This is a genomic window from Janthinobacterium sp. J1-1 (assembly GCF_030944405.1).
Lineage (GTDB): Bacteria > Pseudomonadota > Gammaproteobacteria > Burkholderiales > Burkholderiaceae_D > Janthinobacterium.
Genome location: NZ_CP132340.1, coordinates 170,457 through 227,356, shown reverse-complemented (window position 1 = coordinate 227,356; position 56,900 = coordinate 170,457). Strand labels below are relative to the sequence as shown.

The following is a 56,900-nucleotide window of genomic DNA, read 5'->3' as shown; positions in this document are numbered from 1 at the left end:
CTGCTGTAACCTTATCCCTAGCTATTGCTGCCTTAGCATGGATTTCGGTGTTGTCAAGCCATTACCTATAGCAGTTTCAGCTGACAGTTGCTCGATATTGATGTGCTCACTCATTACGGCACTTAGCACTGCGGCGCCAACTTTTGGAACGGAATAAATGAGAATACCCCATACCGAAGGGCACCGGATTGACGCAATTGGATGGCTACGCGCCGCGGTGCTTGGAGCCAATGATGGAATTGTGTCGACTGCAAGTCTTATCTTAGGTGTCGCTTCAGCAAGTGCGGCGCACGAGAATATCCTGACCGCCGGTGTCGCAGGTCTTGTTGCTGGCGCCATGTCTATGGCCACAGGTGAATACGTATCGGTGTCGTCCCAAGCCGATACGGAGAGGGCTGCCATGGCAGAAGAAAGAACAGAACTTCACGAGAACTACTCTGGAGAACACGCGGAGCTGACGGCAATATACGTACGACGAGGGCTCGACCATTCCCTTGCAACACAGGTGGCCCAAAAGTTGATGGACCATGATGCAATCGGTGCTCATGCCAGGGATGAGCTAGGCATTTCTGAAACAACCACGGCGCGGCCTTTGCAGGCTGCTGTCTATTCAGCTGCAAGTTTCGCCGTCGGTGCCGCGTTACCTCTTGGGGTTGCTGTGGTCACACCCACAGCGATTTTGATTCCATCCGTAGCGGTAGCTGCGCTTGTATCGCTGGCAATCCTTGGCGGACTCGCGTCGAAGACAGGAGGCGCACGTATCTTACCCGGCGTCGTGCGGGTTACATTCTGGAGCGCCCTTGCCATGGGTGTGACCGCAGGCATTGGTGCGCTCTTCGGCGCCGTCGGTTAATACGCGTGCTGCGAATGCGGCAGACTGTCACAACTGTCACTCCCTTGCGGCGAGGGCGTCACTAGATTGTAGGCAAGGCAGCGCCCGGTCTCGTGCGGGGGCGCCTAAGCAAAGGACAACGCGCCGCTTCCTAGGAGGAGCGGACCATTTCTAAAGGAAAAATGGTGTGAACATTGGACAAGCTGCTGACGCCTCAGGAGTGACCGCAAAAATGGTCCGGTACTATGAAAGTATAGGCTTGATTACTGCTGCAAATCGCACTGATTCAGGCTATCGTCAATACAACGAGGGTGATGTCCAAACGTTGCGCTTCATTAAACGCTCTCGTGACCTGGGCTTCTCGCTCGAGCGTATTAAGACCTTACTGAGCCTATGGCAGGACCGTAGCCGACAAAGTGCCGACGTGAAGGAACTAGCTCAGCGATATATCGCCGAGCTCGATGATGACATCGCGAAGCTGCAGTCAATTCGTGACCAGCTGCAGCACGTGGCTAAGAACTGCCATGGCGACTCCCACCCTGACTGTCCGATTCTTGATGAGCTGGCACAACCGCGTGTGCGAGCTGAGCCCAGGGCCTAGATAGAGCGCATCTGTCAGGTGTTTTACCGTGGGAAGACAGTTGCGATGCATGTTCTTCCCAGAAAGGTAGCAAGCGGATGAACAGAAAAGAATAAAACCATTGCGTATACCACTTCGTCGGAGGAGAGGGCTCGAAACCCCGCGGTCGACGAGGAACAAGAGCGTCAAGCGGGATACCATGGGCGCACACTGGGCAGCAGCTAGAGGTGAGGTAGGAGCGAGCAAATTCGCTTGAAGTCTGGCTGGAGTACCGGCGCATTTGCGCGAACCGGTATGCCCGGGCGATTCACGCACCGCCGGGCAGAGATGCGAGCTTGCTGTCGTTAGCAAGCAGGGGGCATCTTTGCCCGGGATGTAACTTCTATAAGAAGTAAACAGACAGTATCAAGGCCTGCCGCGTGTTTACAATTACTTGCTACGGTAGTGTCCGCGAACGTACGTTCCATCACGACGTGTGTACCCGCTAACGTGTGTCGTCTTGGGCCTTAGTGTTGCTGAGCTGATGTCGCCATAGCAGGACCCATTCTCAGCGCAAGACGGCCCGGCTGCGACTGGTAACACGACTGTTTCGACTGCGTCAGGGCCCAGGGCAGTTGGCGCCTTAGGTTTAGTTGGCGCGCTCTTCGCCGTTTCAAAAGAAGCCTGTTGGCCATCTGTAATGTAGGTGTCGCGAGTGCGGGCGTGGGGCGAGCTTGAACTACGTCCTGGCGCAGACGATAGTGACTCCGAAGTCCTGACTGTATGGATACAGCTGCTGTACCCCTTCTGGCAGTTGTACGCATTTCGGCGTGATGCGGATTCCGTGACGGTCGTACGTTGGACGTCAGTGAGGATGCTCGCATCGCATCCAGAGTATCCGCTGTTGCAGCTGTGGAAATTGCGGGTACGACCTGACGCATCGACTTGTGCGCGCTGTGCTGCAGTCAAAAGCGCCGTATCGCACCCTGAGTACCCCCTATCGCAGTTGGCGAAATTTCGAGCCAGGGCTGAGAGTTTAACTTTGTCATGCTGCTGCTGTGTGAGCAATGTTAGGTCGCAGGATGAATATCCGTTATCGCAGCTCCGAAAGTTTCGGCTGTGCTGGGATTTGAGGACTTGTGCCTGCTGTGCTGTCGTTAGTAAGGATTCGTCACAGCTGCTGTAACCGCTATCGCAGCTGCGAAAGTTCCTTACCAAGGCAGAGCTGTGAACCTGTGTTCGCTGAGGTTCAGTCAGCAGAGCCAAGTCACAGCTTGAGTATCCACTGTCGCAAGAACGGAAGTTTCGTGCGAGGGTTGATTGACGAACCCGTTCAAGTTGAGACGCGTTCAATAAAGATATGTCGCAGCTTGAATACCCGGCCTCGCATGAGCGAAGGTTCTGGCTGACTTGTGACTCTTGAGCACCAGCTTGCGTCGATACAAGCAGAAGCAGGGAAAACCAGAGTCGGATGAGGGTCATCATGTAAATACCGTAATGTTGTGGTAGCGCAAAATCATCTATTTTCGTAGCGTATTGATATTGCCTCTTTTTTGTAAATCTGACAATGCCACGGAGCCGGGGCGCGGCAGACGCAACTATTTGTTAAGTTCAGCGCGATTTCGCTTGACCTTCCTGTTGTGGGAAGGTGTATCTTGGATTTGTGTCACCCTGACGGTGAAAGAGCTCGTGCTACACTTTCGACCAATGAATCGAACCCTGAAAACCTACGTACTATGGCTGCTAATCGCCGTGATGCCTTTCCAGGCATTCGCAGCGAATGTGCTGCGGGCGTGCGGTTCAAGTCATCAGAGTATGAGCATGGTCGCCAGCGCAATGGACCACGGTAACGTATCAGATATTTCTGACGGTGCAGGCATGGACCAACCGTCCGGCCAGGATGACCATTGCCCAGAGATGGCGTCGTCTAGCAAACAGAGCAGCGAGACGTCCACAAGCATCAAGCATGGGTCGTGCAGTGCTTGTGCTGCTTGCTCTGTTGGGGCCTTCGCTCCCCCTCAGCTGTTGACCTTCAAACCTTCCTTCAGTAACGCTGAGGTCTATGAGACCTTCGGCTCTACATTTGTCGGCGGATTCATCCCCGACAGTCTCGAACGTCCCCCCCGGCCCTTCGCCGTTTAATCGTTTTCGGTAGCAACGACGCGCGTACTCGCTCGTATTTCGTTGTGCTTTTGTCGCGCAATACTACTGCGCGCCTACTTTCGATTTTGGGAAAACTATGTTTTCAAAGCGTTTTGTTGCCGCTACCGCGGCAGCCGTAACTTCGCTCGTGTCCTTTGCGAGCGAGCCTCCAGTTTCTCTTAAGGTCGCTGACCCAGCTGCCCAAGTTCCGCAAACGTCGTACACCTCGGTTTTGTCGACATACACCCCAGTGAGGGAAAGTAACGTCTCACCTGACAAAGTTTGGCGAGAGGCTAACGCTACAGTTGCAAGCGAGGGCATGCATGGGGAAGCTCATGGGGCCGAATCTCCGGCGCCGCAAGATGCTAGCGGCCACGCTGGGCACACGATGCCGGCCCAAGGTGCAAATCCAAGCGCTAGCCCGAGCCGCGCAACACCAGCTGCACCCGCTGGCCAGGCGTCCCATGCCGGTCATCAAATGCCAGCTCCAACAGCCTCTCCAGCGACGTCTAATGGCCAACCTGCCGCTGCAGTGCATACCGGTCATCAAATGGCGCCAACTCCAAAGCCAGACCCACACGCAGGTCATCAGATGGCACCAGCTCCAAAGCCCGGCTCGCATGCTGGGCACCAGATGGGCCAGCCGAAGAAGCCAGCCAATGCGGCTAGCGCAGCACCTGCGAGTGGAGCAATGAATGACGCTGCGCATGGGCAGCATCAGCAACCTCAAGAAAAAGGAACCAGGAAATGAGGCCTCTGAATATCACACCTGCTTTGAAGACTTCTGGCCTCCTTCTAGCGATATCAGTTTTGGCCGGGTGCTCGACGCTATCTAGCGACGGCGGAGCAACTGACGTCTCAAAGTTGACGAAACCGCGGACCGGCTTCGGAGTCTCGGCAGAGCGCAACGACAAAGATGCGCAGACTAGCACTACTGAAGTCTCGAAGTTGTTGTCGTCGCCGCTGACACCGGACAGCGCTGTACAGATTGCCCTGCTCAACAATCGCGGCTTCCAGGCGTCACTGGCGGAGCTGGGCGTATCGGAAGCCGACTTCGTTCAAGCCGGCCGGCTGCGTAACCCTGGTTTCTCGTTTAGCAAGATGCGGGGCGTCGACACTACTGAAATCGGACGTAGCGTCATGTTCGATTTGATTGGCCTCCTGACTCTTCCAGTTCGAAGCACTATCGAACGCGGTCGGTTTGAACAAGCGAAGCTGGTTGCAGCGTCAGAAGCCGTCCGCTTAGCTAGCGAAACTCGCCGGGCTTACTTCAACGCTGTAGCGGCTGCTCAGGCAGAGAAATTCATGAGCCAAGTAGTAATTTCAGCCGAGGCTGGAGCTCAACTGGCGCAAGAGCAGGCGAAGGTTGGTAACTCTAGCAAACTGGACAGGGCACGCCAGCAGGCGTTTTATGCCGAAGCAACGACGCAGTACGCCCGTACCCGCCATGCTGCGACGGCTGCACGTGAACAACTGGTGCGGTTACTCGGCCTCTGGGGTTCGAACATCAACTTCAAAATTCCTGACCGCTTGCCGGACCTGCCGCAAAAGCCGAATGAGCCTGGTGCGCTTGAGGCAATGGCGATGGAGCAGAGGCTCGACATCCAGTTTGCCAAACGAGATGTCGACGCTACTGCTCGGTCGTTGGGCCTGACCAACGCGACGGGCTTCATCAATGTCCTTGACGCTGGATATGCCAATAAAAGTACAACGGGCGCACCTCGCGAAAATGGCTACGACATATCACTGGAGTTGCCCATTTTTGACTGGGGCGGGGCACGACGGGCTCGTGCCAAGGCTACCTACATGATGTCTCTTAACCGTACCGCTGACACTGCCATTAGAGCGCGCTCGGAAGTGCGCGAAGCGTATTCGGCGTACCGGACTACTTACGACGTCGCCAAGCACTACCGCGATGAAGTCGTCCCTTTAAGAAAGCAAATTTCGGACGAAGTCCTTCTTCGTTACAACGGCATGCTTGCCAGCGTGTTCGAGCTTCTGGCCGATGCGCGCGACCAGGTGATGAGCGTGAACGGCGCCATTGAAGCGCAGCGCGATTTTTGGATTGCAGAGACCGACATGCAAGCAGCTATCAATGGCGGCGGCGGGGCTGTTTCGCAAGCAGTGACGGCAAGTTCAAGTTCTGCGCCAGCAGCACAACATTAATTGGGAGAGTTGAAATGGTTTCACGTAGAGATTTATTCACCGGTGCAGCAGCCTTGGTCGGGGCCGGGGTAGTTAGCCGCGTTGGCGCAGCATCCCTCCCAGAAGCAGTAATCATGCAGAGTGCTTCAACACAGGTGCCACCGCCACCACCGAATGGGCGTCCATACAACCCAGTGGTGACGCTCAACGGTTGGTCGCTCCCTTGGCGTATGAACAACGGGGTAAAGGAATTTCACTTGGTTGCTGAGCCCGTCGTACGTGAATTTGCGCCGGGCATGAAAGCGAATCTCTGGGGTTACAACGGTGCTTCACCGGGGCCAACCATTGAAGTTGTTGAAGGCGACCGTGTTCGGATTTTTGTGACGAATAGGCTCCCGGAGCATACCAGTGTGCACTGGCACGGTCAGCGTTTGCCCAACGGCATGGATGGCGTAGCTGGCCTAACGCAAAAACCTATCCAGCCCGGTAAGACGATGGTCTATGAATTTGAGGCAAAGCGCCCGGGCACCTTCATGTATCACCCGCATGCGGACGAAATGGTCCAGATGGCCATGGGAATGATGGGGTTCTGGGTGACCCACCCGAAGAATCCCAACTTCATGAAAGTCGACCGCGACTACGTATTCCTCCTCGGTAGCTACGACATCGAGCCTGGTAGCTTCGTGCCTAAGACATCGACAATGCTGAACTTCAATTTGTTCACGTTTAACAGTCGGGTATTTCCGGGAATCGATTCGATGGTCGCGCGCCAGGGCGAGCGGGTCCGCATTCGCTTCGGCAATCTGACGATGACCAATCACCCGATTCACCTGCACGGGCACGAGTTCGAGGTAACGGGCACTGACGGGGGCTGGACTCGACCAGAATCGCGTTGGCCAGAAGTGACCGTCGACGTTGGCGTGGGTCAGATGCGCGCTATCGAGTTTGTCGCAAGTGACCTGGGCGACTGGGCATTTCACTGCCATAAATCTCACCACACAATGAATGCAATGGGACATGACGTTCCCAACATGATTGGCGTATCTCAGAGCGACGTCGCGAAGAAGATTAGCTCAATCATTCCGGACTACATGGCCATGGGCTCGACAGGTGGAGCGATGGGTGAGATGGAAATGCCACTGCCAGAGAACACTTTGCCGATGATGGGTGGACAAGGGCCATTCGGTGGGGTTGAGATGGGCGGGATGTTCACCGTGATGAAGGTTCGTAAGGAACAGAAGCGCGGCGATTACAGCGACCCGGGTTGGTACAAGCACCCTGCTGGAACTCTGGCGTATGAATGGAATGGTGCCCCGCCGGAAGCCACCAGGAACACCTCAGCCGGCGGGCAGTCTATGCCTGCAGGTAAGCCTGCTCAGAATGTGGAATTTAACGTCCGTAAGCCATCGGGCCATTCTGGGCATTGACCTCGAGCGAAGTGGCTGAGTTTGAGCGCAGTGAATAGCGTTGTAACTGGCAGTTCGAAATGGGGCTGCTAAACCTAAATTAAAGAAGAGATATCGAATGAAAATCGCAAAAATCATTGCTAATGTCGCCGCCATAGTTGCTCTCCTCGCTTTCAATAATGCGATGGCGCAGTCTCACGACCGTGAAAATCACGCTCCCGCACCCGCGGCAGTCGCAGGTCAAGAACTGGCACTGTCGGAAGGCGAAGTCAAGAAAGTCGATAAAGATACCGGGCGTTTGACTATCAAACACGGTCCACTAGAGAACCTTGGTATGTCCGGCATGACCATGGTATTCGGTGTAAAGGACGTTTCAGCACTCGATACGCTCAAGGCCGGCGACAAGATTAAGTTCGTCGCTGAAAGGCTTGATGGGCGCTTGGTGGTGACCCAGTTGGTGCTTCAAAAATAAGTAAGGGAGGTAGGAGGCGTCTGTGTCTGAATCAGCATCGGCGCTAGTGTCCTGAGTTAGAAATTCGCAGACAAAATCGCTCGACGCTCGCCAAGATTGCGTCGGCCGATTTTGTCCAAACGAAAGGCTTGGGTTCTTCATTATTTATCTTGAGGTAAGCGCGGATAGCATCTTCCAATTGGCGAGTTGATCGATGCGTGCCGCGTCGTATTTGCTTCTCCGTCAAGGTCGCAAACCAGCGTTCAACTTGATTCAGCCACGAAGCCGATGTTGGCGTGAAATGGACATGGAAGCGGGGGTGGCGGGCAAACCAGTTCCGGATGGTCGGCGTCTTATGGGTGCCATAGTTGTCCATCACGAGATGCACATCGAGATCCTGCGGAACGGATGCTTCGATGGTGCGAAGGAATTTCAAAAATTCAGCGCTGCGATGGCGACGATGCAGCTCACCAATGACCTTGCCGGTGGCGATGTCGAGCGCGGCGAACAGTGTGGTCGTCCCGTGGCGCTCGTAATCATGCGTGCGCCGTTCGGCAACGCCGGGCGCCAGGGGCAGAATCGGCTGGGTCCGGTCGAGCGCCTGGATCTGGCTTTTCTCATCGACGCAGAGCACCATGGCTTTGACCGGAGGATCAATGTACAGGCCCACAATGTCCCGGGTCTTTTCAACAAACAATGGATCGGTGGACAGCTTGAACGTTTCCTGGCGGTGCGGTTGCAGCCCGAAAGCGCGCCAAATCCGACTTACCGCTGTCTGCGACAGCTTGCTTTCTTTGGCCATTGTCCGCGTACTCCAATGGGTGGCATTCATCGGCTGCGTTTCCAAGGTCTTGGCGATGACAGCATCCACGCGCGCGTCGTCGATCGTCCTGGGCGCACCGGAGCGAGGCGCATCAAGCAGGCCATCAAGCCGCATCTGCAGGAAGCGGCCTCGCCATTTGCACACTGTCTGTTTCGCCACCTTCAGGTCCGCCGCAACCGCCTGGTTCTCAGCGCCATATGAGCAAGCCAATACGATTCGCGAACGCAGTGCCAACGCCTGAGCCGTCTTGCGGCGCCTTGCCCAAGCTGCCAATTGCTCACGCTCCGACTCCGTCAAAACCAATTCAGCTTTCGGACGACCTGCTCCCATGTCAGCCTCCATGTTGTGCATCCAATATACACAACATAGCTAAGGAAAATATTTATTCAATGAATTTTTAACTCATGACACTAGGTGTATGTAATCGGATGAGTACTTTTGCAACCAACCAAGGAGTAAATATGAAAATCTCGAAAATCGCACTAGCCGCAATCGCCGTGATTGCGCTGTCTGCTAACGCGGCACCTCAGCATCAAAGCGGCGCACACGGTGCCGCTGGGCATGACATGACAAACATGCAGTCGATGCACAAGAGCTCGCCGAACGCGGCTAAGGCGCCGTATGAACTGCAGTTCCTGGACACCATGGCGATGCACCATCAGATGGCTATGCACATGGCCAGCCTGGTCGAAACTCGTTCTGCCAGCGAACACCTCAAGGGTATGGCCAAGAAGATGATGGCCGAGCAGGAGAAAGAGATTGCGCAGCTCAAGGGTTGGAAAGAGCAGTGGTATGCCGGCAAACCAGATGCAGTAAACATGAAGATGCCAGGCATGTCCGAGTCGATGAAGGGAATGACAGGCGACAAGCTAACGTCGGCGAAGGGCGAGCAGTTTGACCGCATGTTTGTGGACATGATGAGTCAGCACCACAAAGGCGCAATCAAGATGGCGCAGACCGCGGCACCAAAGCTCGAGCACGCCGAAGTTAAAGAGTTCGCAAACAAGCTCGTCGAGATGCAGAAGAAAGAAGTGGCACACATGGCAGAAATGAAGAAATCTTCGGCGAAGAAATAAGACGCTGCAGCTGAGCGAAGAGCCGACAAGCCTGTCAGCGATGAATAGCTTGTCGGGTCGTCCCCTACAACTACCAACCTATAAATCTATGCGTAAAACACTGTTTGCCATTGCTATCTCGGCCGCATCGCTTCAGGCATTCGCAGCAACGCCGCTTGAAACGTTAACTGCGTTTCATGCGGCACTGTCCGCCGGAAAGGCTGACGCAGCAACCGTTTTCCTCTCCCCAACCATCAACATTTTCGAGTCCGGTTACGTCGAGCGCTCCCGCGATGAGTGAGGTGTACTGTCAATAGCGGACACTCTTGTTTCAAGCCACCCGCGGCTGTTTGCTGAATTTTTCAGCGAACAACGCGGGCGGAACATTGCCAAGGCGCGAATGGCGTCGCTGGCGGTTGTAAAAGCTTTCGATATATTCCTGTATTGCGGCTTTCGCGTCGGCCCGGGTCGCGTAACGTTGATGGTGCACCAGCTCGTTTTTCAGGCTGCCCCAGAAGCTTTCCATGGGCGCGTTGTCATAGCAGTTTCCTCGGCGCGACATGGACGGCTTCATGCCGAACTGCGTCACCAGTTTCTGATAGTCGTGGGCGCAATACTGACTGCCACGGTCGGAGTGGTGAATCAAGCCCGGCGCGGGGCGTTTGTTGCGCACGGCCTTCCACAGTGCTGTTGCCGTCAGCGTTTGCGTCATGCGCTCGTCCATCGCGTAGCCCACCAGCTCGCAGGTGAACACGTCCTTGATACCGGCCAGGTAAAGCCAGCCCTCGCCGGTCGCCACATAGGTGATGTCGGTCACCCAGGCTTCGTTCGGCCGGGTCGGCGCGAAAGTCTGATTGAGCAGGTTGTCGGCCACCGGCAGGTCATGATTCGAGTTCGTGGTGGCCTTGAACTTGCGCTTTTGCTTGCAGCGCAGGGCGAGCTCGCGACGCAGACGGACGATACGATCACGGCCGGCCGGAAAGCCTTGCGCCGTCAGTTCCGGCTGCATGCGCAACGGGCCATAAGTCTGCCGGCTCTGCGCGTGCACGGCCTCGATGGCGACCTTCAGGCGTGCGTCGTCCTGCGCCCGCTGCGACGGTTTGCCGTTCGACCAAGCGTAGAAACCGCTGCGCGAGACGCCAAAGACGCGGCACATGATGGTGACAGGAAATTCGAGTCGCAAGGTCTTCATGACCGCGTACTTGGCAGCGACTCCCGCGCAAAGTACGCTGCCGCTTTTTTACGATATCGCGCTCCATGCGTGCCTCGGCAAGCTCTTTGCGCAGCTTGGTTACCTCAGCCTCAAGCTCCGGCACGGAGCGGCTACCAGGGGCTACTTTGGGCGACGTGCCGCGCCTTGCCGCACTGACCCAGTTCGCTAGCGTGCCCTTGGGAATGGTGAGACGCAACGCGGCGTCTTCCAGCGTCAGGCCTTGTGTCAGGACCAGTTTTACCGCTTCTTCCCGAAGCTCCGGTGTGTATGTTGTTGAGCGTGTCATAAGTTCTCCAGTTGGTGAAGTTTACCAAACTAGAGTGTCCGAAAAAGTCAGGGTACCTCAGAGTACGCTGGTCACCATCTTCCTGGCGACATCGCGTTTGCCAAGGCCACAAGTCAAACGGTCGTGCGACAGAACGAAAGAGTTGAGGGAAATATCGCCATCGTCACACGTGAAACGGAAACAAAAGGCAAGTTCAAAGGGACCGATGTTCACTCGTTTGGCACCGAGACTGCCGTATTGGAAAAGCAGGGTGACAAGTGGGTCATCACGCACGTTCACTGGTCTTCCCGTAAAGCCAAGTAACCAATCACCTACATAGAGGCAATATGAAAACCCTTCAAAAAATCGTAGCAGCCTGCGTTTTTACAGCAGCCACCATTGCGGCCCCATTTGTCATGGCGCACGCGAAACTCAGTACCTCGAACCCGACGCCAGGGGCGGTCTTAGAGACAGCTCCTGCCGAAATCACCCTGACCTTCAACGAAAAGGTCGAGCAGGCGTTTAGCACCGTGACGTTGACTTATACGGACGGTAAGGTCATCGCAACCGACAAGGCCAAGGTCGACGTCGGTAACCCGAAAATCGTGCGCCTCCAAACCAAGGGACTGTCCACCGGCACTTACACCGTTAAGTGGGCCGTCGCCGGCAACGATGGTCACCGCCGTACGGGAACCTTCTCATTCTCGGTGAAATAAATGGATAGTGTCCTGGGTCTGCAGGTTGGGTCAGCCATTTTCTTGAACGTTGCGTTTGCTTGGCTTGTAGGTTCATGGTTGGCGCGCCGCTGGATGTCCGCTGTGGGCACCTCGAAAACGGACACCGAACACCTGTTAGGTTCAGCTGACATCTTTGCTGGAGCACTAGGAGTGTTGGCAGGCTGCGCGGGCCTATGGGCTTCCGCTGCAGTCATGGGTGGTGTAAGCCTGGCCGAAGCTAAGGACCTCGTGTGGCAGATGTTGACCATGACGAGTATTGGACGAGCTGGCTATATTTCGCTTGGTGCTCTAGCGCTCGCACTCGCGATTCGCGCCTATCGTTCAACGGCCGCATGGCGTGAGTGGGCAGTGCTTGCGGCATTAGGCGTCTTTGCGTTTGTACGCGCATCGATGGGCCACGCAGGAGAGAACGGTTACTGGACTATTCCTTTTGCAGCTGAGGTTGTTCATCTAACTGCTATGGGAGCATGGACCGGCCTGGTGTTTGTCTCAGCTTGGAAGGCGATGGGAGCCGACGCGCTCCAAGACGATTCGAATCGGATGGGTGGATATCTCGAGGCGATGTCGGTAGCGGCCACTGTTGCAGTCATCGCGATTTTTGCCACGGGATTATTTAACTCATGGCACAGGGTTGGCACCGTAGACAACCTTCTTGGCGGCACCCTCTACACGACGGCGCTTTTGGTAAAGGTCGCTCTAGTTGCAGTGGCGTTGCTACTGGGCGGGTACAACAAATTTTTCGGACTAGCCCTTGCGCGGAACTCAGCGCAAGGTATCGCGCGCGTGAAGTTTGCGCTAAAGGTAGAAAGCATTGTCTTACTTGCTGTGTTGTTTGCAGCGGCTGTTCTGACTGCGCAACAGCCGCCAGCTGCCATGTGAGTGTGTTAACTGTCCGGATACCGCAAATTTCTGCGATATCCGGCAGCGTAAACGTGCTTGACCTTCCTATTATTCCCCCTATGTCAGGATAGATGTCGCGTCACTTGAATCACTTTAATCCATCCGGGGGCGGAGCAAAGACGTACAGTGAATCAGTATCCAGCAGAACGCAAGGAAGCCATTCTTCGGCAGATGATGCCGCCGGAGAACAGGCCGGTGTCGGCCCTGGCGAAGGAGAATGGCATCTCGGAACAGACACTTTATACTTGGCGACGAAATCTACAGTCTCAGGGAGTGCCGGTGCCGGGAAATGGAAAGAATGCCGTCGTGTGGTCGTCGGCAGATAAGTTTGGGGTGGTGCTGGAAACGGCACGCATGAACGAGGCCGAACTGGCTCAATACTGTCGGGGCAAAGGCTTGTTCGTCGAACAGGTTGCCGACTGGCGCGAGGCTTGCCAGCAGGCCAATGAAGCGCCGGCCGAGCGCAACCGGGAACTGCGCGAGCAAGGCAAAAGCGACCGCAAAGAAATCAAGCAATTGAAGAAGGATTTGCAGCGCAAAGAGAAGGCACTGGCAGAGGCAGCGGCGCTGATCATTCTCAGAAAAAAAGCACAGGCGATCTGGGGGGAGCCCGAGGACGATTGATCGGCACCCCAGATCGCCAGCAGGTGATGATATTGGTTGAAGAAGCCGTTGACGGCGGGTGTCGGCGTGCGCAGGCATGTGGTGCGCTGGAGATCAGCCTTCGAACCTATCAGCGCTGGATGCTCGACAGTGATGGCAGCCAGGCCGACGGGCGCAAAGGCAGCCGCCGCAGGGCGCCGGCCAACAAGCTGAGCGAAGAGGAACGCCAGCAGATTCTGACGGTTGCCAACAGCCCTGAATTTGCCAGCAGTCCGCCTAGCCAGATCGTGCCGACCTTGGCTGACCGGGGCGAGTATCTGGCATCAGAATCGACCGTCTACCGGATCTTGAAAGAAGAGAAGCAGCAGCATCACCGCGGTCGGGCGAAGAAGCCCAGCACAAGGGTCGTCACGAGCCACTGCGCAATCGAACCGAACCGCTTGTGGGCGTGGGACATTACCTGGTTGCCGACCGGTGTGCGGGGTTTATATTTTTACTGGTACATGGTTCTTGACGTCTACAGCCGCAAGATCGTCGGGCATGAAGTGAACATCGCCGAGTCGGCGGAAATGGCCTCGCTGCTGATGCGCAAAGCCAGTCTGGCAGAGGGACTGGCCGGGCGTGAGGTGGTGCTGCACTCGGACAATGGCAGCTCGATGAAAGGCTCCACAATGTTGGCGACGTTGGAAAAGCTGGGGATCATGCCGTCGTTCAGCAGGCCCCGTGTGAGCAACGACAATGCCTACGCCGAGTCGCTGTTCCGGACCTGCAAATACCGGCCGAACTATCCGAGCAAGCCGTTTGAAAGTATCGAAAAGGCGCGGCAATGGACGCTGTCATTTGTGCAGTGGTACAACCATCAGCACAAGCACAGCGGCCTGAAATTCGTGACGCCTGCGCAACGCCATGATGGCCGGGACGGAGCGATCCTCAAGCACCGCAAGCAGGTCTACGAGGCCGCCAAGCAACGTCATCCAGAGCGCTGGACCGGGACTACGCGGGATTGGGAATTGAACGATGAGGTCTGGCTGAATCCGGAGCGGAAACCGCCAGAGGAATTAAGAAAAGCTGCATGACTTGACGCGACATCTTTGTTGACAACTACCGTATTGGAAGGCCTAAAGTGAACTGTGAATGAGCTTTCACGCGTAGATACGCAACTCTGCCGCACATTTTGTAAGTAGTGCTGCAGCTTCGGACGACATCACGAACATTGAGAGGCGACCATGGCTGAGAGTAAAGCTACACACGACCGTATGGCGGGACACGGCCATCATCATTCGCACGGCGAAGAATCCACGCGCCTTCCCGACCAACCGGCAGACCCGAAGCCGTTCACTGACCCAGTGTGTGGCATGAAAGTTGGTTCTAACCCTGAGCGCGAGATTTCGTTTAAGGGCGAGGTATATCACTTCTGCAGCGCAAAATGCATGGTTAAGTTCAGGGCCGCTCCAGAGAGCTATTTAGCCCCAGATAACTCAGCCGAGGTGCGCCTACAGGAAGCACCGGCAGGGACAATTTTTATCTGTCCGATGCATCCTGAGATTCGACAGCCTGCGCCGGGAAATTGCCCGATTTGCGGTATGGCGTTAGAGCCTGAGCTCCCGTCGTTGGAAGATGAAGAAAATCCAGAGCTGGTCGACTTTCGCCGGCGCTTCTGGTGGACGCTACCACTGACAGCAGTTGTCTTTGCACTGGCAATGTTCGGCCATATGCTTTTCCCGGCAGGCGTAGCGGGACAGAACTGGATTGAGTTAGCGCTAAGCACACCGGTCGTTCTCTGGGCAGGCTGGCCATTCTTTGTGCGATGGTTCCAATCCCTCATACGCATGAGCCCGAATATGTGGACGCTCATTGGCTCAGGGGTCATGGCTGCGTATGGCTACAGCGTCGTTGCTACTTTGGCGCCAAGCGCTTTCCCAATTAGTTTCGCGAGCCACGGTCGCATTGGTGTGTACTTCGAGGCGGCGGCAGTAATCGTTTCGCTGACGCTGCTCGGCCAAATCCTCGAACTGCGCGCGCGCTCGCAGACGTCTGCTGCCATCAAATCATTGCTGGGCTTGGCTCCCAAGACTGCAAGGCGAATCGCTTCGGACGGAAGCGAGAAAGATGTACCACTCACTCATGTGCACGTTGGGGATTCCCTTAGGGTTCGTCCAGGCGAGAAGGTGCCGGTAGACGGAGTCGTGTTGGAAGGGGAGAGCGCGGTTGACGAGTCGATGCTGACAGGCGAACCCGTGCCCGTAACGAAAAGACCTGGCGACCGGCTGATAGGCGCAACTATCAACACAAGCGGAAGCCTTGTTATGACCGCGGAGAAGGTCGGGTCAGAAACGATGCTGTCGCAGATTGTCCAGATGGTTTCGCAGGCTCAGCGTTCACGCGCACCAATGCAGCGCCTGGCTGACTCGGTAGCTGGATATTTCGTTGTCGTCGTGGCCGCAATCGCGGTTTTGACCTTTGTGGTCTGGGGGCTGTTTGGTCCCGAACCAAGCTGGGTTTTTGGATTCGTCAATGCGGTAGCAGTGCTCATTATTGCCTGCCCATGCGCGCTCGGCTTGGCCACCCCGATGTCCATCATGGCTGCGACCGGCCGTGCGGCAACGCAGGGAGTTCTCTTCCGCGATGCTGCGGCTATCGAAGACCTTCGAAAAGTGGATACCCTCATTGTAGACAAGACGGGAACGCTAACGGAAGGGAAGCCGACGTTTAACACCGTTGTCGCAGCCCCAGGAAATGACGATGAGTACGTCCTGCAGCTTGCCGCCAGCCTCGACCAAGGCAGCGAACATCCGCTAGCCCACGCTATCGTAGCTGAGGCGAAAAGCAGAGGGATTTCGCTTTCGAAGCCTGAGTCCTTTGAGTCTGCAAGTGGTATCGGGGTGACAGGTGTCGTAGAGGGAAAACGTGTTGCTCTAGGAAATACGGCGCTGATGGAGTCTTTGGGCGTAGCTTGGGCCGGCCTCACAGGACATGCCGAGAGTTTAAGAGCAGAGGGCGCCAGCGTAATGTATTTGGCCAAGGACGGCGCGCTTGTGGGAATCCTGGCGGTATCAGACCCTATCAAGGAGACAACGATAGAGGCACTGACAAATCTTCGTAACGATGGGATTGCTGTCGTGATGGCTACCGGGGATGGAATCACAACGGCGCGCTCGGTTGCCTCGAAACTCGGGATAGACGAGTTCCATGGCGAAGTAAAGCCTCAAGACAAGCTAGCTTTGGTAGATAAGCTGCAGAAGGCGGGGCGGGTTGTCGCAATGGCTGGCGACGGCATCAATGATGCGCCGGCGCTCGCCAAAGCAAACGTCGGTGTAGCCATGGGTACGGGGACGGATGTGGCCATTAACAGTGCCCACATCACCCTTGTGAAGGGAGACCTGCGCGGCATTGCGGTCGCTCGCTCCATCTCTGTACAGACAGTGCGAAACATGTGGCAAAACCTCGGCTTTGCCTTTGTCTACAACGCGCTCGGAGTTCCACTGGCAGCTGGGGTGCTCTATCCCTTCACTGGACAGCTGCTGTCGCCCATGATTGCCGCACTCGCCATGAGTCTTAGCTCGGTCTCAGTAATCACCAATGCACTGCGTCTTCGAGGACAGGTGGCACCGGCGAGCACCCGTGCCATGAACTCACATCAAGGATAGGACGCACATGCCACACTCAGACATCGTTAGCGAGAACCAAGTGAGCGCCTCTTGCTCGTCCAAGTTGCAAGCAGAGCAGCTCAACTGTCAAACAGCGTGCAAAACTTTCCAGATTCGGGGTGGAAACAGCGTCCAATAGTTTCCACCCCAGTATGTAACCATCCGGTATTTCGCCGGAGGTATCTGGAGTGTTTCACATGGACATCATTTACGAAATCCGCCGGCGCCATCTGGTCCAGAAGCAGACGATTTCCGCCATCGCCAGGGAGATGGGAATCTCGCGGCCAACGGTACGCCGGCATCTGAAGACGGTAGAGGAACCTCGCTATGCACGGGTGCAACCGGTCTCGCCCAAGCTGGGGCAATTCGAGGCACAGCTGACGCAGTGGCTGGAACTGGAGGCAAAGTTGCCGAGGCCGCGCCGCCGTTCTGCCCATCGTCTCTACGAGGGCTTGCAGGAGCTGGGCTACGGCGGTGCTTACGATAGCGTTCAACGGTTTGTAAAACGCTGGAAGGCCAGCCACCATGGCCCCAAACTGACGGAAGCATTTATCCCGCTGGAGTTCGCGCGTGGTGATGCCTGCCAATTCGACTGGAGCCACGAGCAGGTCGAGTTGGCTGGCGTGCTGCAAACGATCAAGGTGGCCCATTTCCGGTTGACCTACAGCCGCCAGATGTTCGTCGTCGCGTACCCGCGCGAAACCCAGGAGATGGTGCTGGAGGCGCACAACCGGGCTTTCGCCTTCTTTGGCGGTGTGCCGGCCCGACTCATCTACGACAACCTCAAGACCGTCGTCGACGCCATCTTCAGCGGCCATCAACCGAAGTAAAAGTACGAAAAAAACGAAGTAAAAAGTGTATACAAATTGGCGCGATGTCGAATGTCTTAGACCGATTCGTTTAAAAACAATCGGTTATGTCGATTTGCGAAGTGATTGTGCAAAAAGATCGATGCCGCGCATCTACTTGACTGTCGGAAATGACGCAAAGGTGCCTGGCGCGGCACGAAGTCGCCAAGGATGCCGCCCCAATTCCTTCGCGCCGAGCAGATAGATGCAGTCGAGCCAGTCCGCCCACGATGCGGTCACGGCATCCTCGAACGCCAGCATCGTGACATCGATCTCGTCATCGTCGCGCGCACACTGATTCGCCTCCCACTCGGCAATCCCGTAAAGAGGCAAGCCATGGGCACGCCGGAGCAGGTAGGGGTTGGTGCATCCCTGCCACGTCATGCGCCAATAAAGGAAGGCGAGCACATGCGGGCCTGGTGCCGCGGCGAAGGGCCGCCCTCGGATCACGTTCCGGTACCACTGCCGCGAATGGCCATCGCAATGCCGCCAGAGCTGATTCGCCTGCCGCCAATAGCATATCTCGAGGCACTTGTGCTGCATGTCGGCGCACCAGCGAGCTTGCACCGCCGGGGCGAGCCGATAGCGTATCGACCTGGGTGGAATGCGCACCTCGATACAGTCTGCGCGCAGAGCCCCCGCGCATCGACCCGCGTCGATTCCGCCATCCATCTCGAACAAAACCGGCAGCGTGACGCGTCGCCGCAAGAAGAGCAGCCAGCGCACGATCACGTCTTCACTACGCGCCGACATCACACAGGCCTCGGGTTGACCGCCGGCCGATAACGGCAGCTGCGGTGCCCGGCAGGTCGGGCAATTGATTGGCCCAAAGACCCGGGAACTTCCCAGCCCGTAGGCCATAGGCTTCCCGCACCGGTGACAACCATCGCGCAACAGCAAACCGTGCAGCGGACAACGGGAAAACGGCCGCAACTGATGGATGATGAAATGCTGGCCCTGACGCGCGCACGTGGGACAAAACCGAAGCCTGTCGTGCATCAGGGGGCGCAGACTGCTCAAGCCGCCCTCGAGAAAGGCATCCTGGATCCGACTGGCCGGAAAACCCAATGTCCTGCCCAGCACCTGCGCGACGCGAGGCAAGTGATCGGGCAACAGGGGAGATAGATTGCTCGCCGAAATGCCCAGCAACGCCGCAACTTCGCAGGACGATAACGCGTTTGCAGCGGCGAGTTTGGCAGCCCACGCCCAGCCCGATTCATACGGCGCAAAAAGATGTGGGGCCAACTTCGGCAAGGCCAGCACCTTGACGCCGCCGGGAGGAACGATGAGCACGGGCAGGCGCATCTGGGTCACACTCAACGTCCCAGTCCACGCGCATTGCGCTCGACAGCCTGTTCGGAGGCCACATAGCCACAGTGCTGCACGACCGTGCTCCAGTGGCGCTCGTTCAATTGAAAGTCGAGCGCATCTTGCAGCAGGCCATCGAGCAGAATGGCCTCGACCGCGCGCGAAAAATACTCCATCGGGATTTCGACTGTGCCGGCCAGTCCGGCGTGCTGGTGGGCCTGGGCAAAGGCATCCCACAGGAAGTCGGCACTCATCTCCAGCCGCATGCCGGTCCCGAAAGCGAAGGGATAGTAATAACGCGTGAAACTCCAATCGCTGCTGACCGGGTACGCGTGCTCGTCGTAGCTCCTGAGGCAAGTCGCGGCGTCGACCGCGCTGCGGATACCCCGAAACCGCAAGGTCTCCACCATGAAACGCTTGACGATATGCGTGTCGCCGGTTTCCTGAAAGCGCGCCCGTTGCTCGCAGAGCCGTTCCTGACCAAACAGAAAGGTCGTCAAGCGCACGCCGCATTGGGCGAGTTCGTCATGGACGTCGCGCAGCCACTCATATTCATGCAGACAATAACGCTGCGCCTCGTCGCAGAAAAATATGACCGATGTACTGCCCTGGGCTTCCGCCAGATCGCGCAGCCGCTCGTGCAAAGCCCTTCGCTTCCCGGCATTGCGACCAATGTCTGGCGTTGGATGTCGCACCGACCGTAGCAGCCGAGTGAAAAATGCACCCTCGCTGCGGCTGGCCTTGTGCTCGGACTGGACGTGGAAGGTCGGGATTTCCGGCCGCTCGCGGTGGATCAGCATGCGCAGGTATTCGATAGCATAGGTCTTGCCCAGTCGGCTTTCACCATAGATCAGCGCCCCGGGGATGCGGTATTGCAGACACCTGGACACCAGCAGCCAGCAATCCTCAATGGCCGTCGTGGCGACGCGGTAGGTGCGATTGTTCAAGGGATGGTGGTCAATTGCGACCGGTCGCGTGAGCGTCCTGCCATCGCTCGCCGTTGGTGATTTTTCCTTGGCCATGACTAGCGCGAAAACACTTGACCGGAGCCGATGACGAGCCGCTTGCCCTTGACCGGGATTTTGGCTTTTTGGGCTTCCTCGGAAGGGGCCGCGACGGGCGCTGTGGCACAGTCGAATTGCGCCTTGTTGTCGGCCGGACCGGGTGGCGCCTTCGGCACCGGCGCGGCAGCATCAATTGCCCTACGCGCTATCTCCACTTTACTGGCTGAGCGGCGCAGCCTGGCTGCGCCATGGCGCAGATAATCGAGATAGCACTGGACCGGATCGTCATTGTACGCAATGTGAAGCTTGCGCGCCCGCACGAGGGAAAGGATTTCCTTGCGCATACGCAGGGTATGGGCCGTATAGCGCCAAGCCCCTTGGACCTCCACCACGCATAGCTCACGTCCGGCTGCGTCGAATACGCGCAATGCGCGCACGTCCTCGGTGTCAAAATAGAGCAGCACCGGCTTGCCAATCAGGTCCGCCCGCCCGGCCAGAGCATGGCTCGTGTAGCGCGCGCCGAAGAAATGAATATAGGGCCGCACACCCTTGACGATGCTGCCACGCACGTGTCCTTCGTGTTCGTGCTGGAGCAGACACAGGTTGCGGCGCATGGGCTCGGCCAGCCAGCGCAGCGCACTCTGTTTTTCGCGCAAATAATAGCCCAGCATTTCCAGAGGCGAACGGCCGCCCAGGCTAGTGTGCGAAGCGGCGTTGTAGTTGGCGATCGCCACCGCGGTCAGTTCCATCAATTCGTCGAGCCGGACCACGGCCGGCGCTGTGCCGGTCAGTTCCGCAAGGTGACGACGGGGATCGGCAGGGCCGGTGCCCGTGGTGCCGGGCAAGCGGTGCGCAAGGACTGATGCCAACATGCCGAAAAAACGTTCAATATGGGGGCGCTCGTTGGGGCGGTAAGCAGGACCGGCATGGACGCCACAGCCGACAATATCGGTCAGTACGCGCAAGGTGTCCTCGGCGAGATTGGCTTTCGCATTGTCGAAGCGGAACAAGTTCCAGAGCGCATAGCCAAGTTCCGGGAAGCGCTCGGAAGGCATGCCGGCGCCAGAGGCAAAGCGCAGGCCGGGAATAGTCAGGGCAGGAGGGCGCCACGGGACAAGAGCCCGCTCGACCGTCTTGAGTACGTCGAAGCGACTATATTCCGGTTCGAGCACGATGTGGTAACCCAAGATCGCCCGACTGCAAATGTCGATGATACTGAGCAGCCAGACGCGATCGATTTCGAACGATTCCTCGACGCCGGCGACGCGTTCAAAGACGATGCGCAGCCGCACGTCGACCCGGTGTCCGTCGAATTCAACGGCATCGAACGGGATGGTCGCGACCAATGGCAGGCCTTCGGCGTTCGGACGTACACCGCCGGAGCGTTTTTGCGCGAGCGCGGCGCGCGCTGCCAGTTCAAAAGAGCGCGTGGCGATGGACTTGACCGCCGCGGCCAAGCTGCGGATCCCTTGCTCGTGCTGAACCAGGGGATAGTCCCGTTGCGTCAGGCCCAGCTCAAGACAAAGCAGGCGAAAGCGCTTATGCAGTGCGCTCAGCCCGCTGACAACAAGGCCGTTTGGCCCGTCTCTTAAAACGACGTGGTGTGCTTGCAGCTCATGGACGATCAGGACTTCCAGCTCAGGGTGACGTTCCAGCAATTGCTGGAATGCGCCAGCCTTGCCAGCAGGACCGGATCGGACGCTCGTTGCCGAGCGCCGGTAGGACTTGACGTGTTCGTAGGGAACGAGTGCGCGCAAGCCCTGCAGACGTCCGTCGGCATGGGTCTGTAGGCAGCGTTCGTAGAGCCGGCGCACGGAGCTGAACGGCACGCCGGTGGCGGCCTCGATGGCACGCAGGGAGGCGCGCTGACAATACAGCCGAACCGCTTCTTCACGGGCGCGAAATATTTTTTGTTGATCTCCAGAGAGGGTTGGCCAAGCCACGGTCGGCCACAATGTCGGGTCGGCGCGATCCGTCACAGCGGCGCTGCGACGGCCAGTCATATCGATTCCTTCAGCAATTCGATCGCCGGCCCCAACGGCCGATCACGCAATGACTTCGCCTTGATGCGCCCTCTGTGCAGTAACAGGAATACCGCGGTGCGGACAAGCACGGTGTCATATGGCTGAAAGTCGCGTTCGAGTTGCCCCAGCGTTGGCGCGGTCGATGTCGCCCGCTCGACATCGAGCAACAACCTTTCGCTGACAAAGCGCTCATTCGACGCAAGGTAGGGCAGGATGCGCATCCAGTTCTCGATCCAGATGCTGTGGGCGGCAAGATTTTGGACATGCACATATCGCACACCGATATCGTCGTCGGGACTCAGGACCCCAGCCCGGGCCGGTTGTGGCGTGGGCGTAACGATCCAGCACATTTCGCGTCGCCCAGCCCTCACCCAAAAATCGAGCAGTTGCCGACTGTTGTCATGACGCCAGTACGCTGGGCGCTCGCAATAACGAAACACCCGGGGATTACTTTCGAGGAGCGCCCAAAGCCGAACATGGAACGGGTCGAAGAGCGTCACTCGGCGCTTGAGCTTGGGGGCGAAAAACTCAAAGCGCGACGCGCCTTTGGGCCGCTCGCTATCGATCGGATGAGTGAAGCGTGAGTGTGAATTGCCAGGCGCCATGCGGATCTCCGCTGGTTTTTATACAATTTAGCACTTTTGCCGCGCATTTCAAGGATGTCGCAACTTTACTTCGAACACATGCGAAGTAAAAGTGTACCCATCAAAAACGGGATTGGCGTAAATTCAGGGACTTACGGGCGCTGGGGTGTATGCACAATTACTTCGATTGACGGCTTTCCACGCCCATCAGATCAAGTACGACGCTGTGGTGCACGACGCGATCGATGGCGGCCATCGTGGTCATCGGGTCCTTGAAGATCCGGTCCCATTCAGAGAACACGAGGTTGGTTGTGATGACCATGCTCTTGCGTTCGTAACGTTCGGCCAGCAGCGTAAAGAGCACTTCCATTTCGTCCCGGTCATGCTGGACGTAACCGATGTCGTCGAGGATCAGACATTCGAAGCGATCGAGCTTGGCAAGTTCCTGCGGCAGCCGCAGATCGCGCTTGGCCGCCAGCAGCCGCTGCACCAGTGCGGCAGTGGGTGCAAACAGGACTGGGTAGCCCAACTCGATCAGGGCATGGCCCAGCGCGCAGGCGAAGTGGCTTTTGCCGGCCCCGGGGCGGCCGACAGCGATGACGTTGATCGCGTCCTTGATGAAATCGCCGCTTTGCAATCGCTCCATCTGCATCCGCGTGGCGCCATCGAAGCAGTTGAGATTCAGTGTCCGCAGCGTCTTTCCCGGCAGCAGGCCGGATTGCTTGCGCAGCCGTTCGGTGCGTCGGGCCGCCTTGGCGGCCAGCTCGATGCGACCGAGCTCGAGCAAGTAGGCCTCGTGTGTCAGCCTCTCCTTGGCAGCGCGTAGCGCCGTGGTTTCGGCGGCGTCGGCCATCGCCGGCAAGTTCAATGCGCGTAGCAGTGTCTGCAATTCGTCGCGTGCATCAGCCATGCTGGCTCCTCGATGGAATCAGGCTGTCATAGCTGGCCAGATTGATGGGCGCCTTCTCACATGCCAGAGCCAGTTCAGGTTCGTGCTGGACGACCTGTTCACGTACCGCATCGAAGGTTGGCGTCAGGTTCGCCTCCAGCATGGCAGCGATCGACTGCTCCACATCAGTCTCTGAGCCGCTGGCGGCCAGATGCAGCAGGCGCAGGTAGTCGCGGTCCGCCTGCACTGGCCTGGCCTCGAGCAGAGCGTCATAAGCACGGCGGAACACCGTGGTCGGGAACAGCTCCTCACGATAGCAGTAGTTGGCGAAGGCGCCAGGCTTGCGCACCAGCGACCAGATCAGGTGCCGGTAGTCGATCCGGCGTTGGTTGCGTCCGGCCAGTCGTGGCAGCGTTAGCACATGGGCCGCGCCGTGATACAGCTCCAGCGATTCGGAACGCACCCGTATCTTGACCCTGGCGCCGATCAGGCGCGACGGTACCGAGTAGTGATTGTTCAGTACCCGTATCAGGCTGAAACGCGACACGCGTGCGATAAGCTCGCGTCCAAAATCGAGTGGCTCGGCCGGTAGTGGACGTAGCGCCGCCTGGTCGGCCTCGAAGCGCTGGCTGCGCGTCAGATTGCGGCTGCGCACCAGGTCGAGCAGAAAGCGTTCATAGGTGCCACGGTCTGCGAAGTCCCGGCTGCCGCGTACCCGCAGCGCCTGATCGACAGCGCTCTTGAACCGAAAATGCGATTGCTCGACATCGCCATTCTGGTTGGCGCAGCCGGCGGTATTGGCCGACGGCTGCATGTCGTAGTGCCGCATCAGCGCCCGGTAGTTCTGCGTGAAGTCGTGTAGGCCATCACGATCGAGGTCGCGCACCGCTGCCGACAGGTTGTCGGTACGGTGTAGCAGCGGCACCCCGCCAAGCTGCCACAGGCACGCCTCCAGGCCCTCGGACAGCGCTTCAAAACTCTCCGAGAAGCACACGCGCACCGCCTCCACGTTCGAATAGGTCAGGACCATGTGATACACAAGGTGCGGAAACGGCACTGCGCCGATGGTGACGCCCAGCGCATTCATGACGGTGAAATCGGACTGCGCCATTCGACCGGGAACGTGCTCTTGCTGGAACATCACTTCGCGGTGCTCGCCGTGCTGCAGCCGCCATCCTTGTACGTGCCGCTGCAAAGTGCGCAACTGGCTCTCTTGATATCGGCCAGGGTAGGCCTGGCACAGCAGCGCAAACAGCGTCTTCGTTTGCAACGCCTGATCGCGTCGCAACTGCTCCTCCACCCAAGGCCAGTCCGCAGCAAATGGGTTCTCCCGGGTACGGTGGGTACGTGGTGCCCTCATCTGGCTCGGTAGCTTGCCGGACTGTTCATACTTGCGCGCGGTCCGCTCACTCATGCCGGTGCGCGCTGCCGCCAGCTTCTGGCTCGCACCCTTTCGACGTTCTTCCAACAACAATTTGATTTCTCCGTCTTTCTTCATGCCGCCCCCTCTCGGAGGGCATGATAAATAAGAGCCGGACCGGGGCACCGGACCGGCTCCTCAACCGGCAAATCTAATTGTCGTCACCGGCATTTCTAATTGTCGCCGGACAGTGACGAATCAATCGAGTTGATTTGCGCGGTGTTCGATGTCGCGCGGTCATGCCTGTACGCACATCGGGAGCGCGTGCGACACATTGATGTTGAGCGTGTGGCATTACGTAGCCGCGTCCACGAGCTGTTCGTTGAGAGCCGCAGTTCAGCGGGGAGCCGCAGCATCATGGACATGATGCGCGAGGAAGGCACGGCCATTGGCCGCTTCAAAGTTAGTCGTCTGATGGAGGAGTTGGGGCTGGTCTGCAAACAACCTGGAAGGCACGCCTACAAGCGGGCCACAGTGGAGCGGATCGACATTCCGAATCATCTCAACCGAGAGTTCACGGTGGAGGCGCCAAATCACGTCTGGTGCGGCGACATCACCTATGTTTGGGCGCAGGGGCAATGGTATTACTTGGCTGTGGTGTTGGATCTGTTCGCTCGCCGAGCGGTAGGCTGGGCATTCTCGCTACGGCCCGATGCCGACCTTGTTGTGCAAGCGCTGGAAATGGCTGAGGTGTACTGTCAATAGCGGACACTCTTGTTTCAAGCCACCCGCGGCTGTTTGCTGAATTTTTCAGCGAACAACGCGGGCGGAACATTGCCAAGGCGCGAATGGCGTCGCTGGCGGTTGTAAAAGCTTTCGATATATTCCTGTATTGCGGCTTTCGCGTCGGCCCGGGTCGCGTAACGTTGATGGTGCACCAGCTCGTTTTTCAGGCTGCCCCAGAAGCTTTCCATGGGCGCGTTGTCATAGCAGTTTCCTCGGCGCGACATGGACGGCTTCATGCCGAACTGCGTCACCAGTTTCTGATAGTCGTGGGCGCAATACTGACTGCCACGGTCGGAGTGGTGAATCAAGCCCGGCGCGGGGCGTTTGTTGCGCACGGCCTTCCACAGTGCTGTTGCCGTCAGCGTTTGCGTCATGCGCTCGTCCATCGCGTAGCCCACCAGCTCGCAGGTGAACACGTCCTTGATACCGGCCAGGTAAAGCCAGCCCTCGCCGGTCGCCACATAGGTGATGTCGGTCACCCAGGCTTCGTTCGGCCGGGTCGGCGCGAAAGTCTGATTGAGCAGGTTGTCGGCCACCGGCAGGTCATGATTCGAGTTCGTGGTGGCCTTGAACTTGCGCTTTTGCTTGCAGCGCAGGGCGAGCTCGCGACGCAGACGGACGATACGATCACGGCCGGCCGGAAAGCCTTGCGCCGTCAGTTCCGGCTGCATGCGCAACGGGCCATAAGTCTGCCGGCTCTGCGCGTGCACGGCCTCGATGGCGACCTTCAGGCGTGCGTCGTCCTGCGCCCGCTGCGACGGTTTGCCGTTCGCCCAAGCGTAGAAACCGCTGCGCGAGACGCCAAAGACGCGGCACATGATGGTGACAGGAAATTCGAGTCGCAAGGTCTTCATGACCGCGTACTTGGCAGCGACTCCCGCGCAAAGTACGCTGCCGCTTTTTTTACGATATCGCGCTCCATGCGTGCCTCGGCAAGCTCTTTGCGCAGCTTGGTTACCTCAGCCTCAAGCTCCGGCACGGAGCGGCTACCAGGGGCTACTTTGGGCGACGTGCCGCGCCTTGCCGCACTGACCCAGTTCGCTAGCGTGCCCTTGGGAATGGTGAGACGCAACGCGGCGTCTTCCAGCGTCAGGCCTTGTGTCAGGACCAGTTTTACCGCTTCTTCCCGAAGCTCCGGTGTGTATGTTGTTGAGCGTGTCATAAGTTCTCCAGTTGGTGAAGTTTACCAAACTAGAGTGTCCGAAAAAGTCAGGGTACCTCAGGCCTTCGAGCAGCGCGGTCGACCGCAGGGATTGCTGTTCCATTCGGATCAGGGAAGTCAGGGCGGATTCAACTGGTCCTCGCAACACCCTAAATCAAGGAGGTGTTTATGGGACGACCCGCGAGGTGGATGGAAAAATTGACGGGGCGTGGAGCGATGCGCTCACCAGGTGCGCCGTCGCTTCGCCGCGAAACAATGCGGCTATTCTGGGAGCAAATAGCAACAGGCATTACGAGTGAGAAGGCTGCTGAGGCGGTGGGCGTTTCTCAAGCGGTTGGGACGCGATGGTTCCGCCATAATGGCGGCATGCCACTTTCTATTTTGAGCCCGGTTTCCGGGAGGTACTTGTCGTTCGCGGAACGAGAGGAAATCGGACTTCTTTCGTGCCGAGGTGCTGGAGTACGCGAGATTGCTCGTCTTATCGGGCGCAGTGCATCAACGGTTTCCCGCGAACTGACGCGTAACGCTGCAACTCGCGGCGGCCGACTTGAGTATCGAGCTTCGGTTGCGCAGTGGAAGGCGGAGCTGGTTGCCAAGAGACCTAAACCTTCGAAACTGGCGATCAATGAGCGCTTGCACGACTACGTTCAAGACCGTCTTGAAGGTAGGATTCGAGACGCCAGTGGCCGTCCAGTTTCTGGGCCGCAGCAAGCGCCGTTCATTGGGAGAAACAAGCCGCATCGCGGTGATCGTAAATGGGTCAGTGGTTGGTCGCCCGAACAAATCTCTAACCGGCTGAAGACCGATTTCCCTGACGACGAATCGATGCGCATTTCTCACGAAGCCATTTCAAGCACTGTATATCCAAGGGCGAGGAGCCCTCAAGCGCGAGTTGGTTAGTTGTTTGAATCGCCCCGGAAATTTAGGAGGCCGTTTGGTGTGAGTCAGGCGACATGGCCTGCCCGGAAAGTTGTCGATAGTAGTTTGCCTCAGCTTCGGCCGGCGGTATATAGCCAAGCGGTTCGAGTAAGCGATGATGATTGAACCAGGTCACCCATTCCAGCGTCGCCAGTTCGACGGCCTCGCGTGTCTTCCAGGGAGCTCGGCGATGTATCAGCTCTGCCTTGTACAGGCCGTTTATGGTCTCGGCCAACGCGTTGTCGTAACTGTCGCCCTTACTGCCCACAGAGGGCTCAACCCCGGCTTCGGCCAGGCGCTCGCTGTAGCGAATGGAAACGTATTGCGAGCCCCTGTCGCTATGATGAATCAAGGCATCGTCACGCTCGGGTTGGCGGGCGTACAGCGCCTGTTCCAAGGCATCCAAGACGAAGTCGGTGCGCATCGAACTGCTCACGCGCCAGCCCACGATACGCCGGGCAAAGACATCAATCACAAAGGCCACATAGACAAAGCCTTGCCAGGTCGAGACGTAGGTGAAATCGGACACCCACAGTTGATTGGGCCGCTGTGCTTTGAACTGACGGTTGACCCGATCCAGCGGGCAAGGTGCGGCCGCATTGCCGATGGTGGTCTTGACGACCTTGCCCCGCATCACACCGCGCAGGCCGGCGCGGCGCATCAAGCGTTCGACAGTGCACCGGGCGGCCTCAATGCCTTCGCGACGCAGCTGTCGCCAGACTTTTTCGGCACCGTAGACCTGCATGTTGGCTTGCCAGATGCGTTCAATTTGAGGGGTCAACACCTCATCACTCTTTGCGCGGGCACAGCGCAAAGCCGGATTGCGCCGCTGCGCGGCGTAACGCCAGTAGCCGGACGGGGCAACCTGCAAGACTTTGCAAATCGGCTCGACCCCGTACGCTTGGCGGTGCTGGTCAATGAACGTTCTCACGATTTGAAGCGACGGTCGAGCTCCGCCTGGGCGAAAAACGCGCTGGCCAGGCGCAGGATTTCATTCGCCTTGCGCAGCTCTTTAACTTCTCGCTCCAGCGCTTTGAGGCGCTCGCTTTCGGCGGTGGTGGTACCCTCACGCTGGCCGGTGTCGCGCTCACGTTGGCGGACCCAGCGACGCAAAGTTTCGGCGGTACAGCCTATCTTGGCTGCGATGGATGTGATGGCGGCCCACTGCGACTCGTACTCGCTGCCGGCCTCTTGGACCATGCGCACGGCGCGCTCCATCACTTCGGGGGAATATCGGACTGATTTTTTGGTTCTGTCGCATTAGCGAAGGTCGACGAGCCAATCAGGTAAACTGCGGCGCCCGAACCCAGGACGAATCGATATGCTCAATTTCAAAGGGATGCGCTTTCCGATCGACGTGATCTTGGTTTGCATCCGCTGGTATGTAGCTTACCCGCTGAGCTAACGTAACTTGGAAGAGATGATGGAGGAGCGCGGCGTGTCGGTCGACCATTCGTCGATCAATCGGTGGGCAATTCGTTTCCTGCCCTTGGTAGAGAAGATGGCCCGTAAACACAAGCGCCCAGTCGGCCACAGCTGGCGCATGGATGAGACCTACAGCAAGGTCAAAGGCGTATGGAAATACCTGTACCGCGCCGTCGATAAGGAGGGAAAGACCGTCGACTTCCTGCTCACGGCCAAGCGCGACATGGTCGCAGCAAAGCGCTTCTTCGACAAGTCCATGGGAGTGAACGGCGATCCGGACAAGGTCGCGATGGACAAGAGCGGCGCCAACAAGGCGGCTATCGATGCGATCAACACCTGCCGCGACGTGCCGATCGTGGTGCGCCAGGTCAAATACTTCAACAATATCGTCGAACAGGACCATCGCGCCATCAAGCGGGTGACCAGGCCGATGCTCAACTTCAAATCGTTGCGCGCCGCCCACTGCGTGCTCGCAGGCGTCGAACTCATGCACATGATCCGCAAGGGCCAGTTCGCAATCAACGGAGCCGATGCGATGTCGTTCGCCGACCAATTTTATGCGCTGGCGGGCAAGGTCCGTCCTGTTTGAGGGGCAATGTGCCATGCCGGGAAAACTCCGCCGTTTAATCAACAATGCTACAGAACCCTCGCTTGATGGCGCGATGATCCTGCTCGACGATGTTGTTGATCGACGAATGGTCGACCGACACGCCGCGCTCTTCCATCATCTATTCCAGGTGTCGGTAGCTCAGCGGGTAGGCCGCATACCAGCGGATGCAAACCAAGATCACGTCGATCGGAAAGCGCATTCCTTTGAAGTTGAGCATGTCGATTCGTCCAAGTTTCGGGCGCCGTAGCTTACCTGATCGGCCCGTCGACCTTCGCTAATGCGACAGAACCCTCTTTGCTGTGTTTGTACGGCACGGGTCTACCTGGAAGAAAATGATGCCAGATTGTACACCCCTATGGCGACGGGTCGAATTATTCAACAACGCCCCGTGAGTGCTGCTGGGCGATCCTTGAGCTATGCCAATGCAAGCGGCTTGATCGCTTTGGCGATGGCTTTGCCAGCCGATATCTCGGCCATACGCAGGTCATACGCACTTTGGAGATTCAACCATCCTTGAGCCTCACTGCCAAAATAGCGCTCCAAGCGAAGTGCCGTATCAGCGGAGACGCCGCGCTCACCTTTGGTGATCTCGCTGAGGCGAGAGTACGGAACGTGCAGGGCCAGAGACACAGCGCGCACGCTGACGCCCATGGGCTTAATGTAGTCCTCCACCAAAATTTCGCCGGGGTGGATAGGACGCATACCATTTTTGAACATAATGCCCTCCGTGGCTGTTCAGGTTTTTCTATGATGGGCTAGGCCCCGCTCAGTGTGGGTCTTCGATCAGCACTTCATAAGGGCCGCTATCACCCCACTTGAAGGTCAGACGCCACTGGTCGTTAATCCGCACATGCCAAGCGCCGTCGTACTCTTTCAGGTCGTTACCCGGCGGCGCCTTCATGAAATTCACCGAGGGAGCCGCGTCGAGCTGGGCCAGCTTGCGCTCGGCTACGTTCTTAATGTTGACGAATCGGCGACTCCTGCCTGTGGTGAACAGGGCTTGCGTGTCGGGACAAGCGAAGGATTGAATTGGCATGTTTTCATATTATCCGTTATCCGGTTAACAGTCAACAAAACGCAAGAATTTGCCTCGTTACATTTAGTTGGACGGCTGAAGCATCTGGGGGTAAGCCTACCAAAAAATTTAACTACTGTTCACTTGATTCCATCGGCCGGGCCCGCACGGGCCACGCGGCCTGGCGTTTCTCGCTCCCAACTCTCGATCAGGTCGATCGCATCCTGCTCCGTGTAGCCCATCGTCGTGTCGACACTCGCATGCCCCAGTGACGTGGCCACGCTACGCAGATCCTGCCCCGACAAAAGCGCCGTCATCGCGAACGTATGCCGCAACCAGTGTGCCGATACCCGATCCAGGTGTGCCGCGCTCGCGGCATCGCCGGCCTGCTCCAGCAGAAGGACTGCATCCCGTATCCGGCCTTTGATGATGCCGTGAAGTCCTTGCCGGCTCCCCACGTCGCGCCATTCACCAAACAGCCGCCGGTCCGACGCGCTCTTGATCCTGCTCCCGATCTCCCTTTTTTTGGTGCGCACTGACAGTACAAGCCCATACTGCTGGGTGCTCGGCCCGGGCATCGGGTCCAGCCCGAACGCGCGCCGGTAGGCAATAAAAGCTTCCAGGAACGCCACGCTCACCGGTACCGTGCGCTGTTTGCCGCCCTTGGCCGTCTCTGCCTTGACCGTCATGGCCCAATAGGTGTTGCCGCTGTTGGGGTTGTACAGCAACCCGACGGCATCCATTTTCGCCCCGATGAGTTCCGACGCCCTCAGTCCCGACTCGCGCAGGCAAATGAAGATGAAGCAGTCGCGCAGGTAAATCTGATGGTCTTTCTGGGTCGGCCGCGGCGCCTCCGCCATCACCTGCAGCACCAGGTCAAACAAATCATCCCCCACGGCGCGTTTTTTGTCCAAGCGGCGCTGCTTCGGCGCTTGGACGAGCGCCATGGGATCGAGGCGCAGATAGCCGGTACGATGCAGGGCACTGAACATCGCCTTGGTAAAGCGCATGATGTCGGACTGGGTGCTGACGCCGGGCTGCTTCTGAAACGGTGAGTAGTCCGGGGCACCAGGTACGATATTGATAGTACGCAAGGACGAAGCAGGCAGTTGTGCCAGGTAGTCGCGGAAGGCTTTGACATCTTGCAGGGTCCAGGTTGACGGCGGGCGTCCCAGTTCGCGTTCACAATACCAGCGCAGCTTGGCCAGATGGTAGCGGTAGGTTCTGAGCGTTTCATTGGAACCGCTTCTGCTGTTGTCGGCCACCGCGGCCAGCCACACATTGATCGCTTCCCAGTCGTCTGCGACCGGCCCCAGGCTGTGCACCGGCTGAGGGGCGGCAACCGTCATTTGGCCGGCGCCGTGGGAATAGGGGGTCAGTCCGGTCATCGCGCTGGACCTCCTTTACTGAACGCCATTTGCCGGTACATGTCCACTTGCTGCTCCTTGTCTTTGAGTTGTTGCTCCAGCTGCGCGCAGCGCTCTTTGGCCGCGCGCGTTTCTCCGCGCACGCCATCGATGGCTTGCATGGCAAACTGCCGGCTGCCATGCAGTTCTTCCGCCATCGCGCCCAGCGCCGCCGCCTGGTCTTTGACGTTCTGGTATAGCACGGCCAACTCGCGCGCGCGTTCCTCTGCCTGGGTGGTGGCAGCTTGCGCCTCGAGCGCGATGCGGGCGGCCTGCGCCCGCGTTTGATTTAAATCCTCTTCGGTGACGGCGAGACGCTCGCGCAGATAGTCGTTGTGGGCTTGCAGGCCGGCCGAACGATCCTGGCCGGCAAACGCACGATCCTGTTGATCGAGTCGCGCTGACAGGTGGTGCAGCAAGCCAATGATCTGTTGAAGTTCAAGTCCCGTTTCCCGCGCCAGCGCCGGTGCGGGGACCGGTGGCACTGCCTCAGCTGTCGTCAGTGGTGTTGCCGCAGCGATGCCGACCGACACCGCGCGGCTTTTCAGCTCATGCTCAAGCAAGTTTTTTTCGGTCTCGAGCGTCGTCGTCGACGGTGTGCGCTCGGGCGCGTACGCCTGCAGCAGCTTGCGATAGGTGCCGGCGCTGTAAATGCGCCCGGTCGCGTGGTGCACCGCCCGTAGAAAATCGTGCACGAACGGACGATGCTGGCGGGGGTTATTGGCGTGACGGGTACGCATATCGCCCAGTTGCATCACCAAGCTGCGCGCCTCGTCGTCGGTGAGCGCAAAACGCGGGCGGCCGGCGTTGCGCAGCGCCGATGCCGGTGCCGGCGGCGGTGGGAACAGCGAATCTGGTGCTGGGTGCATGGTGCGCGCAATCGATCGGGTGGGCCAGCGCGGATATCCCGGCGGCGTGGGTGAAAAAGAGCATAGCACGATCGGCCAAACAGCGGTATTTAAACCGGTATTTTTCATGGATAAACGTACCTGTCATTTACCCTATAATACTTAGCCCATATTAAGTATTATAGATTTCAAGAAGAGATTCGCTGGAAATTCTGGAACCCTGATAGTACGCCGACATCATTCTGGGGTGTTTTGCGACATCATCATGGGGTGTTTGCGAAATCGTCCGAAAAGGTACGACTAGATGTCATGCGGTTTTCTCAGCTCTATCGCCAAGATACGAAAGTCACTAAATTTGTTCTTTCCCCGATCTGCGCGCAGTTTAATATGGAAGCACGACGTTCGAACTTAGTGTGCCGCCCCCGGTTGCAACTTCCCATCTGGAACCGGAGACATGGTTAGGCTGGGCGCCGCCGATGCGGTCATGAGAAACGATTGGTTCTGTCGCATTAGCGCTCGCCGGCGGGTCGATCAGGTAAACTACGGTGTTTGGACGCTGGACGAATCGACATGCTCAACTTCAAAGGGATGCGCTTTCCGATCGACGTGATCTTCGTCTGCATCCGCTGGTATGTAGCTTACCCGCTGAGCTACCGACACCTGGAAGAGATGATGGAAGAGCGCGGCGTGTCGGTCGACCATTCGTCGATCAATCGGTGGGCGATTCGTTTCCTGCCCTTGGTCGAGAAGATGGCCCGGAAACACAAGCGCCCAGTCGGTGGCAGCTGGCGCATGGATGAGACCTACATCAAGGTCAAAGGCGTCTGGAAATACCTGTACCGCGCCGTCGATAAGGAGGGAAAGACCGTCGACTTCCTGCTCACGGCCAAACGCGATATGGCTGCGGCGAAGCGCTTCTTCGACAAGGCCATGGGAGCGAACGGCGATCCGGACAAGGTCGCGATGGACAAGAGCGGCGCCAACAAGGCGGCGATCGATGCGATCAACGCTGGCCGCGACGTGCAGATCCTGGTGCGCCAAGTCAAATACCTCAACAACATCGTCGAACAGGACCATCGCGCCATCAAGCGGGTTACCAGGCCGATGCTCAACTTCAAATCGTTCCGCGCCGCCCAATGCGTGCTCGTCGGCGTCGAGCTCATGCACATGATCCGCAAGGGGCAGTTCGCAATCAACGGAGCCGATGCGATGTCGTTTGCCGACCAATTTTATGCGCTGGCGGGCAAGGTCCGTCCGCAGTGATCGGGACAATGCCCCTTCTAGGGAAATTCCGCCGTTTGATCAACAACGCGACACAACCCAAAGCGGGAACTGCATCGATTGAAATTTTCCTTAAAAGTTTGTGATGCCACCATACATGGAATCAATGAGGCTGACTGCTTTGGGTTTCGCTAGGTAATCAAGACGTAGATGGAACCTCAAGTCCATGCTTGAGGTTAACTGATGCATCGACTCAACGCATATTTGAGGGCAAAAAAACATGGCGCTTAGGCTACTGGCACGCTTCACCGTGTCCCCGCAAAATTTGATCAAAGAGTAGTTGAATAACCAGGATCTTCATAACCTCAACAATTCGCGAATCGCCAAGACGAAGTTCAAAGCCGAGTGCTTTAGTTCAACGCCGGGGCAACGGCCGGCAATTCGTTACTCGTATGACTAATGATGAGTCTTCCATTTTGAGGCCCACTTGCCCTCGAGATGACGCCTTATCATACCTCTTATTTTTTTCGCGGCACCAATGACCGCTGGCTGTCAGTTGCTCGCTGCGGGAGCGTGTGCCATCCAAGAGTAGCCTATTAAGCGGCGCAACGCTGGCTAAGCTGGCTGGAGCGTTATCATGACAACAATGTTCTTGGATCGACAGACAGTCAGCCAAACTGACTGCAAGTGTATTTGCTTGCACTAATTTATCTGTCCAGCTAAACTATAAAAAATACCTAAAGAAAATTCACAAATAATTATGTATCTGCCCAGATAAACCATGTCGATATCAGAGAAAAATCTTGTGGCATCGCTCACGCAGGCCTTGAACAACGTCGGTATCGAGGTTGAACAAACCATGTTCGAACTGGAACATGAAGGCAGGCGACTGGATTGCCTCATGCATATTGTCTCGCCACACGGTCGCCGACGACTTGCCGTTGAACTGCTGCGCCAAGCATATCCGAGAGATGTGCGCGATGCCGCATGGCGGCTCCAGGGCTTCATGAAGGCGAACGACGAGGCCAGCGATATCATCCTGATGGTCGCCGCCGAGCACCTCAGTGAAGGCGCGAAGGACGATTTACGGCACCATCAAATGGCGTATTTTGAAGCCAGCGGTACCTTCTATCTAAGGCACCAAGAATGGCTGATCGACATTCAGCGTCCTTCCAAGCCTGCTTCCCGTCGTGGCACACTGGCATTATTCACCGATGCGCGCGAGCAGGTGATCCTCACCTTGCTGGTGGAGCATCGCAACTTCAGGAGCGGGTTAGAACTTGCCGAGATGTCGAGGACCTCTACCTACACTGTGTCCACCGTGCTGGCCGAACTGGAGCGCAGGGAATGGATCGAAAGCGAGGGTAGCGGCCGAACGCTACGCCGCAGGCTCTCCAGGCCGGGCGAGTTGCTCGACGCTTGGGCGGCGGCCTGGAAACAGCGCAAAGACACCAAAACGAAATGGCACTGCTATGCATCCAACCCAGCCACTCTGCTTGACCAGTTGGCTGAAAAAATTGATACCGTTGCGCTTGAAGGCAGCGTCTTTACCGGTGCTGCGGCAGCCAACCGCGTGGTACCGCATCTGACCCGCACCGACACCATTGAGATCATTATTCCTCCCGGCGAGGCCGGATACTATGAGGCCGCGTTCAGGATGAAACCGGTGGACAAGGGCGGCAACGTCACGCTTATTGAGCGTGACGGTGTCAGCACGATGTTTGCAAGCAAAGATCCGTCGTCCGAGGCACTGCTGGCCAATCCGTTTATCCTGTATCTTGACTTGCTCGATGGCAAGGGCAGAAACAAGGAGCTCGCCGAACAACTTCGACTTCAAACATTGGGAATATAGGGATGGCCACAGCGGAAAAACCAAAAACAGCCGACGGTTACGACAGCGCACAGACGCTGGCGTGCGAGCGGGTTCTGGTCACCTTGTTGTCGGCGTTCGGCACCATGAAAGATTCCATCCGACTGGTGGGTGGCCTGGTGCCACGTTACCTGACACCGGAGATGCCGCCAGACGTGCCGGCCCATGCGGGCACGACGGACGTCGATATTGTCTTCAATCTGCAGGTGATCGCCGAAGGCGAGGGCTATGCATCCTTGGGCGAGCAGTTGAAACAGCGTGGCTTTCGCCGTTATCGCAAGCCCGGCGCCACTGGACCGAGCAGCTGGCAGTGGGAGCACAGGATCTCGGCGCATGAAAGTGTCGTGGTCGAGTTCCTGCATGACGCCGCTGACCCCTCCCAGGAAGGCCGGCTCACGCCGATCGAGGGGGAAAAAGTGTCGGCGCTCGGCATTCGACATGCGGGCGTGGTACATGATTGGTACTGCGAACGCAGGGTCACGGCCGAATTGTTCGACGGGGCAGGCATGTCGACCGAATTGGTTCGCTACGCCGATGTGACGTCCTTCCTCATCTTGAAGGCCATCGCATTCGACCAGCGCGCCGAGAACAAGGACGCCGGTGACCTGGTACACGTGATGCGCTACGCCGGCACGCCGGAGCAGGTCGGCGACGAGATCGTCAAGCGCTACCGCTCAGGCGCACACGACCAAGCCATTCTGGACGCCTTGGATGCTCTGCAAAACCGTTTTTGCGATGGCGACGGCGTGGAAGGGTATCTGCGCAACGGGCCGATTGCGGCGGCGCGCTTCAAGTTGGGCTTGGATGGCGAGGACGATGAAGAGCGCGTGCGCGAGCAGCTGGACGTTGCCGGCTTGGTGATGGCGGTCGTCAGTCATGTGCAGAGCCAGCTGCACGGTGGGGGAGTAGCGTAGACAAGCCGAAAATCAGGAAACAATGCCGTTGTGGATGCTGTCGACAAATTCTCGGCATCACCAACACCGGCCATGCTTGCCTTGGCGCGGCCGCACCGCTTGAGCGATGGACGTTACCCGGCGATGATTTTTCCCAGCAGGCTCAAACCCAGGGTCACATTATCGCTGGACAGAGCGAAATGAAAGGCAAGTTTGAGCTTATTGATCAGCAATATGCCGATGTCGGAGTGCAGAAAAGCTACTGCCATGCTTTCCGACATGCGATGCCACTTCCAGGCACGATAGGCGTTATCCAGCATCTGGACGGCGGTCGAATGGTTTTGGTTCTGATGCATAGGGTGTTCTCCTTAACGATTGGGGGAGTGAGCGGTGGTGGTGCTCACTGAGTGCAGGCAAATGGCTTTAGCCTTTCGGGCTGTTTTGGCACGCGTTTCGTCCTTTCTTCAAGACTAGTTTCATCGGCTCCCGTTTCTCTTCAACCTTACCGTCACGACTTTGCGGGGCAAGCTCCCTTGGATGAGTTTGCCGCGCGCAAGACAACCTTTCCTCTGGTGGGTTTTCCAAATGGCAGCCATGCGCCATGGGAGATGGCGTATTACTCCCAAGCACTTCAGAGATTGTCCAACCCGAACCTGGCGGTACGTGAACTCCTCTGTCTGCCCGGAACACTGGGCGGATAGCTCATGGGTATAGCGCGATGCAAACTGGGCAAGAGGGAAGGCGAGGAGGGGAGCGCGAGGATAGTAGACAAGCGCGCTGAATCCGACGGCTGCCACTGCGAAAAGCCGACCGGCCGTGTCTCACTGATACGCGAGACTCTAACGAGCCTGTCTCCTTCTAGTGTGGGTTAGCGCTCGGGTTGGTGGTGAGCGTGCTGGCAACGTGCTTGCAAAATTCCGAGCGCGGGCATCAATGGCCACGGCCGGAATCAAGGTATTGCGCGTTTAAGTGCGATCGCCGAGCTAGACAGTTGCTTGTCCTTCTAGGATACCGAAAGCTCTGACCACGCCGCCCATCGATAAATCGTCGTGTTGAGCCAGTTGATCACGACAAGATGGCGGATGCGAAGTACGCCGCTTCGGCAGGCCTTCAAAACGCCGCAGTGTTGAGCGCTGGCGCCGCGGGACGGGAGCAAGGCGGCAATCACCGCAGGGTGAAGGGCTGAGCAGCGAACGCCACTGTCGAGTGTCCCGTGGCGAACTGTTGTGTTGGCGCAGACTCTTTCTGATCTGCTCGCTAAAGTCGTTGCTACCACCATGCAATGGCAACGGGAACTTCATGAACTTCTTCGACGGCGACTCAATCGCACTGGCTGCGCTGCTCGGCGACATGCAGGGCGACCGATTGCTGCGCCTGCACTTTCCGCAAGGCGACGCGCCCGCCGGCGCCCTGCTGCTGGCCAATGCGCTCGACGGCAGTGAAAGCCTGTCGCGCGATTTTTCCTATGTGGTGGAAGTGCTGTCCGATAACGCCTCCATCCCGCTGACGGCGCTGATGGGCAAGATGGTCAGCATCGAACTGGTGCGCGAAGACGGCAGCTTGCGCTACTTCAATGGCCATGTGTTCGAGTTCCGCTTCCTGCGCACCGACGGCGGCTTCGCCTTTTACGAGATGGTGCTGGAACCCTGGCTCAGCCATTTGCGCCTGCGCCACAACAACGTGGCCTTCCACGGCAAGACCGTGGCGGACCTGACGGAACTGGTCTTCAACGACTACCTGATGCGCGACTACAAGCTGGCCGCCGGCGGCCCCGACCCGCTCATCACATACATCTGCCAGTACCGCGAAAGCGACCACAACCTGCTGCACCGCCACTGGGAGCAACTGGGCTGGCACTACCGCTATGAACACCGGCGCGACGGCCATACCCTGTGGCTGTCTGACGATACGACGAGCGGCCAGTCCATCGATGGCGAGCTCAGCAGCATGCCCTTCCAGCACCAGGCCGGCAGTCTGGAAGACGATGGCGTGCACGACTGGAGCCCGGTGCGGCGCATGGCGCCCGGCAAGATGACGGTCGCCAGTTTCAACTTCAAGAACCCGCGCAGCGCCCGCGCCAGCGGCGACTCGCTGAACCGGCAAGGCGCCGTGCCGCAGCTGGAAGTGTATGAAAACACCGGCAGCTACGGCTTTAAAAATATCGACGATGGCGAGCTGCTGGCCAAACGCCGCATGGAGGAGATCGACGCCCAGGGCCAGTTATACCAGGCGCAAGGCAACGATCGCACGGCCCAGCCCGGCCGCTGGTTCACCCTCAGCGGCCATTTCGATGGCGGCGCCGGCAAGGCGGCCACCGAATATCTGATCGTTTCCGTGCACCATCACGCCAGCAATAACTACCAGCAGGGCCGCCAGGCCACCTCGCACTACAGCAACAGTTTTACCTGCCTGCCGCGCGACACGCCATGGCGCCCGGGCCGCCATTTTCACAGCCATCAGGTGCGCATCGACGGGGTGCAAACGGCCACCGTGGTCGGCCCGCCCGGCGAGGAAATCCATACCGACGGCTACGGCCGGGTCAAGGTGCAGTTCCAATGGGACCGTCTGGGCACCTTCGACGACAAGAGCTCGCCGTAGACAGCGCAGAACACAGAATCCGGAAAAGTCGTATACCAAGCTCGATTTGGTCCGATTTTGGCGTCCCACGGCGCCGGGAAGAGGGCGGCTTCGAACTCCATTCGCGCGTGCTGCTTGCGGCCGCGGCTCAACCCGGCGGCTGCGGCAGGCATGAGATCGGCTTTCCGAGCCTGGTGCCTATACACCGTCCGAGCGGTCCGATGCCGGCCAACTGACCAGCTGGCGTTCCTTCAACTGCCTGAAGCGCTTGCCCTTGACATGGACCCCGGCCTTGATGCCATCCGGCGTGGTGCGGCAGGCAATGAACCCATGCGCTGCCTTGTGTTCCTCCGGGACATCGAGGCCGGCGTAAATGCCGTAGCTGCGGCCCGCCCGCACCCCCTTGAGCGCAAAGATCGAGGATGCTGACTGGACACTTTTGCCGGCCCGGACCAGGCCACGCGCCTGGATCCTGTTATCCGACCGGAGATGGCCGCCGACCTCGATGTCCCCGTCACTAACGATAGCCTGCGCGACGTCGAGGTCTTCATCCACCTGGATCGATCCGGCCACGCAGCTGCCGCGACACGTGAGGTTTGCTGCGATCAGCTTACCGGTAACGTGGATCGACTGAGCGACATAGGCGTAGCCGGCTACCCACAGCCCCTCGCCTGAGAGTGTGCCGCCGCAGTCGAGCATGCCGCGAATCTGGCCATCGACATTGATGGCATCGCCGCCAATCGACACGCCGCCCTGAATGTCAAAATCGTCTACATCGAACCATCCGCCGACCACGACTGAATTTCCGCTGGTGAAAATGTCGCTTTGTTCATACGACTCACTGCGCGCTTCTCCAAATGCCAGCAGGACCTGTTCGCGGCGCGTGGCGCCATCCCAGTAGCGCAACTCCTGCAGATCATTCGTGACGAACAAATCGTATGCCGCCAGATTACCCTTGCACGACAATATCCCGCGCATCCGGATGTCGCCACAGCTGAGGTTGCCCTCGACAGTGATATCGCCCAGACAAATCAGCTCGTTCAAATGGCACGACCCGGAAACCGTCAGATTGCCTCCGATGAATAGCAGGCCGGCGCTATTGAGGTCGCCGTCGATGAACACATCGCCGACAAAGGTCATGTTCTTGCGTGTCAGCCCCTTCGAGCGGAACATGGTGGTGGCATTCGATTCGGTCTTGCGCATGGAATATCCTTGAGTGATGGGTTGCTCTGGTGCTCAGGTGGGGGATGCGGCAGGACTAGCCGCGTCGCAGGATGACCATCCACATGCCACGCAGCCCGTCTTCTTCCCATGAGCCTTCGAGCACATTCGCTTTGGCCAGGTGCATCCGCGCATTGCCTTTGCCAGCGCCGTTCCTGCCGTTCCAGAGGTAGTAGTGGCCTGGCCCGTTTTCCTTGCCGCGGTAGACCATGTCCGGGTGCTCGCTGGCCCGCAGCGAACCATCGTAGTTGTACGCAATTTCCAGCTCGCCCGGCCGGAACGTGACGCGGCAGGGAAAGTCGTTGTAGGCATTGCGGTGGTTGATCCGTTTGTCGAAATACAGACAGGCCATGACGCTGCCACTCCAGACCGTCTCGCCGTCTACTTCCTTCGCCAGATGCCCGCTGCCGCCCCAGTCGAATTCGCTCAGATCATCCATGTTGTCACTCCCAGTGTCGCCAGGTGCAGCCTGGCGCCCATCAGCCAGCGCGTGGCACACGGGCGCCACGCCCACGGCAAACTACGCGTAGCCAGGTACGCCGCCATTTCAAAATGTGCGAATGCGGTGCTGGTCGCCTCGGCATCCGGCACCATTGCCCGGGACGCATATGCGTGCTCGAAGCGCTGCCACAGCGCGGCGCGACCATCGTCGTATCCGGCCAGGAAACTGTGCACGCTGCGCGGATCGGCAGTCAGGCAAACGCGCTGACCAACGCCTGCCGCTGACGGGTTGGCGCGCACTTTCATCGGTTGGTCACCGATGAACGCACCAGCTGCGTCGCACCGGGCCAAAGGCTAGCGTGACAGGCTGGCATCAGGTCAGCTCGAAGGTTAGCTTGAGACACACCGCACATAATGTCGGCTGGTGGCCATCGACGATCTTCAGCCCCTGCGCATCGGACCACAGACGCAGCGCCTGTCCCGGCCGGGCCATGTGGCCACACATGGTCAGAAAGCCGCCATCCCTGGCGCGGGTCGTCTTTGCCACGTGGACCTGCCGGATCTGCGGCGAGCCTTGTTCATGGTGTCCAACGTAGCCATCAATTTCCAGCTCTGCGCGCAGTGGGCCAGGCGCTGGCGCCACCGCGACGTGCGGCATATCCGGGCTATGCCGCAGGCCGCGCCAGCGTACGTGCTGCCGTGAGGCGCCCGCCGCGCGCGCCCCAGGCACCCGAGCAACGTCTTCCGCCACGCTGCCGGACTGCGACCACCGGTGACCATCCCAATAGGCGAATTCGATGACGTCCTCGTGCAGGCGTTCATACGCACCTGGCCTTGCTGGAAACGTATCCTGATCGAACCAGCTGGTGCGTTCGAGCGAATACGACTTTGCCTGGCCCGGATGGCGTGCAAAACCACCTTCCGGAAAATCTGCCGGTGCCTGCTTCACACTGCCTGGCATGGTCCCGGGCTGCAACCTCGGGAACGCGGACGAAAACTGCACGGCCGCAAGTAAACGCTCCAGATTACCTTTGTCCAGATAACAGCTCGTCATGATCCGCTGCGCGTCCTTCGAGCCCAACTGCGTTGCGCGCCTGACCAGCTTCCACGCTTGCGTCAAGTCGACATCAAGGCCTGCGATGCCCCTGGTAGCGAACAGCTTCGCCGCTGCCAGACGCGCTTCGACGTGGCCACCGGCAGCCGCTGCCCGAAAGTGGACACACGCCAGCGCCTGATTTTTTTGCGGTACCATCCCGTCGCCGTCCACGGCGCCGGCGTACATGGACCCCAACGTGAAATGCGCATCCACATCGCCGTTGTTAGGGCGCGACAGCAGGTGCTCGACCGCTTGCAGCTGCGCTGCCGCTACTGCGCTGCCGGCGGCGCCCTGCTGGATCTGACGCTCCTGAATACTCATCTCATTTCCCCGAAAAGTGCCGATCGCCGTACGGCGCGAAATCGAAATCTTTGACAAACACCACCGTCGATGTCCCTTGCACGAACAACACGCTCGACTTGGCCAAGCCTTTTGCCAGGGCCGTGTAGAAACCCGACTTCAGCCGTTCGCGCTCGCACAAGACATAAAAATCTGACCAGCGCAGGGTCACCACGTCGCGGTTGTGTCGCCGCATGTGTTGGGCAATCTGGTCGGCAAGGGCTTCTGCTGAAATTGGCATGGATCGGGCTTTCTGGATGAACTATTGCGACAATAAAGTAGCAGTCTAGAAAATGACTCTAAGAAAATTCCACCTATGAGAATGTGTTGCTGTAGCAGTGCGGTAAGGTAATTGTACCAGTGCTATAAGTTTCTGTATGTATATTTTTCTCGATAAGACCATGGTTTGGTTCATCCGTGCCAGCAAGTTACGACGACCGCAACCTGGCTGGTGCGCGGGCGAGGAAACGGATCAGGGTCGGTCAGGCGCGGTTGTTGGCTGAGCCGGAAGGCCCGCGTGCCGAGCCCAGACGCTCGCCGGCATGCGAGTGCAAGCCGACAGCGTGGTAATGGTCACGACAAGCGCGTGGCAAGCAGGGCCTGAACCAGTTAGGGGCGCATGATGAATTGGAGATGGCCGGTATTTGGATCGACTGCGCCTGCTTTGTTGTAGGACAGGATTGTCCATTACATCGGTTCGTCGTCGGGTGCGGAGGGCGGGGCGATTCGCCGTGAAAGGATGGCAGCAAATGAGTGAAGGAAAAAAACGCCGGGTACACGCGGCCATCGCCACTGCGTGCCTATTTCATTCAACTGATACCCCTTTTCTGCTCGCTTGCCTTTTCGCGCGCGAAAGTCGGCTTCCTGTTGTAAATCGTGCTGGTATGTACACATAGCAAATACGGTGAGGCGCAGGCCAATTGTGGTAACTTGTCAGCTACATCACCATCAGGAAAGTTCCCCACATGAATATTGAGAAATTATCTATCGCCGAACTGCGTGAATTGCAGGATCGGATAACAAAGCAGTTGAAGATGACAGAGCAAAAAGATATTGCCGATGCCCGTACGCAAATTCTTGAAATTGCCAAGCGAGTCGGTGTATCAGTCAAAGACCTGGTCGGCAGTGGTGCTCCCGTGAAGGTCAAGCAAACGGTCGCGGTTAAATACCGCCATCCTAACGATTCGACTTTGCAGTGGAGCGGCCGTGGCCGTCAGCCAAAATGGGTAAAGGAATGGGTTGAATCGGGTAAAACGATCGACGAAGCAAAGGTTTAATTTACTCCATTTCATACACACCACCCGCACGACTTCCAGCCGGCGTGGTGTGCTTGCCCTTCGTGCTTTATCGGCAAAGCGCTGAGACAACTGGCCAGCACGACCTGATCGAATCCAAGAAAACTCGATCTGTAGACGGCCGGCGGCGCGCCGGAAACGGGTGCGTGATGGAATAGTTTTTGGAAAATCCCAAGGTGGTATTGTTACCTGGTCAAACCAGCGTCCGCGCCTGGCTGCTTTCGCCTCTGCCTTGGTCGCCGCCAAGCTTCCTACACCTCTATCATGCACGTCATCGCTAAGCGGACGCTCACCCTGCGCCGAAACCCCGGTCTCTTGTGAACCGAGTTCCATATGGCCGGCGCTCGGCCCTGCGGGCTCCGCCTAGCGGCCTCCCGCGGCGCTCCAGCGCGACGAAAGTGTCGCTCGACATTGGTGACGTTGTCCAGCGCCGGCAGGGTAGCATACACCCATAGGACCTGAATTGATGGACAGGCGCTTTCAACCGCCGCGCCAGCCGAACAGCCCGGCTGTCACGCCGGTTGCGCCGCCGCTTGCGCTGTAAAGCCGGCCGCGCCAGGTCCAGGGGCCGGGTGCTTTCAAGGGCGGCGCCAGCCCGAAACCCGGCTGTCACCGCCCTTGCGCCGCCGCTTGCGCTCTACAGCCGGCCGCTCCCGGCCAACCCCGACGATGGCAGCACGGGCCGCGGTACCCCGTTCCAGCATCCCCAAGCAAGCGCCCCCCAGGCCAAGCGAGGGGGGCTTGCTTGGGGATAAACGAAGGAACGGGGCAGAGACAGCGGCCCTGTTTCTCGCTGCCTGAAACAAAGTCCCCCTCCCTCCGCCCTCCCAAGGGAGGGGACGAGGAAGTTCGAGCAAGAGGATCCGATGCGACCTCTTTTCTCAGAACAACTTCAGAAGGGGACAATCATGGCTGCAGCGAAACGTCATAAGGCAGGCGAGGTGGCGTGCGAGGACGCCGTTATTGCCCAGGCTATCGATATCCTGCGCAGCCGGATGAAGGCGGAGGGGATCAAGCTGTCGTCGCCCAATCAGGTGAAGGCATATCTGATCTGCCAATTCGGCACCAGTGATCGTGAGATTTTCTCAGTGTTATGGATGGATGTGCGAAACCGTTTAATCGACCATGAAATCCTGTTCTATGGCACCTTGACGCATTGTTCCGTCTATCCCCGGGAAGTCGTCAAAGCTGGCCTGCGCCTGAATGCGGCCTCGTGCATTCTGGTGCATAACCACCCTTCGGGCATGCCGGACCCGAGCGAGGCGGATCAACTGCTGACGCGCACGCTGATCCAGGCGCTGGCTCTGGTCGACGTGCGGGTACTGGACCACATCATCGTGGCCGGAACGCGCACGTGTTCCTTTGCCGAGAATGGCCTGATCTGATCGCCACCAAGCGATGTCGGGAGCCGGGCCGTCCGGCGGCGCTGCGGCTGTCCCGGCGCGCGGCGCCGCCATTGCAGCGAACGGGTTGCCACCACCTATCCGCCTTCGCTCAAAGAGCGGAAAAGATGTCAAGCACGGTCATGGCGCGCATGCCGGCCACCACGTTGTCGGCTCGGCTTATCGACTATGTTACCGATCGGCAGCTTGGTATCGGCCCCCACCGCACCGCCAGCGTACGGCGCGCGCCGCCTTGCCGGTGCCGATGCCGTGCGGGTTGAAGTGCCAGCCTGCGCCGGTGCCATTGATGGGTTCGACCAGCGCGGGCGCGCCAACTGGCGGGTTATCAGACGCGCCCTGACCAGCTGTCGACGTGAGGGAGCGCCAAGCTCCGCTTTGGTAGGCGCGCAGCCGCTCGGCGACAGTAAAAATCCTCTAGTCCTGCTCGATCGCGAACGTTTCATAGGACTGCCGCGGCAACTGCGGCACCAAGTGCGAGATCTGGAAGATGTCGAGGTCCAGCAGGCTCGCCAGGCCGTGTCGATTGTGACTACGTGCGATACCGGTGACATTGGCGCACAGCCGGCGTACAGGGTGGACCTTGGAGACCGCGCCGTGCATCAACATATGGTGTTGACGGCGTTGCCTCAGGGCGAGGCCTTCGAGAACGCTGCGCATGAAGGCGAAGTGGCCCATGTGCAGCTTGACCTTGGTAACGGGGTGCTGGCCAGGTCGGCCGAACCAGCCGCTGGCTTTGCAAGCGCCAGCGATCCGTAAGATCCGCTGTGGCCCGTGCAAAGCGCCGGCCTGGATTCTAATGCGAAGCCCTCCCATCCGAGCATCTGATGCTACATATGCTCCAATTCCAAACGACAGTCGAATAATTAAATAGACAAAAGGTGAAACATAACATAAAATTCAAAGCGTAACGTAACGTTTTAAATTTTGTTTCGATAGAAAGTAAAGATCATGGCACAGCAAGGAAAGATCACCCAAGAGGACGTCAACGTCCTTTGTGCCCGGTTGCGCGCCCAAGGCAAGCGTCCAAGCACGCGCCTGATTCGTGCCGAGCATGGCGCTGGCAGCACCGGTACGATCCAAGCAATGCTGCGCGTGTGGGAGGGGAGCAATCCAGAAGCGGCAACAGCGGTGACCCTGACAACCGCCCTGCAGAAAACGTTGCAGGACAATCTCGGCATCGAGGTATCGCGCGCCCAGCAGGAGCTGCGCGAAAAACTCGAAGTGGCATCCGAAACGATCAGTGACTTGGTGCGCGAGAATGAACAGCTGGCCGACGAGAACGCCCAGCTCGATGATGTCAATGGCAAGCTGCTCGACAGCGTGGCAGAAACGAAAGGCCAGTTGCAGCAACTGCAGGAGGACATGGCGGCTGCCAAGGCCGGTGAGGCCCAGCAACGGGCCGACGCGGATCAGCTGCACATCGCCCTGGCAAGGGCGCAGTTGCAGCTGGAGCAGGTCGAAAAACTGGAGGCGAGCCACGCCGTGACCCTGCAGCAACTGGAACAAATGCGTGTGCGCCAGGTCGAGTCGGAGCGGCAGGCCAGCGTATCAGCCGCGCAGCGCGACGCGTACGCAGAGCGCGTCATGGAAGAGAAGCTACGCAGTGAAAAACTGCTGGGACAGGTAGAAGCGCTTTCACAGGAGCTGGGCAAAGCCGCAGCCCGGGTCGAGGCGGCACAAGGCCGCTTCGAGCTGGTCTCCGCCGAGCTAAGTGTCGCGAAAGACGAAGCGCAGCAGGCGCGTGTCATAGCGGCAAAGGCGCGCGAAGCCGAGGCCGAGTGGAAAGGTCACGTGGATGCACTGCGTGGCCAGCTGAAGTAATTGCCATAGACGACCGGCGCCGAGGTGTCGCAGCGCCGCGGAAGAATGCCTGTTCGATGATCTCCAAAGAGATTAACATCAGCGTGAAGTGGCTGGCCAAGTCCGAAGTGTTGTCAAGCGGATCCGTCGGGAAACTCAATGAAGGCAAGGATAGAGTATGCGACCGGACCAGGCAATTGAATATCGTTGAGCGTGCCTTCGATCGGCCATAGGCGAAGGGCAGGGTGCACAATGGGGCGCGAGTTGAGCGCTGATTTTGACGCGGGGACGACTGCGCCGGACACTGCGACAGCCACTCGTGCCATCGCCTGATGGCATGACGACTGGCGCCAGGTCAGCCAGAACCCGACGCGCATCGCCGGCCGCATTCGCCGCCAGGCAGCACGAGTGTTAAACGCTCGAAGACAAACACCCAGCAGCACACACGGCCCGCCTTGAGCGGGCCTTGCTAGTGAGAGGGCCAGGCATGGTGCCTGGTCGTGGAGGACTAAATCATGAATGGATTCCAGACGGAAGTACGAACCGCATGCCGTACCACCGCCGAGGCGGCAGCGGATACGCCCGTCAGCATCACCATTGAGCTGCGCCCGGATGTTGCGCTGCAACTGGCGCAATTTGCCAAGCGCTCGACCTTCGACACTTTCTACGACTTCACAGAAGCACATCTACCGCACGATGAACGCCAGAGGTGCGCCTACCAGATGATCTCTGGCATTGAATCAATCGGCGCAGCTCTGGCCGTCAATGGCTACGTACCACGATAAAAAGGGGAAATGCCGTGAACCAAACTGAGGCGGTTGAAGCGAAGATTCTACGTTCTATCGAGGCCTGGAATGCCTTGACGGATGCGCAACGTGCTGCGGCTTTGGAAGCCGCAACGACATCCGTGCCGGCGCACGCGATGCGCCATATGGGGTGGGACATTCCAGAATCGCTGCCGCCCGAGCCGGACGGCAGCTCTCCAGCACCGCGACCAAGGAAATCCGTATAAACCGTTTTTAAATATGATTAACGAGTGCGCGAAATGCTTGATGGCTATACGCCAAGAACAGCCCTTTAAAGCGGCCTCGACCAAGGCATCTACCTGGTTGCCTTCCGGAGGGCGGCCGTCATTTAGTTCAAAGGTCATAGCAAGCCCATCTGAGTGTCCGACGCCGGCTTGACCGGTTCGGATTTCTTGGCGCGCGGCGGCACCGGAAATTCCCAGGCGCGCATCTGTTCTGCAGGGTAGTACCGTAGCAAACCGCGCGCGTATTCTGGATCCGAGCCACTGAGCCAGTCGTCCCACTCGCTCTGCGGCACGATCGCCAAGGCGCGCTTTTCGTCACTTGGCTTATGGAAGCGGCGCATTAACGGATGCTTGTCTGTGTTGATGGTCAACTGCGTGAATGAATACTCCGGCCCGGCCTCGCCATCCCATTCACTCCACAGGCTGCCAACAGCGAACATCGACTGGTCGGCCATGCCAATGCCCCAGCGCACCGGCTTGCCGCTTTCATAGTTCGGTTCGTAGAAGGCCCTCGTCGGCACCTATAGCTGCAAGCTGCGCATCACGGAACAGAGCGGCTTCGTCCCCGTCTACCGCCAGTTATTGAGGGGTGGCCGGGATTCACGTAAAATTCCGCACAATCTGATACAAGCCTCTGAATTTAAAGAATTTTCGTGGAGAAATTCATCGGCGGTACAACTCGCTCCAGATCCAACGTGTAATCTCCATAGCGGTTGATATGTTCGGTCCGGTACGGCGCCAAGCCGGCAAGAATCGCCTCGTCAATGGGCAAGCCCTCCCCCTGCATCTCTTTCAAGACACCGGTCATCGCCTCCACGTTATGAAGGATCGCGAGATTGGCGACCAATTGGTTGTATTTGACGACCTTGCGTTGCTCGTGCCGTACGTTTTCTGCAATGAGCCCCTGGTTACCAAAAAATAACCACTTAATGAACTGGTTGAATTCCTCACTCTTGTTGGTCGCAGCCTGAATTGTCCTGCGCAGCTCGACGTCACCAATATATTTCAGCAGGAATTCTGTACGTACAACGCGCCCCAGTTCCCGGAACGCGAAGTACAGCTTATTCTTCCGGCTCGCCGTTCCAAGGCGGCGCAAGATTGTCGAGGGCGTGATCATGCCGGCCTTGATGGAAAGTGCAATGCGCAACATGTCGGGAAGATGCGTTTCGATCAGGTCCCAGTTGATGGCTTCGCTAAAGAGCCCATTAATATGCTCGTAGCGCACGCCCCGATCCGGCTTGAAGAAAATCAGTTTCTTCAGGCTGCGGATGCGCGGCATGAGATTGATCCCAAGTAAGTAGGCCAGGCCAAACACCGGCGCGCTCTGGGCATGCGTGTCCCCGTGCAGCGTGTCGGGCTGGACGTCCGACTCGTTCTTAATCAGGCCGTCCAGGATATAGATCGCCTCGTAAACCCCGCATGGAATGAAATGGCTGAACAGCGCGATATACATGTCAGACACATGGTAGTAGCCGATTCCTCCATAGCCTCCATAGCGGATATGATATTCCGACAGCAAGTTCTGCTCATACATATTCCACTTGGTGCCGTCGGCCGAAGCGCTTTTTCCACTACCCCAGTATTTTGGCAGTAAGAACTTGTTATAGGCGTTGATGACCTGCACCGTCGCTTTCTCCAGCCGCTCCTCGGTCACGTGATGCAGGTTTAGCCAGGCTACTTGCTTGCGGCTCAGGTCTTTGACGGAGCGCGCTGTCTGCGTGGCGCCGAGATTGCAGCCATAGCAGAACAATGTCGTGATGAAGCGTTTGCGCGGATCGTCGATCTTCGAGTCGAACCCGGACAAGGGTCCAAAGTGCTTATGGAGATTGAGCCAGCCCTCGGACTCGACAAGGATATCGAGAATGTTCTTTTCCGGCAGGCGGGCGGTCAGCAGCTTGTCGATCTGCTCGAGCGCGGCCGGCTTGTCGTCCTTGGCATGCTTGCGCAGGACCAGTTCGGTACCGAGCAGTTCGACATGCTCGTTTTCAGGCAGGCCGGCGTCGACGCGGCTGGCAGTTTCGCCCAGCCACTTTTTGAGCCCGGCAGCAAACTCCTTCGGCTCCGTCGGAAAACCGAGCATGGCGCCATAGTCGGCCACTTGGGCCTGATAGGAGTCCCAGTCGATCAGTTGCACCCGGTAGTCGCTGTACTGGTCACTGTTGGCGACGTACAGATCCCCCGACTGCAATTCCTGCATCGCCTCGGTCAACACGCACAGCTCGAAATACTTGCGGTTGACCTCGGTAACCGGCGCGCCGCCTGACCGCTGGCCAGTGATCAGCCGGCGCCATTTTTCCGGGATCCATTTGAGGTTGATGTTCGCGCCGGCAATCGAAATACAGTCTCTATGGCTTTGGCGGTTGGCCAGCACAAAGCGGATGGCGGCGATGAGCGACAGGTCTGCGGACGTGGACTCCAGGTTCAGCAGGCCCAGACAGTTGAGCAGCAAAGGCCGCTGCGTCTGGTAGGGAGCCAACATGAACGGCAAGTAGTTATTGCCCGCATAGGCGATATGCTCATCACACTCGATCAGCAGGCTTCCCGGATCGTCATGAAAGGCTGCCGCGATGCGTGTGCCGCGCTCCGCGTCGGTCTCGCCTTCCTGAAACGCTTCGAGTACGTCACGCAGCTGGGCGATCAGTTTCTCGGCGCGCTTTTGATGTTCGAGATAGTATTGCTGGAGCGCAAGCTCGGCGCCGGTGTGGATTTTTCGAAGCTTACGGATGAACATGCCCACCGCATCGTCCAGCGCCTTGCACAGCTGGGCGTGAAACAGCAGGACCATCAGCACATAGCGCTTGTTGGGCTGCGTCGACTTCATGTCCGCGGCATCCAAGGCCCGCGCCTCATGGATATATTGGCTGCGCTTGACGACAGGAATGTGATCGACCGCCGGCAGTTCGCTAGACCAGCTTTTGAGCCAGCCTATGTGTTCGAGGTACTGGCGCACTTCCGTGTTGGTCGGCTTCTTCGGCTCCAGCTTCAGTTGCTGCCACCCGGTGAGCGACTGTTGCGGTGCGCTCGCCAGCATGGCGTCAAATCTCTCGATGACGGCCGCCGCGAGGGGTTCGGCCAGCGAGCGGAAAAAGCGGTCGTTGACCTGGTTTCGCACTTTCTGCGCTTTCCGGTTCAAGGTGCTAAACGCCGGCAGCTCGAAACGTTGCCGGATCAATTCCTCGATGACGACGTTGATGATGTCGGCTAATTCCTGCTTTGTCTGCGCCGCCTCGGTTGCCGCCGATTGAATCGCGCTGTCCGTGTCGGCTGTAACGGGGCGGATGCCCAAATAGCTCCGGATGGCCTCCATAAAGCGCTGGCGCGAATCCGATCGCTCCTCGAGGGCGATATCGCGGGCTGGAATGGAACGGTTGTGTGTCGATTTCGACAGGAAGGAAACGATTGGCGCGGGAATGTCCGCCAGCATGGGAAAGTAGCCCAGCCGCTGCACTGCTTTTAGTAACAGCATGATATACAGCCGCGCGGGAGCTGTACGCCCTGTTCTGCGTGCGAATCGAAGTTCCTCGTCGCTCGGCGTGTAGACATCTGCCAGCTCGCGGTGGGTCAGCTCCGGCTTGAACCGCGGATAGGCCGTTTCATGAATACTGGTCAAGCAAGTCCCTTCGATTAACTAGCAGCGAGGCGCCCCATTTATTTCAGCTTTAGAATTCGACGCGCCCCATTTAATACGATGATGCCGATGACCGTGCCGATCACTAAATCAGGATAATGGGAGCCAGTCCAGGCGACGAGTGCGCCCGCGACAATCACGCCGATGTTCGCAATGACGTCATTGGCGGAGAATATATAGCTTGCCTTCATATGGGCGCCGCGATCCCGCTTTTTTGCGATCAACACCAGGCACGCGACGTTCGCCGCCAGCGCGAGCGCGCCGACGCCCATCATCAAGCCGGATTCCGGGTCGCTACCAAGCAGGGTGCGCCGCACGACCTCTCCAAGCGCCCCGAGCGCAAGCGCCATCTGCAGCCAACCAGCAACATGCGCTGCGCGCGTCTTGAGCGATGCGGCCCGGCCCACGGCGTACAACGCAAGGCCATAGACGGCGGCGTCGGCGAACATATCCAGCGAGTCGGCTACCAAGCCCGCCGATTGAGCAATAAGGCCCCACACCAATTCGAGTACAAACATGGCGCCATTGATCGCGAGGAGCAAGCGAAGGACTTTCGCCTCTGACTCGTTACCCGCCTTGTCAGCGTCGGCACCATCTTCGGGGGCTGCTGGCGCCGCACTGATCAGATACGCACCAAACTGTAAGGGAATGAGCTTCGAGAGGATGGGATCGATGGTGCCGGTATGCGTCACGTGGAGCTGTCGCTGTTCGATATCGAAGTTGAGCGACTTGATACCTTCTATGTCGGAGAGCGCCATGCGGATCATGTTCTCTTCTGACGGGCAATCCATCTTGGGAATCCCCAGCGTGCTGGTCGTCCGTGTTGCTCGGGCGGCTGCAGGGCGCGACTGGCGCAGTTCGACGCCCAGTCCCAAAGGCAGCAGCGCATCGACCAGCGTTCCTGGAGCACCGCGATGGAACACCGTTACCGTGCGCGTGTTCAAATCGAACGCCATGCGGTCAATATCCGGGACGCTCCCCAAGGCCATCCGGATCAAATTCTCTTCGGATGGGCAGTCCATCTTGGACACGAATAAATCGGTTTCCAAGGTGACAGGAGCGGAAGTTGGATCTGGCGTCATGGTGATGTACTTTCGAGTTGAATCCGCTCAGGTTAAACGTTCAAGCAGCTTTAACGTCAAGCACTGTAAGCATCGATTATTGGCGAGGTGTCAGAGCGTCGATAATCCGGCAATCGGAAACCAGGCCGCCCTTGCAGGAGGCCAAGAGACTAGTGAGTCGGTCCTTCAAGAGGAGCAAATCGGCAATCTTTTGTTCCACTACGGCAAGATGGTTCTCGGTCAGCGCAGTCACCGTACAGCAGTCGCCATTCTGCTGGTCGGAAAAAGATAGCAGGCTCCGGACCTGGTCAATCGTAAAACCGATGTCACGCGCACGCCGTACAAAGGTAAGGCGGTCGAGGTCGTCATTCCCATACTGCCGATAATTGCTCCCCGAGCGGGACGGCGACGCGAGCAGTCCTATTTTTTCGTAATAGCGAATCGTGGCAGCCGGTATCTCGGCTGCGCTGGCCAGTTGGCCAATCGTAAAAGTAGGTGACATGGCGCTTGACCTTAAAGTGACATTAAGGTTTATAAAGACTCTTTGCCATCCCGTCAAGCCATGGAACCTATGCGTATCCGGATTTCTTTCTTCATTGTTGCCACTGTGCTGGCTACGACCGCTGTGGCGCAATCGGTCGTCGAGAATGGTACTGCCCTCAGATTGGGAGACGCCGTGGCGAAGGCGCGGCTTCAGGCGCCCGCTCTCCAGGGGGCGGATGCTGCCGTGCGTGCAGCCGAGGCCAACGTGCAACTATCCGGCCTGCGGCCCAACCCAACGCTGTCGGTAGAAGCTGAAAACGTCATGGGTTCAGGCCGCTACACCGGTTTCGGCGGCGGTGAAAAAACCGTTTCATTTTCGATACCCTTGGAACTGGGCGGTAAGCGTCAAGCCAGGGTCGGCGTGGCGCGGGCTGAAAGCATTGCTGCTGGGATTGGCGCCAAAGCGTCGCAAGCCGACTTGACGCTGCAGGTAACCGAAGCTTTCGTTAGCCTTGCCGCAAGCGAGCGGCACGCGCAGATCGCTAAAACGAGTCACGAGCTGGCCGAGCGCGCCTTCCATGCGGCACGAGAACGGGTGCGAGCGGGTAAAGCGTCTCCAATAGAAGAGCAACGCGCTGATGTCCTGCGCATTAATGCGGAGGTCCGCCTGGGCAAGGCAGTACGCGCAGTCGAGTTGGCTCGGTCCAATGTGGTACGGCTGACGGGCGTCGCAAAGCCATTTGCAATCGCATCGCCCTGGTTTGAGCATGTTGAACGTAGTGACGTACCTGCCGCTTCAGGTGCGGGACTGGCAATTGTGGCTGCTGATGCCGAGGTCGCCGCTGCCGCTGCCCGCATTGTCGCGGCCAGGAGCGACCGCGTTCCCGACGTTACACTCACCGCCGGCATGCGCCGCTTTGGAGAAACTTCCGATAAGGCGGCTGTAATCGGTCTGTCAATCCCCCTCCCACTGTTCAATCCGGGTACAGCCGTTTTATCACGCACGCGGGCTGAATACGATCGAGCTGTAGCAACGCGCCGTGCCGCTGGGCTGGCATTTGACCAGTCCATGGAACAGGCAAACGCCGAGGTTGCTGATGCCGTTGAGGCGGCGCGCGCGGCGAACGGTCCCGCCTTGGCCGCTGCGGAGGAAGCGGCACGTATCGCACGGCTCGGCTACCGCGAAGGTAAATTCCCCCAACTCGAACTGATCGAGGCCGAGCGTTCGTTGGCCGAGACTCGCCAGGCATCTGTAGATGCACTGACGGCATTGCACACTGCGCGTGCGCGTCTGGCGCGGCTACAAGGTTCCACTTCTCCAATTTATAAGGACTGACCATGCAAGCGGTATTTCGATCGGGCCTGTGCGCCGCCATAATTCTGTTGAGCGCGTGCTCGCCCAAGCCTGAAGCGGCGAAGCCGAAAGATTCGGTCGTGGCTCAGAGTGACGACAAGAAAAACGATAAGGACGAAAAGCAAGAGGAGAAGGAAGCCAAGTCCGATGCCAAGAGCGAGGCTAAGGAGAGCGGCGGAAGCGAAGAGAAAGAAGGCGAGTCGGAGGGCAAAGAAGATTTTGTCACGCTTTCTGATCAGCAAATTCGAGCAGCGGGAATCGACGTTGCGCCGGTACGGCAATCCTTCGCTGGCGCCATTGAGGCCCCGGCCGTTATCGCCGCCGATCCCAAGCAGGCGGCCGTTGTGTCCAGCTCCGTCGGCGGGCGGGTGGTCGAAGTGCGGCGCAATCTCGGTGAAGCAGTCGGTCGCGGCGACGTGCTTGCTGTTATCGAAAGCCGCGACATTGCCCAGCTGCGCGCCGACATCGAGATTGCGAAACGCCAATATGAACTAGGCCAGGCAACCTTCAAGCGGGAAGAACGCCTGTACGGAGAAAAAGTCACTTCCCGCCAAGAGTTCGAAGTAGCGCGTACCTCGGCGCAAGAAGCGGGGACCCGCTTGCGCTTGGCCGAGCAGCAGTTGTCCGCCGCGGGCGGCGCGGGAGGTGGCCAGCTGAACCGCCTGATGTTGCGCTCGCCCATCAAGGGCAATGTCACGGCCCGTCAGATTGCGCTCGGCGATATTGTCGAACCGAACGCGCATTTGTTCGAGGTCGCCGATCTTAACAAACTGTCCGTCGAGCTGTCCCTATCGCCGGATGACGCGGCGCGTGTAGCAGTTGGCGCGACCGTGGATGTCTCAACGGATGGCCGTTCCGGATCGGCCCGCATCACCAGTATGTCGCGAATTCTCGATCCAACAACGCGCCAAGTGCGCGCAATCGCGATGCTGCCCAATGAGCGCGGCACCTGGCGCATCGGAGAAACCGCGCGCGCCTCCATCGCTCTTTCGGGCAAAGCCGATGGCGGCCAGCTTGCAATCCCACGCACAGCGGTACAAACCGTCGAGGACAAGCCGAGCGTGTTTGTTCGCGCGAAGGATGGGTTCGCGATCAAACACGTCGTTCTGGGCGCTGCCGCAGCTGGCTATGTGAAGGTTTTGTCCGGCTTGAAGGGAAACGAACAGATCGCCGTGAGCAATACCTATCTGTTGAAGGCCGAGCACGGCAAAGGTGAGGCTGGCGACGATGACTAATTTCCTCATCCCAGAACATTCCGAGGATTTCCAACCATGATTTCACGCATCGTCAATTTTTCTGTCGCTCGCCGGTGGCATGTACTCATCGTGACGATTCTGCTGTCGATCATCGGTGCTGTTGCGCTAACCCGCCTTCCCATCGACGCAGTACCGGACATCACTAATACGCAGGTCCAAATCAACGTCGTGGTACCAGCCCTCTCGCCAGCCGATGTCGAGCGCCAGGTAACGTACCCGATCGAAACCGCGTTCGCCGGCATCCCGGGACTTGAATCTACGCGCTCGCTGACCAGGCATGGCTTCGCGCAGGTGACAACCGTATTCAAGGATGGGACCGACATCTATTTTGCGCGCCAGCAGATAGCCGAACGAATGCGAGCCGTCGAGCGATCGCTACCCCCTGGCGCCAATGCAAGCCTGGGACCGATCGCGACCGGTCTCGGAGACGTCTATATGTGGACCGTCGAGTTCGCGGCGAAGCCAGGCGCGAAGGCGGGTTCAGGTGCCGGCCTGCAGGCCGATGGCAGTTATGTCACGCCCGAGGGCGAGGTGCTGCGCAGCGCGGCTGAAAAGGCGACCTATCTTCGTACGGTACAGGACTGGATCGTCGCGCCCCAGCTAAAAAACACCGAAGGACTGGCCGGAGTTGATGTTATTGGCGGCTATGTCAAACAGTATGTGGTCACGCCCGATCCACAACGGTTGGCGGCACTGGGAATCAGTTTATCGATGCTGGGTGAAGCACTTGAACGCAACAATACCAGTGTCGGCGCTGGCGTAGTCTTCCAGAACGGCGAGGCACTTACCGTGAAGGCCGATGCGCGCATTACTTCGACAGACGAATTGGCCAAGACCGTCATCACTACCCGGAGCGGTACGCCGGTTCTGGTTTCGCATGTCGCCACTGTCGGTCTCGGCCAGGAGGTGCGGTTTGGATCCGCGTCAGAAGGCGGGCAAGAAGTTGTGGTAGGTACTGCCGTGATGC

51 protein-coding genes, 4 pseudogenes and 1 other annotated feature (2 of these 56 cut by a window edge) are annotated in these 56,900 nt (G+C 58.3%); of the genes and pseudogenes, 29 read left to right on the top strand and 26 right to left on the bottom strand.

Annotated elements, in window-relative coordinates; genetic code table 11:
• The 7 genes from Q8L25_RS31675 to Q8L25_RS31645 all read left to right on the top strand — a co-directional run.
• Positions 1-71, top strand: partial view of a diacylglycerol kinase gene (locus tag Q8L25_RS31675; RefSeq protein ID WP_091875714.1) — the end only. It extends 319 nt beyond the left edge of the window; 71 of the gene's 390 nt are visible here — the last part of the coding sequence; the start codon falls outside the window, past its left edge; it ends in the stop codon at positions 69-71.
• Positions 72-157: 86 nt separating this feature from the next.
• A complete protein-coding gene (locus Q8L25_RS31670; RefSeq protein WP_091875713.1) occupies positions 158-853 on the top strand; it encodes a VIT family protein in 696 nt (231 codons plus the stop codon).
• Between the two features lie 166 nt (positions 854-1,019).
• Positions 1,020-1,433: a Cu(I)-responsive transcriptional regulator gene (cueR, locus tag Q8L25_RS31665; protein ID WP_091875712.1), complete on the top strand. Its 414-nt coding sequence runs from the start codon at positions 1,020-1,022 to the stop codon at positions 1,431-1,433.
• Between the two features lie 2,795 nt (positions 1,434-4,228).
• Positions 4,229-4,369 carry a hypothetical protein gene (locus Q8L25_RS31660; RefSeq protein WP_229408953.1) on the top strand — a complete coding sequence of 47 codons (141 nt, stop codon included), beginning with the start codon at positions 4,229-4,231 and terminating at the stop codon, positions 4,367-4,369.
• Positions 4,370-4,397: 28 nt separating this feature from the next.
• Positions 4,398-5,699 carry a TolC family protein gene (locus Q8L25_RS31655; protein ID WP_229408952.1) on the top strand — a complete coding sequence of 434 codons (1,302 nt, stop codon included), beginning with the start codon at positions 4,398-4,400 and terminating at the stop codon, positions 5,697-5,699.
• Positions 5,700-5,713: 14 nt separating this feature from the next.
• Positions 5,714-7,105: a multicopper oxidase family protein gene (locus Q8L25_RS31650; RefSeq protein ID WP_091875709.1), complete on the top strand. Its 1,392-nt coding sequence runs from the start codon at positions 5,714-5,716 to the stop codon at positions 7,103-7,105.
• A gap of 97 nt (positions 7,106-7,202) precedes the next feature.
• On the top strand, positions 7,203-7,556 hold the full coding sequence (locus tag Q8L25_RS31645; protein ID WP_091875708.1) for a copper-binding protein: 354 nt from the start codon (positions 7,203-7,205) through the stop codon (positions 7,554-7,556).
• Positions 7,557-7,599: 43 nt separating this feature from the next.
• On the opposite strand, the gene Q8L25_RS31640 is transcribed toward Q8L25_RS31645, so the two are convergent.
• The gene (locus tag Q8L25_RS31640; RefSeq protein ID WP_131690191.1) at positions 7,600-8,688 is read right to left on the bottom strand and encodes an IS630 family transposase; all 1,089 of its coding nucleotides are present in this window, start codon (positions 8,686-8,688) and stop codon (positions 7,600-7,602) included.
• A 131-nt stretch (positions 8,689-8,819) separates the two neighbouring features.
• Between Q8L25_RS31640 and Q8L25_RS31635 the strand changes: the two genes are divergently transcribed.
• Positions 8,820-9,434 (top strand): DUF305 domain-containing protein, encoded by a 615-nt coding sequence (locus Q8L25_RS31635; protein ID WP_084416539.1) that lies wholly within the window; start codon positions 8,820-8,822, stop codon positions 9,432-9,434.
• An 88-nt stretch (positions 9,435-9,522) separates the two neighbouring features.
• Positions 9,523-9,714: a hypothetical protein gene (locus Q8L25_RS31630; RefSeq protein ID WP_308925914.1), complete on the top strand. Its 192-nt coding sequence runs from the start codon at positions 9,523-9,525 to the stop codon at positions 9,712-9,714.
• A gap of 30 nt (positions 9,715-9,744) precedes the next feature.
• Here the strand turns inward: Q8L25_RS31630 and Q8L25_RS31625 are convergent.
• Positions 9,745-10,912 (bottom strand): IS3 family transposase gene (locus Q8L25_RS31625; protein WP_308925913.1). Its coding sequence is split into 2 segments (ribosomal slippage): positions 9,745-10,648 and positions 10,647-10,912, totalling 1,170 coding nucleotides; the frame shifts between segments, so codons are not numbered across the junction.
• 326 nt (positions 10,913-11,238) lie between these two features.
• Here Q8L25_RS31625 and copC point away from each other — a divergent pair.
• From copC to istA (Q8L25_RS31600), 5 genes are all read left to right on the top strand, one after another.
• Positions 11,239-11,607: a copper homeostasis periplasmic binding protein CopC gene (gene copC, locus Q8L25_RS31620; RefSeq protein WP_091875706.1), complete on the top strand. Its 369-nt coding sequence runs from the start codon at positions 11,239-11,241 to the stop codon at positions 11,605-11,607.
• Positions 11,608-12,507 (top strand): CopD family protein, encoded by a 900-nt coding sequence (locus Q8L25_RS31615; protein WP_308925912.1) that lies wholly within the window; start codon positions 11,608-11,610, stop codon positions 12,505-12,507.
• Between the two features lie 147 nt (positions 12,508-12,654).
• A protein-coding gene (locus tag Q8L25_RS31610) for an IS3 family transposase (protein WP_308920467.1) occupies positions 12,655-14,207 on the top strand; the annotation gives its coding sequence in 2 pieces (ribosomal slippage) (positions 12,655-13,120 and positions 13,120-14,207; 1,554 coding nt in all).
• Between the two features lie 150 nt (positions 14,208-14,357).
• Entirely contained in the window at positions 14,358-16,778 is a 2,421-nt protein-coding gene (locus Q8L25_RS31605) for a heavy metal translocating P-type ATPase (RefSeq protein ID WP_308925911.1), read from the top strand.
• A gap of 197 nt (positions 16,779-16,975) precedes the next feature.
• Positions 16,976-17,608, top strand: a complete 633-nt coding sequence (gene istA / locus Q8L25_RS31600) for an IS21 family transposase (protein WP_308925910.1) — start codon at positions 16,976-16,978, stop codon at positions 17,606-17,608.
• Between the two features lie 132 nt (positions 17,609-17,740).
• On the opposite strand, the gene Q8L25_RS31595 is transcribed toward istA (Q8L25_RS31600), so the two are convergent.
• From Q8L25_RS31595 to istA (Q8L25_RS31570), 6 genes are all read right to left on the bottom strand, one after another.
• Positions 17,741-18,946: a hypothetical protein gene (locus tag Q8L25_RS31595; protein WP_131687622.1), complete on the bottom strand. Its 1,206-nt coding sequence runs from the start codon at positions 18,944-18,946 to the stop codon at positions 17,741-17,743.
• Entirely contained in the window at positions 18,943-19,956 is a 1,014-nt protein-coding gene (locus Q8L25_RS31590) for an ATP-binding protein (RefSeq protein ID WP_308925909.1), read from the bottom strand. The genes Q8L25_RS31595 and Q8L25_RS31590 overlap by 4 nt, the downstream gene beginning before the upstream one ends.
• A gap of 2 nt (positions 19,957-19,958) precedes the next feature.
• A complete protein-coding gene (locus Q8L25_RS31585) occupies positions 19,959-21,941 on the bottom strand; it encodes a Mu transposase C-terminal domain-containing protein (RefSeq protein WP_131687623.1) in 1,983 nt (660 codons plus the stop codon).
• Positions 21,938-22,567, bottom strand: a complete 630-nt coding sequence (locus tag Q8L25_RS31580) for a hypothetical protein (RefSeq protein ID WP_076572389.1) — start codon at positions 22,565-22,567, stop codon at positions 21,938-21,940. Before Q8L25_RS31580 ends, Q8L25_RS31585 begins: the two co-directional genes overlap by 4 nt.
• 157 nt (positions 22,568-22,724) lie before the next feature.
• Complete coding sequence (gene istB / locus Q8L25_RS31575) at positions 22,725-23,456, bottom strand: IS21-like element helper ATPase IstB (protein ID WP_308925908.1); 732 nt, start codon at positions 23,454-23,456, stop codon at positions 22,725-22,727.
• Positions 23,449-24,933, bottom strand: a complete 1,485-nt coding sequence (istA, locus tag Q8L25_RS31570) for an IS21 family transposase (RefSeq protein WP_308925907.1) — start codon at positions 24,931-24,933, stop codon at positions 23,449-23,451. The genes istB and istA (Q8L25_RS31570) overlap by 8 nt, the downstream gene beginning before the upstream one ends.
• A 123-nt stretch (positions 24,934-25,056) precedes the next feature.
• Between istA (Q8L25_RS31570) and Q8L25_RS31565 the strand changes: the two are divergent.
• A pseudogene (locus Q8L25_RS31565) lies at positions 25,057-25,542 on the top strand (IS3 family transposase); the annotation flags it as partial.
• Positions 25,543-25,574: 32 nt separating this feature from the next.
• On the opposite strand, the gene Q8L25_RS31560 reads toward Q8L25_RS31565, so the two are convergent.
• Positions 25,575-26,743, bottom strand: a protein-coding gene (locus Q8L25_RS31560) for an IS3 family transposase (protein WP_308925906.1) whose coding sequence is annotated in 2 segments (ribosomal slippage) — positions 25,575-26,479 and positions 26,479-26,743 — 1,170 coding nt in all. Because the reading frame shifts where the segments join, the coding sequence is not laid out codon by codon here.
• A gap of 189 nt (positions 26,744-26,932) precedes the next feature.
• Here Q8L25_RS31560 and Q8L25_RS31555 point away from each other — a divergent pair.
• Positions 26,933-27,650 (top strand): annotated as a pseudogene (locus tag Q8L25_RS31555) (transposase); the annotation flags it as partial.
• 15 nt (positions 27,651-27,665) lie between these two features.
• Here Q8L25_RS31555 and Q8L25_RS31550 read toward each other — a convergent pair.
• Positions 27,666-28,879 (bottom strand): IS3 family transposase gene (locus Q8L25_RS31550; protein WP_374694337.1). Its coding sequence is split into 2 segments (ribosomal slippage): positions 27,666-28,624 and positions 28,624-28,879, totalling 1,215 coding nucleotides; the frame shifts between segments, so codons are not numbered across the junction.
• Positions 28,518-28,634: a sequence feature (AL1L pseudoknot), on the bottom strand. Its footprint overlaps the gene before it by 117 nt.
• 103 nt (positions 28,880-28,982) lie before the next feature.
• Here Q8L25_RS31550 and Q8L25_RS31545 point away from each other — a divergent pair.
• A pseudogene (locus tag Q8L25_RS31545) lies at positions 28,983-29,675 on the top strand (IS6 family transposase).
• 142 nt (positions 29,676-29,817) lie between these two features.
• Here the strand turns inward: Q8L25_RS31545 and Q8L25_RS31540 are convergent.
• From Q8L25_RS31540 to Q8L25_RS31520, 5 genes and pseudogenes are all read right to left on the bottom strand, one after another.
• Positions 29,818-29,913 (bottom strand): annotated as a pseudogene (locus tag Q8L25_RS31540) (IS6 family transposase); the annotation flags it as partial.
• 197 nt (positions 29,914-30,110) lie between these two features.
• Positions 30,111-30,413, bottom strand: coding sequence for a HigA family addiction module antitoxin (locus Q8L25_RS31535; RefSeq protein ID WP_070223558.1), 303 nt, complete (start codon positions 30,411-30,413; stop codon positions 30,111-30,113).
• Positions 30,414-30,462: 49 nt separating this feature from the next.
• Positions 30,463-30,732 (bottom strand): type II toxin-antitoxin system RelE/ParE family toxin, encoded by a 270-nt coding sequence (locus Q8L25_RS31530; RefSeq protein ID WP_070223560.1) that lies wholly within the window; start codon positions 30,730-30,732, stop codon positions 30,463-30,465.
• A 119-nt stretch (positions 30,733-30,851) separates the two neighbouring features.
• The gene (locus tag Q8L25_RS31525) at positions 30,852-32,099 is read right to left on the bottom strand and encodes a tyrosine-type recombinase/integrase (RefSeq protein WP_070223562.1); all 1,248 of its coding nucleotides are present in this window, start codon (positions 32,097-32,099) and stop codon (positions 30,852-30,854) included.
• Positions 32,096-33,094: a hypothetical protein gene (locus Q8L25_RS31520; protein WP_131687624.1), complete on the bottom strand. Its 999-nt coding sequence runs from the start codon at positions 33,092-33,094 to the stop codon at positions 32,096-32,098. Before Q8L25_RS31520 ends, Q8L25_RS31525 begins: the two co-directional genes overlap by 4 nt.
• A 441-nt stretch (positions 33,095-33,535) precedes the next feature.
• Here Q8L25_RS31520 and Q8L25_RS31515 point away from each other — a divergent pair, with 441 nt between their 5' ends.
• The 3 genes from Q8L25_RS31515 to Q8L25_RS31505 all read left to right on the top strand — a co-directional run bounded on the left by Q8L25_RS31515 (position 33,536) and on the right by Q8L25_RS31505 (position 36,970).
• The gene (locus tag Q8L25_RS31515) at positions 33,536-34,228 is read left to right on the top strand and encodes an IS6 family transposase (RefSeq protein WP_308925904.1); all 693 of its coding nucleotides are present in this window, start codon (positions 33,536-33,538) and stop codon (positions 34,226-34,228) included.
• 739 nt (positions 34,229-34,967) lie between these two features.
• Positions 34,968-36,038 carry a type IV toxin-antitoxin system AbiEi family antitoxin gene (locus tag Q8L25_RS31510; protein WP_308925903.1) on the top strand — a complete coding sequence of 357 codons (1,071 nt, stop codon included), beginning with the start codon at positions 34,968-34,970 and terminating at the stop codon, positions 36,036-36,038.
• A gap of 2 nt (positions 36,039-36,040) precedes the next feature.
• The gene (locus tag Q8L25_RS31505) at positions 36,041-36,970 is read left to right on the top strand and encodes a hypothetical protein (protein ID WP_308925902.1); all 930 of its coding nucleotides are present in this window, start codon (positions 36,041-36,043) and stop codon (positions 36,968-36,970) included.
• Between the two features lie 113 nt (positions 36,971-37,083).
• Here Q8L25_RS31505 and Q8L25_RS31500 read toward each other — a convergent pair whose 3' ends face one another.
• Entirely contained in the window at positions 37,084-37,305 is a 222-nt protein-coding gene (locus Q8L25_RS31500) for a hypothetical protein (RefSeq protein ID WP_308925901.1), read from the bottom strand.
• A gap of 943 nt (positions 37,306-38,248) precedes the next feature.
• Here Q8L25_RS31500 and Q8L25_RS31495 point away from each other — a divergent pair.
• Positions 38,249-39,547 carry a type VI secretion system Vgr family protein gene (locus Q8L25_RS31495; protein ID WP_308925900.1) on the top strand — a complete coding sequence of 433 codons (1,299 nt, stop codon included), beginning with the start codon at positions 38,249-38,251 and terminating at the stop codon, positions 39,545-39,547.
• 177 nt (positions 39,548-39,724) lie between these two features.
• On the opposite strand, the gene Q8L25_RS31490 is transcribed toward Q8L25_RS31495, so the two are convergent.
• The 5 genes from Q8L25_RS31490 to Q8L25_RS31470 all read right to left on the bottom strand — a co-directional run bounded on the left by Q8L25_RS31490 (position 39,725) and on the right by Q8L25_RS31470 (position 42,864).
• On the bottom strand, positions 39,725-40,729 hold the full coding sequence (locus tag Q8L25_RS31490) for a hypothetical protein (RefSeq protein ID WP_308925899.1): 1,005 nt from the start codon (positions 40,727-40,729) through the stop codon (positions 39,725-39,727).
• A 55-nt stretch (positions 40,730-40,784) separates the two neighbouring features.
• Entirely contained in the window at positions 40,785-41,186 is a 402-nt protein-coding gene (locus Q8L25_RS31485; RefSeq protein ID WP_308925898.1) for a hypothetical protein, read from the bottom strand.
• Positions 41,174-41,494: a hypothetical protein gene (locus tag Q8L25_RS31480; RefSeq protein WP_308925897.1), complete on the bottom strand. Its 321-nt coding sequence runs from the start codon at positions 41,492-41,494 to the stop codon at positions 41,174-41,176. Before Q8L25_RS31480 ends, Q8L25_RS31485 begins: the two co-directional genes overlap by 13 nt.
• A 67-nt stretch (positions 41,495-41,561) precedes the next feature.
• Complete coding sequence (locus Q8L25_RS31475) at positions 41,562-42,605, bottom strand: hypothetical protein (RefSeq protein ID WP_308925896.1); 1,044 nt, start codon at positions 42,603-42,605, stop codon at positions 41,562-41,564.
• Position 42,606: 1 nt separating this feature from the next.
• On the bottom strand, positions 42,607-42,864 hold the full coding sequence (locus tag Q8L25_RS31470) for a hypothetical protein (RefSeq protein WP_308925895.1): 258 nt from the start codon (positions 42,862-42,864) through the stop codon (positions 42,607-42,609).
• 724 nt (positions 42,865-43,588) lie between these two features.
• Here Q8L25_RS31470 and Q8L25_RS31465 point away from each other — a divergent pair.
• Positions 43,589-43,900: an H-NS histone family protein gene (locus tag Q8L25_RS31465; protein ID WP_308925894.1), complete on the top strand. Its 312-nt coding sequence runs from the start codon at positions 43,589-43,591 to the stop codon at positions 43,898-43,900.
• Positions 43,901-44,826: 926 nt separating this feature from the next.
• Positions 44,827-45,303 (top strand): DNA repair protein RadC, encoded by a 477-nt coding sequence (gene radC / locus Q8L25_RS31460; RefSeq protein ID WP_374694336.1) that lies wholly within the window; start codon positions 44,827-44,829, stop codon positions 45,301-45,303.
• A 432-nt stretch (positions 45,304-45,735) separates the two neighbouring features.
• Here radC and Q8L25_RS31455 read toward each other — a convergent pair whose 3' ends face one another.
• Entirely contained in the window at positions 45,736-45,996 is a 261-nt protein-coding gene (locus Q8L25_RS31455) for a hypothetical protein (protein WP_308925892.1), read from the bottom strand.
• A gap of 273 nt (positions 45,997-46,269) precedes the next feature.
• Between Q8L25_RS31455 and Q8L25_RS31450 the strand changes: the two genes are divergently transcribed.
• From Q8L25_RS31450 to Q8L25_RS31440, 3 genes are all read left to right on the top strand, one after another.
• Positions 46,270-47,142: a DNA-binding protein gene (locus Q8L25_RS31450; RefSeq protein WP_308925891.1), complete on the top strand. Its 873-nt coding sequence runs from the start codon at positions 46,270-46,272 to the stop codon at positions 47,140-47,142.
• A 494-nt stretch (positions 47,143-47,636) separates the two neighbouring features.
• Positions 47,637-47,906, top strand: coding sequence for a hypothetical protein (locus Q8L25_RS31445; protein ID WP_308925890.1), 270 nt, complete (start codon positions 47,637-47,639; stop codon positions 47,904-47,906).
• 14 nt (positions 47,907-47,920) lie between these two features.
• Positions 47,921-48,133 carry a hypothetical protein gene (locus Q8L25_RS31440; protein WP_308925889.1) on the top strand — a complete coding sequence of 71 codons (213 nt, stop codon included), beginning with the start codon at positions 47,921-47,923 and terminating at the stop codon, positions 48,131-48,133.
• 134 nt (positions 48,134-48,267) lie between these two features.
• Here Q8L25_RS31440 and Q8L25_RS31435 read toward each other — a convergent pair whose 3' ends face one another.
• From Q8L25_RS31435 to Q8L25_RS31420, 4 genes are all read right to left on the bottom strand, one after another.
• Positions 48,268-48,672, bottom strand: coding sequence for an SOS response-associated peptidase family protein (locus Q8L25_RS31435; RefSeq protein ID WP_308925888.1), 405 nt, complete (start codon positions 48,670-48,672; stop codon positions 48,268-48,270).
• 119 nt (positions 48,673-48,791) lie between these two features.
• Entirely contained in the window at positions 48,792-51,761 is a 2,970-nt protein-coding gene (locus Q8L25_RS31430) for a Tn3 family transposase (RefSeq protein WP_308925887.1), read from the bottom strand.
• Positions 51,762-51,799: 38 nt separating this feature from the next.
• Entirely contained in the window at positions 51,800-52,861 is a 1,062-nt protein-coding gene (locus tag Q8L25_RS31425) for a cation transporter (RefSeq protein ID WP_308925886.1), read from the bottom strand.
• A 76-nt stretch (positions 52,862-52,937) separates the two neighbouring features.
• Positions 52,938-53,342 (bottom strand): helix-turn-helix domain-containing protein, encoded by a 405-nt coding sequence (locus Q8L25_RS31420; RefSeq protein WP_070289366.1) that lies wholly within the window; start codon positions 53,340-53,342, stop codon positions 52,938-52,940.
• A gap of 60 nt (positions 53,343-53,402) precedes the next feature.
• Between Q8L25_RS31420 and Q8L25_RS31415 the strand changes: the two genes are divergently transcribed.
• The 3 genes in view from Q8L25_RS31415 to Q8L25_RS31405 are tightly spaced (at most 36 nt apart) and all read left to right on the top strand, a layout consistent with a single transcriptional unit that may run on beyond the window.
• Complete coding sequence (locus Q8L25_RS31415; protein WP_139142991.1) at positions 53,403-54,659, top strand: TolC family protein; 1,257 nt, start codon at positions 53,403-53,405, stop codon at positions 54,657-54,659.
• Positions 54,660-54,661: 2 nt separating this feature from the next.
• On the top strand, positions 54,662-55,912 hold the full coding sequence (locus Q8L25_RS31410) for an efflux RND transporter periplasmic adaptor subunit (RefSeq protein WP_070289340.1): 1,251 nt from the start codon (positions 54,662-54,664) through the stop codon (positions 55,910-55,912).
• Between the two features lie 36 nt (positions 55,913-55,948).
• On the top strand, positions 55,949-56,900 hold the beginning of the coding sequence (locus tag Q8L25_RS31405; RefSeq protein WP_070221981.1) for an efflux RND transporter permease subunit. Its footprint extends 2,234 nt past the window's final position; 952 of the gene's 3,186 nt are visible here — the first part of the coding sequence; the start codon lies at positions 55,949-55,951; its stop codon lies off the right edge, out of view.

What these genes read in the sequence shown, in the direction of transcription:
- Q8L25_RS31510 (WP_308925903.1), top strand. Translation starts at nt 34,968, where the DNA reads ATGTCGATATCAGAGAAAAATCTTGTGGCATCGCTCACGCAGGCCTTG.
- Q8L25_RS31495 (WP_308925900.1), top strand. Translation starts at nt 38,249, where the DNA reads ATGAACTTCTTCGACGGCGACTCAATCGCACTGGCTGCGCTGCTCGGC.
- istA (WP_308925907.1), bottom strand. Translation starts at nt 24,933, where the DNA reads ATGAAGAAAGACGGAGAAATCAAATTGTTGTTGGAAGAACGTCGAAAG.
- Q8L25_RS31515 (WP_308925904.1), top strand. Translation starts at nt 33,536, where the DNA reads ATGCTCAACTTCAAAGGGATGCGCTTTCCGATCGACGTGATCTTCGTC.
- Q8L25_RS31410 (WP_070289340.1), top strand. Translation starts at nt 54,662, where the DNA reads ATGCAAGCGGTATTTCGATCGGGCCTGTGCGCCGCCATAATTCTGTTG.
- Q8L25_RS31645 (WP_091875708.1), top strand. Translation starts at nt 7,203, where the DNA reads ATGAAAATCGCAAAAATCATTGCTAATGTCGCCGCCATAGTTGCTCTC.
- Q8L25_RS31650 (WP_091875709.1), top strand. Translation starts at nt 5,714, where the DNA reads ATGGTTTCACGTAGAGATTTATTCACCGGTGCAGCAGCCTTGGTCGGG.
- Q8L25_RS31590 (WP_308925909.1), bottom strand. Translation starts at nt 19,956, where the DNA reads ATGGCCAAGGAAAAATCACCAACGGCGAGCGATGGCAGGACGCTCACG.
- Q8L25_RS31450 (WP_308925891.1), top strand. Translation starts at nt 46,270, where the DNA reads ATGGCACAGCAAGGAAAGATCACCCAAGAGGACGTCAACGTCCTTTGT.
- radC (WP_374694336.1), top strand. Translation starts at nt 44,827, where the DNA reads ATGGCTGCAGCGAAACGTCATAAGGCAGGCGAGGTGGCGTGCGAGGAC.
- Q8L25_RS31605 (WP_308925911.1), top strand. Translation starts at nt 14,358, where the DNA reads ATGGCTGAGAGTAAAGCTACACACGACCGTATGGCGGGACACGGCCAT.
- Q8L25_RS31485 (WP_308925898.1), bottom strand. Translation starts at nt 41,186, where the DNA reads ATGGATGATCTGAGCGAATTCGACTGGGGCGGCAGCGGGCATCTGGCG.
- Q8L25_RS31500 (WP_308925901.1), bottom strand. Translation starts at nt 37,305, where the DNA reads ATGCATCAGAACCAAAACCATTCGACCGCCGTCCAGATGCTGGATAAC.
- Q8L25_RS31475 (WP_308925896.1), bottom strand. Translation starts at nt 42,605, where the DNA reads ATGAGTATTCAGGAGCGTCAGATCCAGCAGGGCGCCGCCGGCAGCGCA.
- Q8L25_RS31640 (WP_131690191.1), bottom strand. Translation starts at nt 8,688, where the DNA reads ATGGGAGCAGGTCGTCCGAAAGCTGAATTGGTTTTGACGGAGTCGGAG.
- Q8L25_RS31630 (WP_308925914.1), top strand. Translation starts at nt 9,523, where the DNA reads ATGCGTAAAACACTGTTTGCCATTGCTATCTCGGCCGCATCGCTTCAG.
- Q8L25_RS31670 (WP_091875713.1), top strand. Translation starts at nt 158, where the DNA reads ATGAGAATACCCCATACCGAAGGGCACCGGATTGACGCAATTGGATGG.
- Q8L25_RS31505 (WP_308925902.1), top strand. Translation starts at nt 36,041, where the DNA reads ATGGCCACAGCGGAAAAACCAAAAACAGCCGACGGTTACGACAGCGCA.
- Q8L25_RS31580 (WP_076572389.1), bottom strand. Translation starts at nt 22,567, where the DNA reads ATGGCGCCTGGCAATTCACACTCACGCTTCACTCATCCGATCGATAGC.
- Q8L25_RS31530 (WP_070223560.1), bottom strand. Translation starts at nt 30,732, where the DNA reads ATGCCAATTCAATCCTTCGCTTGTCCCGACACGCAAGCCCTGTTCACC.
- Q8L25_RS31520 (WP_131687624.1), bottom strand. Translation starts at nt 33,094, where the DNA reads ATGAAAAATACCGGTTTAAATACCGCTGTTTGGCCGATCGTGCTATGC.
- Q8L25_RS31470 (WP_308925895.1), bottom strand. Translation starts at nt 42,864, where the DNA reads ATGCCAATTTCAGCAGAAGCCCTTGCCGACCAGATTGCCCAACACATG.
- Q8L25_RS31585 (WP_131687623.1), bottom strand. Translation starts at nt 21,941, where the DNA reads ATGACTGGCCGTCGCAGCGCCGCTGTGACGGATCGCGCCGACCCGACA.
- Q8L25_RS31420 (WP_070289366.1), bottom strand. Translation starts at nt 53,342, where the DNA reads ATGTCACCTACTTTTACGATTGGCCAACTGGCCAGCGCAGCCGAGATA.
- Q8L25_RS31525 (WP_070223562.1), bottom strand. Translation starts at nt 32,099, where the DNA reads ATGACCGGACTGACCCCCTATTCCCACGGCGCCGGCCAAATGACGGTT.
- istB (WP_308925908.1), bottom strand. Translation starts at nt 23,456, where the DNA reads ATGGCTGATGCACGCGACGAATTGCAGACACTGCTACGCGCATTGAAC.
- Q8L25_RS31660 (WP_229408953.1), top strand. Translation starts at nt 4,229, where the DNA reads ATGACGCTGCGCATGGGCAGCATCAGCAACCTCAAGAAAAAGGAACCA.
- Q8L25_RS31635 (WP_084416539.1), top strand. Translation starts at nt 8,820, where the DNA reads ATGAAAATCTCGAAAATCGCACTAGCCGCAATCGCCGTGATTGCGCTG.
- Q8L25_RS31535 (WP_070223558.1), bottom strand. Translation starts at nt 30,413, where the DNA reads ATGTTCAAAAATGGTATGCGTCCTATCCACCCCGGCGAAATTTTGGTG.
- istA (WP_308925910.1), top strand. Translation starts at nt 16,976, where the DNA reads ATGGACATCATTTACGAAATCCGCCGGCGCCATCTGGTCCAGAAGCAG.
- Q8L25_RS31445 (WP_308925890.1), top strand. Translation starts at nt 47,637, where the DNA reads ATGAATGGATTCCAGACGGAAGTACGAACCGCATGCCGTACCACCGCC.
- Q8L25_RS31415 (WP_139142991.1), top strand. Translation starts at nt 53,403, where the DNA reads ATGGAACCTATGCGTATCCGGATTTCTTTCTTCATTGTTGCCACTGTG.
- Q8L25_RS31425 (WP_308925886.1), bottom strand. Translation starts at nt 52,861, where the DNA reads ATGACGCCAGATCCAACTTCCGCTCCTGTCACCTTGGAAACCGATTTA.
- Q8L25_RS31615 (WP_308925912.1), top strand. Translation starts at nt 11,608, where the DNA reads ATGGATAGTGTCCTGGGTCTGCAGGTTGGGTCAGCCATTTTCTTGAAC.
- Q8L25_RS31480 (WP_308925897.1), bottom strand. Translation starts at nt 41,494, where the DNA reads ATGAAAGTGCGCGCCAACCCGTCAGCGGCAGGCGTTGGTCAGCGCGTT.
- Q8L25_RS31455 (WP_308925892.1), bottom strand. Translation starts at nt 45,996, where the DNA reads ATGGGCCACTTCGCCTTCATGCGCAGCGTTCTCGAAGGCCTCGCCCTG.
- copC (WP_091875706.1), top strand. Translation starts at nt 11,239, where the DNA reads ATGAAAACCCTTCAAAAAATCGTAGCAGCCTGCGTTTTTACAGCAGCC.
- Q8L25_RS31465 (WP_308925894.1), top strand. Translation starts at nt 43,589, where the DNA reads ATGAATATTGAGAAATTATCTATCGCCGAACTGCGTGAATTGCAGGAT.
- Q8L25_RS31490 (WP_308925899.1), bottom strand. Translation starts at nt 40,729, where the DNA reads ATGCGCAAGACCGAATCGAATGCCACCACCATGTTCCGCTCGAAGGGG.